Origin of the sequence: Nitrosomonas ureae (assembly GCF_900206265.1) — a bacterium.
GTDB classification, from domain to species: Bacteria; Pseudomonadota; Gammaproteobacteria; order Burkholderiales; family Nitrosomonadaceae; genus Nitrosomonas; species Nitrosomonas ureae_C.
On sequence record NZ_LT907782.1, the window covers coordinates 1 to 57,671 of the forward strand.

Here is a 57,671-nt window from a genome sequence, read left to right on the forward strand (position 1 = left end):
GCCCTGTTGCAAAAATGTACAGAGCAAGACGTAAAGTAAACTGCATCGGATCATCACAAAAATAAACGGGTGAATCATATCTCAATCCACTTCAGATCTGCCATAACCCGTTGACTGAGAAACTATCTACTGCATTGGTAATAGAGCGCTATATGACGACTATTCATGTTTCAGCAATAAAGGGGATGATTCCTTCCTTATTCCCAATATTGGATTCAGATAATACCAATGATAATTCATTCATGGAAATTTGGAGCTTGCCATGTCTGAAGAAAGTGATTTAGAACGTACGGAAGAGGCCACGCCCAGGCGCCTGGAGAAGGCGCGGGAAGAAGGCCAGGTGGTGCGTTCTCAAGAGCTTACTTCATTTACTTTGTTGATGGCTGCAGCTGTCGGGATATTGATGCTGGGCTCGGCTTTAATGGAAAAGCTGGTGAAAATCATGCAATCCGGTATGCAACTGGATCGGGAACTGGCGTTTCAGTCTGAATTGATGATCAATCGTTTTTATGAATTTGCGATTGAAGGTTTGATCTCGATGGCTCCATTGCTGTTTTTGCTTTTGGTCGTAGCATTTTTTGCTCCCATGCTGCTGAGTGGCTGGCTTGTCAGTGCTAAGGCGGTTATTCCCGATTTCAAACGCATTGATCCGATAAAAGGTTTTGGTCGTATTTTCTCAATGCGTAGCCTGATAGAACTTGTTAAGGCCATCCTTAAAACCATACTCATCGGAGGGGTGGCGGCATTGGTTATTTGGCATAACAAAGACTCCGTGATGGCGTTGCTAACAGTATCTATTGACTTGGGAATTAGCCGCACCGGTGATTTCCTGGCAATGAGCTTTCTGCTGATTATCAGCGCAATGATCATAATAGTTGCGGTTGACGTGCCTTTTCAAATTTGGGAACACGCGAAGCAATTACGTATGACGAAAGAAGACGTGCGTAAAGAATACAAGGAAAGCGAAGGCGATCCATACGTTAAGGCCCGCATCCGTAACCTGCAAAGGGAGGCGGCACGCCGTCGCATGATGTCTGAAATTCCCAAAGCAGATGTCATTGTCACCAATCCTACACACTATGCCGTGGCATTGCGTTATCAGAGTAACATGCGTGCCCCCAAAGTTGTTGCTAAAGGAGTGCATTTACTGGCTGCACGTATTCGGGAGATCGCTACGGAGCATCGCATACCCATTCTTGAGGCACCGCCCCTTGCACGGGCTTTGTATCACCACACGGAACTGGAAAGCGAAATACCGGAAAAACTGTATACCGCAGTGGCCGAGGTTCTGGCTTACGTTTTTCAGTTACGGCGATATAAAGAATATGGCGGTACTGAACCGAGGCCACCGGTTGATGTGCCTGTTCCGGAGGAGCTGGATCAGGCGAACCTTGCGGTTTAGTTGAATGGGTAGCCTTTAAATTAATTTTTCTTTAAGTTTTTTATTGCGGAAACTATGAATACTGCGATTGCATTGTCATCTTTAGCAAATATTAGTAATTTCAGGACCTTGGCTGGACCGGTTCTGATTATTATGATCCTGGCCATGATGGTGTTGCCATTGCCGCCTTTTATACTGGATCTATTGTTTACCTTTAATATTGCTATCGCCATTATTGTGCTCATGGTGAGTTTATACACTAAGAATCCGCTTGATTTTGCAGTATTCCCGACCATCCTGCTAATTACAACTTTATTACGATTATCGTTAAATATCGCTTCAACCCGGGTTGTTTTGCTTGATGGACATACCGGGCCTGATGCTGCCGGTAAAGTGATCGAGGCATTCGGACACTTTCTGGTGGGTGGGAATTATGCAGTCGGTCTGGTGGTATTCATCATTCTGGTAGTCATCAACTTCGTCGTGATTACAAAAGGTGCGGGGCGTATCGCTGAAGTCAGCGCGCGTTTTACACTGGATGCCATGCCCGGCAAACAAATGGCTATTGATGCCGATCTGAATGCTGGATTAATTGGCGAGGAAGAAGCGCGTAAACGTAGGCAGGTTATTTCTCAGGAGGCCGATTTTTATGGATCCATGGATGGTGCCAGTAAGTTTGTGCGCGGTGATGCGATTGCCGGCATATTGATTATGCTGATTACCATTGTCGGTGGATTGACGGTCGGTGTCATGCAGCACGATATGGAATTAAGCTCAGCAGCGAAGAACTATACTTTGTTAACGATTGGTGATGGTCTGGTGGGTCAAATTCCGGCATTGATTATTTCTACCGCTGCGGGTTTGGTGGTGAGCCGTGTGACGACTGATCAAGATCTGGGTGAGCAGGTTTTAAGTCAGCTATTTAATCAACCGCAAGTATTGGTGATTACCGCCACAATTTTAGCTGTGATGGGACTTATTCCGGGAATGCCGAATTTTGTGTTTCTTTTTATTGCTTCCGCCCTGGGTGCAATAGCGTATTGGAAGAAAAAAACCCCAATCACGCAACCGATTGAGCCTATTGTTCCGGAAATACCAACGATTGAAAAGACTGATGCCAGTTGGAATGATGTAACTCCAATCGATACATTAGGACTAGAAGTCGGCTATCGTTTGATTCCTTTGGTCGATAAAGCGCAGCAAGGGGATCTGCTCAAAAGAATTAATGGCATACGCAGGAAATTTGCTCAGGAAATCGGCTTTCTCCCACCTGTGATACATATCAGGGATAACCTGGAGCTACGACCTAACGCTTATCGTATTACGTTAAAAGGTTCCGTCATTGGTCAGGGGGAGTCCTACTCCGGTATGTATCTGGCGATAAATCCAGGACAGGTCACGATGCAATTACCCGGCACAGCTACCAATGACCCGGCATTCGGGTTGCCGGCAGTGTGGATCGAAGCTGCTTTCCGTGAACAGGCACAATTGCATGGCTACACTGTGGTTGATGCCAGCACGGTAGTAACGACGCATATCAATCACTTGATCCATGCGCACGCTGCTGAATTATTAGGCAGACAGGAATTGCAGAAATTACTGGATCATCTTAATACACAATTTCCCAAACTTATTGAAGATCTGGTTCCAAAATTATTACCGCTCTCAACGGTGCAGAAAGTTTTGCATAACTTGCTGCAGGAGAGTGTTCATATCCGGGATATGCGTACCATTATCGACGTTTTGACTGAGCATGCAGTTCAAACCCAGGACGCTATCGAGCTGACTGCAATTGTCAGAACAGCCTTGGGGCGCGCTATTCTCGATCAATACTATCCTGCAGGCTCAGATGTGCAGGTGATGAGTTTGCATCACGAATTGGAAAATATTCTTAGCCAGGTAATGCAAACTGGCGCAGGGCAAGGCGCCGGGATTGAGCCCGGGCTTGCCGATACGTTGTTGAAAGAAGCTCACAGTGCAGCACAGCAGCAAGAGAAGCTCGGATTGCCGATTGTATTGCTTGTTCCGGGGGCTATTCGCTTTTTACTGGCTAGATTTTTACGCCGAGCACTGCCTCAATTAAGAGTATTGGCTCATTCCGAAATTCCCGATTCAAGAAGAATCAAGATCACTTCCGTCGTTGGAGGTAACAAATGAAAGTAAAGCGTTATATTGCATCTACATCCCGAGAAGCCATGCGCCAGGTTAAAGAAGAGCTTGGCGACAATGCCGTCATATTGTCCAATAGAAAAACCAGAGATGGTGTGGAAATCATGGCATTGGCTGATTCTGAAATGTCTAATCTAGTGCCATCACAGCCCTTACCTGCTTCACCTTCAGCGAATGCTGCTTACTATGAACAAAATAAAGAACTGAGTAAAGAAATCGCTTCTGCTGAATCATATTCGGAATTGCTTGCGTTAACGAGTGATCAGGAAGGCATCAGAAAAAGCACGAATGATGTAATGACAGCTTCATTTGCACGCGACATTATTGCTGAAATTCAAGCCATGAAAAATGCGCTGGAAGATCAGTTGAATGCTGTTGCATGGGGAAATTTTATCCAACGTAAGCCGGAGAAATTGAAACTGCTTCGCACTTTGCTGGATTCAGGTTTTAGCCCGTTATTATCACGCCGGTTAGTGGAGAAATTACCCCCTGAGCTTGATTACGAGTTGAGTCTGAAGCAGGCAATGTCGGCATTAGCTTTTAATCTACATACTGTTGCCAGCGATGAAATAATAGAAAAGGGCGGCATTTATGCATTGATCGGCCCCACAGGCGTTGGTAAAACGACTACGACTGCAAAATTGGCGGCTCGTTGTGTAATCCGGCATGGCGCGGATAGGGTGGCATTACTCACGACTGACAGCTACCGCATTGGTGGTCATGAACAGTTGAGAATCTATGGGCGATTATTAGGTATTCCGGTGCGTACGATTAAAGATACTGAAGATTTGCAATTGACACTATCGGAACTGAGAAACAAGCATATGGTGTTAATTGATACTGTTGGGATGAGTCAGCGTGATCAAATGCTTGCCGAGCAGATTACCATGTTGAGTAATTGTGGTACCGATATCAAACGCATGCTGATATTAAGTGCTGCATCCAATGGGAAAACACTGGATGAGGTGATTTCTGCCTATCATAAAAATGGTATTTACGGCTGTATCATCACAAAAGTCGATGAAGCTGCGAGCTTGGGTGTGGCACTGGATGCCGTTATTCGCAGAAAATTAGTGCTGCATTATGTCGCCAACGGACAGAAGGTTCCGGAAGATATTCACGCAGCTAATCCGCGTTATTTATTGCATCGTATTTTTAAATCCACTCCTGGTGATTCGGCTTTTACTTTGCAAGATGCCGAATTTGCTTTGGTAATGGCGACAAAGAATAGTACTGAAACAGTGCAAACTGGAAAGAAATCATCGGCGGGATTCTTCCATGACTAAATTGATGCTACACGATCAGGCGATGGGGTTACGCAAACTACCATCATTCCAGGCACCTGATTCAGCTCGTGTTTTTACTATCGCAGGAGGAAAGTCCAGAATTGGAAAAACCAGTATTGTTGTGAATCTGGCCGTCGCTTTGGCTCGGAAGGGACGGCGCGTATTGCTGATTGATGAGAATCCTTGTCATAACAACATTTGTACCAATCTGGGATTGCGGGCACGCTTTGATTTACTCCATGTGATTTATAAGGATAAAAAGTTAAACCAGGTACTTTTGCAGGGTCCTGAGAATATCGCCATATTATCCGCCATGCGCGGTATCCATGCACTAAACAAGTTGAATCCGCTCGAACAAGACTGGCTTGTCAGAAGTTTCTCAGAGTTAACTCATTCCGTTGACATTGTTTTGATAGATACGGCTATTGCAGGAACAACACATGTATTACCACTAAGTTTGGCCTCGGAGCAGGTGATGATGGTGATCTCGGGATCAGCCGCATCCCTTACGGGTGCGTATGTACTGATTAAGATCATGAGCCAGGAGTATACGAGAAGGCATTTTCTCATATTGGTGAATAAGGCGGGGTCGGAAGCTGAATCGTTTGCAATTTACCAAAATTTTTACAAAGTAGCTCGTCAATATCTATCGGTAACGCTTGAATATGCTGGCTATATTCCAAACGACGAGAGATTGCGCAGTTCAACACAATTATGTAAGCCTGTGCTGGAAACATACCCGTCTTCACAGGCTGCAATTTGTTTTGGGCAGGTAGTGCAAAATATTTTACGCTCCTCTTGCCCAGATAAGTATCACGGGGGGATTGATAATTTCATACAACGATTGATTCAAACAAGTCATCTGAGTATGGCCAATTTTATGGTGTGATTGATATGTATACTGCGACTGGAACTAAAGCAATTGATAAAGATCAGTTTATAGCTGAATTTACGCCACTGGTGAAACGTATTGCCTACCACATGATGACTCGATTACCCGCTAGTGTTCAGGTTGATGATCTGATTCAAGCCGGTATGATTGGTTTGCTAGATGCTATCAATCGTTATGAGGGTTCATACGGGCGGCAATTTGAGAGTTATGCGGCACAGCGCATACGGGGTTCAATATTGGATGAGTTGCGCGAGGCGGATTGGTTGCCGCGCAGTATACGAAAAAAAATGCGCCGTATTGAAGCAGCTGTGAATTTATTAGAACAGCGCAATGGTTGCGCGCCTAATGAACTGGATTTGGCCAAAGAATTAGATATGTCACTGGACGAATACCATGAGACCTTGCAAAGCGCACGAGGTGCACAATTAATTTATTACGAAGATTTTCAACAAGATGATGAAGAGCCTTTCTTGGATCGTTTATTTATCAACTCTGAGGGAGATCCCTTAAATGCGCTGTTGGATGAGAATTTTCGCAACCAGCTAATTGCCGCGATTGATAATTTGCCTCCCCGGGAAAAACAAATGATGGGGATGCATTATGAGCAGGAAATGAATTTAAGAGAGATAGGCGAAGTGCTTGGAGTCAGCGAGTCCAGAGTTTGTCAACTGCATACTCAAGCTGTTGCAAGGCTTCGCAGTCGTTTGAGAAATCTTTGAGAAGCAAGAAATACTGATTATCCGGTGATCTGATTGGATTTTGGGATGAATAAAAAATCAAAGATGGATGTGAATAGTGTCGCCGGTATTGTATTGGCTTTTGTTGCGATCATCGGCGGGCAATTTCTTGAAGGAGGGCATGTAGGATCTTTACTGCAGGTAGCAGCTTTTCTAATTGTTATGGGAGGGACTATTGGCGCTGTGTTATTGCAAAGCCCAGTCAAAGTTTTCGTTAATGGAGTGAAAATGGTCAGTTGGGTGTTTTACCCGCCTGAAAACTCTCCCCAGATTTTAATTAAGCAAGTTGTCAATTGGTCTAATATTTCACGCAAAGAAGGCATGTTGGCGCTGGAATCGTATATACCTGCAGCCAAAGACACATTCTCAAAAAAAGGCTTGCAATTGCTTGCTGATGGCAGTACGCCGGAGAAATTACGCGAAGTCTTGGAAATTGATATCACGGCCTTAGAGACACATCAACGGCAATCCGCACGAATCTGGGAAGCAGCTGGTGGTTATGCGCCCACCATTGGCATTCTGGGCGCTGTGCTGGGTCTGATTCATGTAATGGAAAATTTATCGGATCCCAGTTTGCTGGGTAGCGGCATTGCAGTGGCTTTTGTGGCAACCATTTATGGTGTTGGATTGGCCAATCTCGTTTTCTTGCCAATTTCAAATAAGCTGAAAAATATTATTGGTGAGCATGTCGTTATGCAAGAAATGCTGATGGATGGCTTTGTCGCGATCGCAAACGGTGAGAATCCTCGACTGATAGAAAGCCGATTGAAAGGATACTATATTTAATACTCTTCAAGTGTTGATTTAATCATAAGCTATTGAATGATAAATAGAAGAAAGAAAATAAATGAGAGTCCGCTCGAAAATCAGGAGCGCTGGCTTGTTTCCTATTCGGATTTTATAACCTTATTATTTGCTTTTTTCGTAGTAATGTATGCAGTTTCATCGGTAAATGATGGAAAATATCGTGTGTTAAGTTCTTCATTGGTTACCGCGTTTAAAAATAGCAGCTCATCTATTTCTGAATCTCCACAAACGACTGAGTTTTCACCGCTTCAAAATGAGCATTCAAATCAGGACAGCTTGATCAAGCTTGCAGATAATTTCAGTAATCAGAAAGCAAGAAAGCAAGAGAAAATGAAAGGTATGGCTAAGAATATTCTCCATGCGCTGGAACCATTGGTGAAGAATGGCCAAGTGAGAGTGACCCAAAATTCTTTAGGAATCACAGTTGAAATTAATGCCAGTGTTCTTTTCTCACCAGGGCAAGCTAAGCTTGCCGAAAACTCTATCTTATCACTTCAAGCGATTGCAAATGTGATCAAAGGCCACGAGCATGAAATTAATGTAGAAGGCCATACAGATAATTTACCTATAAATACAGAGAATTTTCCATCAAATTGGGAGTTATCTTCCGCACGTGCAAGCAGTGTAATCAGGCTATTCATTGAAAAGGGCGTTGAAGCTCATCGGCTTACTGCAATAGGTTACGGTGAAAATAGACCAATAGAAAGCAATGAGACATTTGAAGGAAGAAAAAGAAATCGTCGCGTGACGGTCATGATCTTGTCGACGGATCCTGATAAGATAACGGAAATTCCCATCGCTGAAAATTAAGTGAAGGGATTCCTGAATAGCTATGATTTCGGGCGACTTATAAATATATAGTATATAGTGGATTTGATTTAAGAATACGTATTTCTATTCTCGGAAGAGATTGTTCAAGGGGTATACCTTAGATATAGGTCTGACCTTTAGGTCCATAAAGTGCAACATTACCAGCTGCTCCATGAAGCGCAGCAAAAGACCGTAGATTGTGTTGCAGTCGGTTTGCAATAATCAAGCCATTAGAATGAGTGAATTGTTGGGCCGTTTTGGCAAGATTTAATAATTCTTTCCATAAAGCTTTTATTTCGGAGAAACTGGAGTTTTGTACCGCTAATTCATTTAGCCAAGAGTCTATACTCTTTCTTTCTGAAGGCAGTCCTATTTTCAGGAAAAAAACGTTACGATCATTATCGTGTTGTATTAGTTCTTGGATCAGTTTTATTTTATTGGAAGCGAGGCGATCTATTTCTTCTAGTCTTCCTTCAATAAGGGCACTTTCTTCTTTTTTAAGGATTTCTATAAAAATACGTAGTGTATCGCTTTCGGTTTTCAATTCATTCATGAAGCGCGTAAAGTCTGTGTGGCAAGACATCACGCAGCACCTTTTTTGGATTGAATCAACTCTTTTACTGTTTCAAGCAATCTGTCGGCAACTACTTCCGGATTAATTTGAAAATTTCCTTCACTTATAGCTTGTTTTATTTCCTGAACACGTGCTGTATTTACAATTGAGCCATTTTCAGTAGTACTGTCGATTGTTTGTAGTTTTGTAGCATTAGGACTTAAATGCACATTATTTTCTTGGTTCGTACTCGGATTCGGTGTGATATCAGTACGTCTTTTTCCATCATTAACAGATACAATTGATACGGGCTGTAAAGATTTATCTATTTTCATTTTTATAACCTCATGGCGAATTCATTAAATATTTTATCGACATCTTTATTTAGAACTTTAGAATTAAAGTGCTTGCTGAAGCTCTGGATTATTAGAGAAAATGATTTACAATAGTCCTACGGTGTTAGTTGGTAGGAAGTTTAGGAGCTTTAAAGAAAATATATTTTTCGACTAGCTTCCCGATAGCCATGTTAATGTTATCTCTTGTTGTAAACCTATGGTATTACCTTATATCAGTAGTAAAATGTCTATAATATTCAAAGCAATTGTGAGTGCATTTCGTGATTTATTTCGTTTAAGAATTGCATGGATTACTGTTTGGCCGATTATAGCTTCATTACTGTTTTGGTTGATAGTTGGATTTGTTTTTCAGGATAATTTTTCTAAAATAATTTATCAGATTTTGGACAAAATTGGTGTCGGTGAGTGGCTGCAAAATTTGGAATCAGATTGGATTGCATCGATAGTTCTAGGTTTATTTGATATTTTAGTACTTATTCCTCTTGTAATCGTTACGACACTGATTATTACGGCCATATTTGTATTGCCGGCATTAATTGGTTTGGTGGCGCGCCGTTTTTATCCCGATTTGAAGCGTGAATATGGAGGGTCTATTAGTGGCAGCATTGTCAATGCGGTAATCGCCAGTATTGTTTTTATATTCATCTGGATAGTTTCGTTGCCATTGTGGGCGGTTGGAGCAGGAATTATTATCCCTTTCGTGGCCGCAGCTTTTATGAATCAACAATTATTTCGCTATGATGCGTTATCGGAGCATGCCACCAAGCACGAAATTAACAAAATTTGCTCAGAGAACAGATATTCATTATGGGGGCTCGGGCTGTTGACGGGCTTGGTGCAATTTATACCTTTTCTTAATTTATTGGCTCCAATTTTTACTGCACTTGCGTTTATTCATTTTGGACTAGAGCATCTAAAACTTTTGCGCGCGAAAGAAATGGCAAAACAAAATATTAATCAATAAAAAATAAACTTTCAGATACTCAAACAGATTTCTTTTTTTGATCAAGTTTCTAATCAGCTGTGAACATGCATAGTTGGGATCCAAATTTTATGGATCTTTCGCCTATATTTGAACCATTTGCATATTTGAGAAAGGATTTCTCAAATATGCAGTACTGGCCTGAACCTAATGAGCTTAACAAATTATGTCCCATGTCAAATCAACAAATATATACTCGATCAGGTAAATCTATTTTATTTATACCCCAGGTAATTGTGAAACATTACCATGGACAACCTTATGAATCGAGAATTTTTTTGACTGGTCAAGTGCAAACTAGAGCTAATAATTGGCATGATTTTTTTAATGCTTTAGTGTGGAAAATACTGCCGCGTGCTAAATCAGCGCTTAATCAATTGCATTATCAAGCACAACTGTCTGAGTTAGCGATTAAAGCAGAAAATAGGTGCAAATTAAGAGACGCAGCAACGCTATTCGATGAATCTGGCGTCATTATCATCAGCAGTCATGAATTATTGATTCGGCTAATAAAAGGCTTTGAGTGGAAAGAATTGTTTTGGCGGCAGCGTACCACCGTATTATCATCAATGCGATTTTTTGTTTTTGGCCACGGAATATACGAAAAAGCATTAAACCCTTTTATCGGTATGACTGGTAAAGCAATTATTTTCAAGGTAAAGGAAGATTTTTTCTTGCAAGATTTATTTAATCAACTCCACTCAGTGGATTTAATGCTGGAACAATTTTTGCTCTGCAGACTGTCATCTAGTGCAGATCTGACGCCAATCCCATTGTTAGGTTATCCGAAGTGGGATGCGAATAATTGCCATGAATCCTATTATGAAAATAAGGAATATTTTCGTGATCGTCGTCAATTTAAGTGCACTTAAAAAAATTACATTCTATTTTGAATAACTTATAATTAATAGAAAATTGAAATGAGAATACTCTTAGTAGCGCTATTAATTGCGTTATTTTTCATTGTCACTATATCTAAGGCGGATAATTTTTCGCCGGAAAGCGCTGAAGGTGCTCGTGCTGTAAGTACAGAAACGGCTAAGGAAACACTGATCTATTCGATCACATCGAATAGATGTTGCAGAGGTTTGATAAATACATGGCTATAGATAAATGGAATAGAGCGATGCAATCAAGCTTTTCTGACCTGGAATATGCGGCAAAGAAGAAACAAACCCGACGAGATCGTTTTTTGGATGAAATTGAAGCTGCAACACTTTGGGCATCTGTGTTGAATGTTATTGCGCCGTACTATCCGGTTAGCGGTAGGCGGGATCACCCACCGACTGGTCTGGAACGGATGCTGATGTATGTTGTGCAACAGTGCTTTGGTTTTTCGGATGAAGGCACGGAAGATGCTGTATATGATAGCCAAGCCATTCGTCACTTTGTGGTAGTGATCTGAATCGGGAAGCGGCAGCGGATGCGACGACTCTGCTGAGATTTCGTCATTTACTGGAAGGGCATCCTCTGACGGAATCGATCTTTGATGCAATCAGCTGAACGTGGATTATTTCATCGCGAAGGCACGATTGTTGATGCTACGCTGATTTCAGCCCCTCTTTCGACTAAGAACAAGGAACGGGCGCGCGATAGCGAAATGCATCAAACCAAGAAAGGCCAGCAATGGCACTTCGGCATGAAGGTACACATCGGTGTCGATGCGCAATCAGGGCTTGTTCACACCCTGATCGGGCAGCCAATGTCCACGATGTTACTCAGGCACAGGCGCTGCTGCATGGTGATGGAACCGATGTGTTTGGTGATGCGGGCTACCCAGGCATTGAAAAACGACAAGAGAATCCTGAATTGCCCGTAACCTGGCATATTGCAATGCGTCCTTCCAAGCGCAAGGCATTGCCCAAAACAACAGCAGGCGAACTGATGGGAAGCTTGAACATGCAAAAGCCAGCATTCGCGCCAAGGTTGAGCATCCCTTTCATGTTGTAAAGAATCTGCTCATGCACCGCAAAACCCACTACAAAGGAATGGCCAAAAATAACGCTCAGATGTTTTCACTGTTTGGGCTTGCCAACTTGCTGCTGGCTCGCCGGTGGTTATGTAGCTCAGCCAGCCGGATTGCGTCTTAAAGACAAGAATTGAGGGAAATAATGCAAGAAATAGCGCAATTCAAGCCAGAATATGGCAAATTCTAACCTAATATCCCAAAACCGTTCGCTTAGCCCCTGGGGTGCGGTGTATTAATCAGTGTTTTCCTAAATTACTTTTTTCGATAAGGAATATTTATTTTTTGATGTTAGAAGCTTGAATGATTATAGAATGGGACATGTTCCTGGTGCGTATCATCTTTCTGTAGAAAGTGATTTTGATGAGCAAAAATTAAGTGGGATAGTAAAAAGATCAACTTGTTGTTATGTATTGTAACGGTACTTCGTGCCTGGGTAGCTCAATTACGATAGAAAAAGCAATTGGGTGGGGATGGACAAATATTTTATTATCCTTGGATGAGTTTCTTGTAGAGATTTTGATGAAAACGCTTTTATTTAGAGTAGCGGTTATGTATTTTTGCGAACCAGGTACGTATTTTGTTAAAATGTAATGTTAAATTTACTAATTTATTGGAGTATTTAATGGCAATTGAAAGAACCTTATCAATTATTAAACCGGACGCTGTTGCAAAAAATGTGATTGGGCAGATTTATTCTCGTTTTGAATCAGGTGGCTTAAAAATTATTGCCGCGCGCATGGTACATTTGTCACAATCTGATGCAGAGCAATTTTACGCAGTGCATCGTGAGCGGCCGTTTTTTAACGATCTGGTTAGCTTTATGATATCCGGGCCTGTGATGGTACAAGTACTGGAAGGAGAGGATGCAATTAAGAAAAACCGCGATTTAATGGGTGCAACCGATCCCAAGAAAGCTGAAAAAGGAACTATTCGTGCTGATTTTGCTGATAGCATTGATGCCAATGCAGTGCATGGCTCAGATGCATTAGAAACGGCAATGGCCGAAATTGCCTGTTTTTTCCCCACATTAAATGTTTATTCTCGTTAAAAGTAATGAGTATCTAAATCGTGTCGGTTAATTTGTTAAATTATGATAACAAAAGTCTAGTTGATTTTTGTACTGAAATTGGTGAAAAGCCTTTTCGTGCAAGGCAATTATTGCGGTGGATTCACCAGTTTGGCATAGCTGATTTTGATTTAATGAGCGATCTGGCAAAAAGTTTGCGCGAGAAGCTTGCCACGCAGGCGGTTATTGAGCTGCCAACGATTATGTCTGATTATGTGGCAGCCGATGGCACACGTAAATGGTTGTTATCAGTTGGTGCAGGAAATGGTATAGAGACTGTCTTTATTCCAGAAATTAGTCGTGGCACTCTATGTATTTCAAGTCAGGTTGGATGTGCATTGGCTTGCACTTTCTGTTCTACAGGAAAGCAAGGATTTAATCGCAATTTAACTGTTGCCGAGATTATCGGACAGTTATGGATCGCAAATAAGATGCTTGAAACTTGTGGTGATGATACAAAATTACAAACCAAAAGAGCGGTTACTAATGTTGTCATGATGGGCATGGGTGAGCCGCTGGCCAACTTTGAGAATGTTGTAACAGCCCTAGATTTAATGTTGGATGATCATGCCTATGGTCTTTCCCGGCGCCGTGTAACGGTTAGTACTTCCGGGCTAGTGCCTGCTATCGATCGATTACGTGAGCGTTGTCCGGTTGCTTTGGCTGTTTCATTACATGCTCCGAATGATACGTTGCGCGATCAACTGGTTCCAATCAACAAGAAATACCCGATTAAAGAGTTATTGGCCGCTTGTCAGCGTTATTTGTCGGCTGCGCCCAGAGATTTTATAACTTTTGAGTATGTCATGCTCGATGGTGTTAATGATAGTGTAGCGCATGCGTGCGAGCTTGTGAAATTGGTACAAGACATTCCCTGTAAGTTTAATTTAATTCCGTTCAATTCTTTTTCAGATTCTGGATATAAGCGTTCATCAACTGAAGCAATAAGAGTGTTTCGTGATGTGTTAGTGCACGCAGGGCTTATTACAACTGTCAGAAAAACACGGGGCGATGATATCGCGGCTGCTTGTGGTCAGCTTGCTGGTCAGGTGAAAGATAAAACGCATCGTTTGACTCGATTAAAAATCGAAACGATCCAGTGAAATTATATTCGCCCTTATTATTTCTATTTCTCATAGGGTTGGGTAGCTGTGTACAGCACAATGCAGAAACCGGGATGCCCATTCAGGATAAGGGAGATCGTGCATTACAAAGCGCAAAAATTCATACAGAGTTGGCGGCTGAATATTTTTACCGGGGGCAATTGGATGTGGCAATTGAGGAAGTTAATGAGGCATTGAAGGCACAATCGAATTATGCGCCTACATACAGTGTGTTAGGGCTTATAAATATGACCTTAAATGAAAACAGTAAAGCGCTAGAAAATTTTGAGCGAGCTATTCGAATGGCACCAAGAAACCCAGAAATTAATAATAATTATGGGTGGTTTTTATGTCAGCGTTTTCCGCAACGCATGGATGATGCCATTAATCATTTTATGGTAGCTGCTAGAGATCCCCTTCATTCAACACCCGAAATGTCTTACACTAATGCCGGGATCTGTGAAACTAAACGTCAAAAATACATTGAAGCGCAGTTACTTTTTCAAAATGCATTATCAATCCAGTCCAATTATTCACCTGCAATTATTGGACTGATCGATATTGATTTTGAACGCGGAAATTTGACAGAGGCAAGGTCTAAACTTTCTCAGTTTCTGCAAAATTATGCACCTACAGCCGAAAGTTTATTGCTGGGAATAAAGATTGAGCGAGCCTTGGATAATCAACTGGCAGTTGATAGTTATATCTATCAACTGCAAAAGCATTTTCCTGAATCCAAAGAAGCCGTGTCGATTCGAGAAGGAAAGATCAGATGACGAATGTTAATGATGAAATGAACAAGAATGTAAATCAACACGCTGAAGATATTGATTCCATTACATCTGATTCTAGTATAACAACCGAAAATCATTCACCTGGATACGATACTTCAAAGTCGCATCAGGGAGTACACGAAAATATGCAAAATTCGGAAACGAGGAGTATCGAATCAGTTATTGGAGAGCAATATAACAATCTCGATTCAATTGCTTCAAATTTAAACGTTCATCACCATGAACATATCGAGGTAAGTAATAACCATAATGAGATAGTAAGTAGTCTTGATCATATAAACCCCCAAAATGAATTAAATGATATTGATTCTATGGGCATTGTGCAAAGTGTTGGGCATTTGCTGCGCAGGGCAAGAGTTAGGAAGAATATGAGTATTGAGGATGTATCAAGGCAGTTGCGTCTTTCAATACAACAAATTGAAGCAATTGAAAACGAGGATTTTGAGAAGTTGCCTGGAAAAACATTTTTACGCGGGTTTATTCGTAATTATGCCAATCTTGTGCAACTAAACCCCATGCAATTATTACAATTACTTCCAGAGTCAACTCGAATAATATCGACCTATGAGCGGACTCCATTTAGAAATAAACAAATATCGTTTTCTTCAAGTCGTGAGAACTCTGGTAATAACTCACTTGTGATCGCCATTATTTTAGCTATTATGGTTTTAGGCACATATTTTATTTTTGAGAATAATGGATGGAATAAAGATTCTAATATCAGTTCGGTGGGTAGCGCCGCGCAGTTAGAATCTGGCACAACTTCCATGGAGATTCGATTGCCAATGTCAACAGTTGTAGATAATACCGTGAACTTGCCGATAATGTCATCAATGACCCCTACTAACACACTTAACGATCCGGGAAAGGCAGTAGCAGAACTAAATGCAAAAACTGAGCTTATTCCAGCTGAAGAAAATATTATTGCTCAATCTAATGAGTTGCAGAACGAAAAAACCAGCGATTCAGGTAATTTATATTTTAAATTTATAGCGGACTCATGGGTGAAGGTGGTAGATGCTAAGGGTGTTGCTTTGTTTGAGCAGCTTATGAAAGGTGGTAGCGAGCAAATTGTCGTAGGTAAAAGACCGCTATCGATTGTTATAGGCAATGCATCGGGTGTTAATCTCACCTATAATGATAAGGAAATTAATATTTCTTCTTATAAAAAGCAGGATGGGACCGCGCGCTTTATACTTGAGTAGGCGTACTTGCAATCTTTAGACCTTATACAATAATTATGTCTGAAAACAGTTTTTCGATAAATCGCCGATCTAGCGTAGGTGTTCGGGTTGGTTCTGTAATGTTGGGTGGTGGTGCGCCAGTCGTGGTGCAATCAATGACTAATACTGATACAGTTGATGAAGTTGCTACTGCGGAACAGGTTGCGCAATTAGCGCGTGCTGGGTCTGAGTTGGTTCGAATCACTGTCAATTCAATGGAGGCCGCAAAGGCGGTAGCGGCAATTCGTGCGCGTCTCGATGAAATGGGATGCCATGTTCCCTTGGTTGGAGATTTTCATTTCAATGGGCATAAATTGCTCACCAGTTATCCCGAATGCGCTAAAGCTTTAGCAAAATTTCGCATCAATCCGGGAAATGTTGGTTATGGTAAGAAACGTGATGAGCAATTTACTACCTTGATTGAAACAGCTTGTAAGTACGATAAGCCTGTGCGCATCGGCGTGAATTGGGGAAGTCTTGATCCCGAAATGCTGGCGCGCATTATGGATGAAAATGCCGCTTCAAGTAATCCGCAAGACGCAAAGTATGTAATGCGGGAAGCATTGATTATATCGGCATTGGAAAGCGCAGCAAAAGCAGAGGAAATCGGGCTTAACCGCAATAAGATTGTACTCTCTTGCAAAGTAAGTGGTGTACAAGATTTGATTAGAGTATACCGCGATTTGGCTGCACGTTGCGATTATGCGTTACATTTGGGATTAACAGAGGCAGGGATGGGTTCTAAAGGCATAGTAGCGTCTACAGCGGCATTGTCTGTCCTTTTACAGGAAGGAATTGGTGACACTATTCGCATTTCATTGACCCCGGAACCAGGGGGGACACGCTCACGTGAGGTGATTGTAGCTCAGGAAATTCTGCAAACCATGGGGCTACGCGCATTTGTTCCGCTAGTTGCTGCTTGTCCAGGGTGCGGACGTACAACCAGTACCTATTTTCAGGAATTAGCCGAAAGTATCCAGGCTTATGTGCGTGATGAGATGGTGGTTTGGCGCAAACAATACGATGGCGTCGAAAATATGACGCTAGCTGTGATGGGGTGTGTAGTAAATGGTCCGGGAGAAAGCAAGCACGCTAATATTGGAATTAGTCTGCCAGGTTCTGGTGAAACCCCAGTGGCACCTGTGTTTGTCGACGGACAAAAAACCGTAACGTTAAAAGGCGATAATATCGCCAATGAATTTCGTGCAATTGTTGATCAATATGTAAGTGAGAAGTACCCGAGAAAAGTAGTCTGATGGCTAGCAGTGTTAAAGCAATTCGTGGAATGAATGATATTCTCCCGGAAGAATCTTATCTCTGGGAATATTTTGAACAGATGGTGCGGCAGTGGCTTACTGCTTATGGGTATCGGAATATTCGTACCCCGATTGTCGAGCAAACCGATTTGTTTATTCGCTCTATTGGTGAAGTAACTGATATTGTTGAGAAAGAGATGTATACTTTCATCGATCATCTCAATAATGATAGCTTGACGCTGCGGCCTGAAGGCACTGCGTCATGCGTGCGAGCAGCTATTGAGAATAATCTTTTGTATGCTGGACCGCAAAGATTGTATTATGCGGGACCGATGTTCCGGCATGAACGCCCACAAAGAGGGCGTTATCGTCAATTTCATCAGGTCGGCGTGGAAGCATTGGGTTATGCTGGTCCAGATATCGATGCAGAATTAATAGTGATGTGTGTTCGATTATGGGAATTATTGGGAATCTCGGATCTGCGTCTGGAAATAAGTACGCTGGGAAACACTGAATCACGCGCATTACATCGTTCGCGACTACTCAAATACTTTGAGAGACACCGTGATAATTTGGATGAAGATTCATTACGACGTCTATATGTCAATCCCTTGCGCATACTCGATAGTAAAAATCCAGAAATGCAACAAATTATTGAGAATGCACCAAAGTTGATTGATGACTTGGATCCTGAATCATGTAGCCATTTTGAATCCTTGCAAAGAATATTACGTGAGCGAGGCATTAATTATAATATTAACTTGCGTTTGGTAAGGGGATTGGATTATTACAATCGCACTGTATTTGAATGGGTTACCGATAAATTAGGTGCACAAGGAACAGTTTGTGCTGGTGGGCGCTATGATGGCTTAGTAGAGCAGGTGGGAGGAAAATCCACTCCGGCTTGCGGTTTTGCTATGGGAGTAGAACGATTGTTGTCGTTGATGCAAGAATGTGGGAAAAAGATTCAACAGCCAGTTCCTGATATTTATATTGCTTATCAAGGTGATGAGCAGGTCATGGATTATGCTTGGAAGTGTGCGGAATTTCTTCGTGATGAGGGATTCGATGTTATTTTGCATTGCGGTGGCGGCAGCTTTAAATCTCAGATGAAAAAGGCTGATTCATCTGGTGCTGTTTATGCATTGATTATCGGGAATGATGAATTCAGGGCGCAACAAGTAACTATTAAGCCATTGCGTGATCTGATTGAACAAGTAAGTCTGAAATTAAGCGAGGTTGCTGAAATAATTAATAAAAAAGATTTGTATTAACAATAACGCAGAATTAACCAAGGAAATGCTATGGTAACTTATAATCATGAAGATCAGGAAAAGGTTGATGGGTTTAAAGGTTGGTGGGACAAGTATGGGACTGCGATTGTTATTTTCATGACAGTAATGTTAGCAACTGCCGGAGCTATAAAGGCTTGGGAGTATTACCAGAAAAAGCAGGCACAGCAGGCGGGGGATTTATACGTTTTGTTGAAGCAGGTCCAAGCAGGCAATGATTCAGAAAAAATTAATGATACGGCTCAGTTGCTTATGCAAGGTTATTCCTCCAGTGGCTATGCGCCACGCGCTGCATTGATTGCAGCACAAGCCGATGCTCATGCAGGGAATAATAAGCGGGCGATACAAAACTTACAATGGATTCTTGATCATGCAAAAGAAACCGAGATGCGTGATTTGGCTCGATTGAGAATCTCGGGGATTTTACTCGATGAAGGAAAATACGATGAAGCATTAAGGTTTTTAGATGATGGATATAGTGAAGCTTTTTCTGGGTTATATTTGGACCGTAAGGGAGATATCCAGGTAGCTACACAGAGAATTTCTGAAGCGCGTTTAAGCTATCAGGAAGCTATAAATGCGCTTGATAAGAGTAATAATTACTATAACATTGTACAAATGAAATTGGATGGACTGGGCAATTCTGAATAAGAATTTAACAATTGTTGAATCGAATTTTACTAGGTGCAGGCGATTTTTTTCGTTCTGGATAGTATTTTTCTTACTACTGTCAGGTTGTAGTAATACGATGAATCCATTTGATATGCGTATTGTTGAAGCAATGAGTACGCAACTATCAGATATGTTTGTCACAGATGAAGTCATTGTTTATGAAAAGGAAGAACTCGATGCTTTAAAATCCGTTGATCCAATTCCATTGAAATGGAAGAATAAAGTCAGTGAAAATGAAATTGCTTCATTCTATGTTGTCTATGAAAATGATGCAGTATATTCAGCTGATGAAGCTGGAAAACTTACAAAATATGAAGCAGCAACGGGTAAGCAATTATGGCAAGTCAAAACTAAGCATAGGTTTTCCGCTGGCGTAGGTGTTGGAGAAGGACTTATTCTGATCGGGACTTTTAAAGGTGAAGTACTTGCTTATAATGAATCTGGTCATATGCTATGGCAAGCATCAGTCACCAGTGAAATCTTAAGTCCACCTCAGGTGCAAAATAATATAGTGGTTGTGCGAACCGTTGACGGCAGAATATTTGGATTAGATGCTATTGATGGAAAACGAAAATGGATTCATCAAGGAGCAACTCCTCCATTGACGGTGCGAAGCACTGCAGGAATAACACTTGCGCATGGTGCTGTATTCGCGGGTTTCCCTGGAGGGAAAATGGTGGCAATGAGCTTGTTTAATGGCAATATTGGATGGGAAGTTGCCGTTTCCCACCCACGGGGCGTTACGGAGCTCGAACGCATGACAGATATTACCAGTGTACCTGTGGTTAACGATAGGTTGGTTTGCGCGGTTGCGTATCAAGGACGTGTGGCATGCTTTGCCATCAATGATGGCACTCAAATATGGACTCGTGAGTCTTCCAGTAGTGCAGGCTTGGTAATGGATAGTGATTATGTTTATGTAACTGAAGATAAAGGTATTGTTTCTGCGTATGATTTGCTCAGTGGAGCCAGTGTATGGAAGCAGAGTAGACTTGGTAGTAAGAAATTAACGAAGCCTATTATCAAGGGGCAGTATATAGTTGTTGGAGATGATCAAGGAAATGTTAGTTTGCTACGAAACTATGATGGAGTTTTAATTGCCCGCTCAGCTACCGATGGTAGCATGATTCAGAATCCTGCTTCTTCATTGCCTGATGGTTTTGTAGTTCAAACGGCAAAGGGTGGAGTATACGCTTATAGTACACAATTTTAATAACTCTTCTAAATTCGTCTAGAATCTTCAAGATACAGCGTATCTTTATTAATGTCACTGCCCTGAAGAAAGCTGTAAATATTCATGAAACCTACACTTGTTTTGGTTGGTCGCCCTAATGTGGGCAAATCTACTTTGTTTAACCGGTTGACTCGTACCCGTGATGCTATCGTTGCTGATATCCCAGGCTTGACGCGAGATCGGCATTATGGTGCCGGTAGAGTAGGAGATAAACCTTATTTGGTCGTGGATACCGGCGGTTTTGAGCCTGTAATTAAAGAGGGTGTTTTGTATGCCATGGCAAAGCAGACGATTCAAGCGATTGATGAAGCAGATAAAGTATTGTTTATTGTCGATGGTCGCCAGGGGTTGACTGCGCATGACAAAATTATTGCTGAGCAACTACGCAAATCTGGACAGAAAATTCTACTGGTTGTAAATAAAACAGAAGGCATGACGACTACTGTTGTCACAGCAGAATTTTTTGAGCTAGGTCTGGGTGATCCCTGTGCGGTATCAGCGATGCATGGTGATAACATCCATGAGTTGGCAGACTTAGCATTGGCGGATTTTCCAGAGGTTGTAGAAGAATCTGCAAGCAAGCATCCTAAAATTGCCATTGTTGGTCGTCCCAATGTTGGAAAATCCACACTTATTAATACTCTGCTGGGAGAAGAGCGAGTCATTGCCTTTGATCAACCTGGCACAACGCGAGATAGTATCTACGTTGATTTTACGCATAAAGACAAACAGTATACGTTGATCGATACAGCAGGATTGCGACGTCGTGGTCAAGTGCATGAAACTATAGAAAAATTCTCAGCTATCAAAACACTGCAGGCTATTGAAGATGCCAATGTAGTTGTATTGATACTAGATGCTAGAAATGAGATCTCTGATCAAGATGCTCATATTGCTGGGTTCATACTGGAAACGGGGCGTGCGCTAGTCATCGCCATCAATAAATGGGATGGCTTGGATGAATACCAGCGCGCTACTATCAAGAGTGACTTGAGTCGCAAATTAGCTTTTCTGAGTTTTGCACAATTGCATTATATCTCTGCGCTGCATGGTACCGGGATGAAAAAATTGTTGCCGTCTATAGATATAGCATATGCGGCAGCTATGGCTGATTTGCCGACTCCGAAGTTGACGCGGGTTTTGATTGCTGCAGTCGAAAAACATCCCCCACCACGTGGTGGTATGTCACGTCCCAAAATGCGTTATGCGCATCAAGGCGGATCCAATCCACCTTTGATTATTGTACACGGTAGCATGCTGAATCATGTGCCGGAAACCTATCGTCGATATTTGGAAAATACATTTCGTGAAACTTTTAAGCTATGGAGTACTCCATTACGGGTTGATTTTAAAATTGGCCATAATCCATATGCTGATAAAAAACCTGCTCCACCAACTGAAGCAGAAGCGAGACGTGCACATAGCCGCAGACGGCGGAATCGGAAAAAATATGGATAAATGTAAGATGTGTGTTCAATAGTTCATGGTGGAATCAAAGTGATTATTCAGTGAAAATACAGATTAGGATAAGACAATTAAACTATGAGAAATGAGCATTGATTAGTTCTCGTTTTGGATTATGGGAAGTTTTGATTAAGTGAATCTCACTACTCCCATAGTATCAAAGCGCCAAAAAAGTATAGATAGAGTGTCTTACTACTTGAAAAAAAGTACTCGAATTAAAGACAACAGCAATTGACGTGGGAGTGTGTAGTGTTTGTATCGCGAGATGAAGGGAACTATATGAACTTGCGATTCTCCGTGGTCTTGCCAGGGGGAACATTATAGTTTTTTTGTTTTTGAAGTCAGCGTAGCGCGCCGTTTTTGATTTTCTGCGCCGTAATACCCCGCGGTCTTGCCGCGGGAATAGGTGCAGGGCGCGCGAAGCAAATTTATTGTTCTAGTGTGGTGGCAAGTGGATTTTTTTTTGGCTTCGATAAGTAAGATAACAAGTATTTACGAGTCTTGTTTGGTTTACGGAATATGTGTAGTCATTAGCTTTGCCAAGAAAAGGCCGAACTAGAGAATTGATCGCATTACACATTATATGTAGCAAGATGTCGCTATTATAGCCTTATCGAAACAGACGAATAAAAAGTATTTTTGCCTATCGCAAATAAGTTTAAGGGAAAAACTAGTGGTCTCGACACACAATGACGAGACACTAGTTAGACCGTGAATGACAAAACCTGACATAGAGTTCGCTGGATTGATGGAACGTATTCAGAGATTTTATCAGGGACAGGGGAGATTGGATTATAGCCACAAATCTTGATTTCTTATTTCTTATCAAATCATTCAGTAGGCATTTATGTCAGTTTTATCATGTGGGTTTTGTCACATTCCAATTATGTAGATTTTGTTAGAATGTAATGCAACTCAATAGATCAATTAAGAATTAGCTGACAGTTTGGAATTTGTGAACTAGATTAGCGTGACGATTAATTTTTATATTAAGGAATCCATCAATAAAAGGAGAGCATTTCTTACCTGTGACAATTTTCACAAATGACATTAAAATATTTAAAGTTATATCAGGAAAATCCGTATTTATTCTTTAATTAGATAATAAAATACTAAATTAGTATGCAATGAGAAAGAAATTTTTAATGATTACTTTTAATATTGAGCCATAGTATTTTAATTATTAATTACACATCAATAAAATAAAAATTCTAAGCAGAGAAAACCTTATTAAAGGTTGCATCATTTTAAACAAATACACTTTAACGATTGTAGGGTTTATCTAAAATTTTTTATATAATATGTATCTATTCAATGAGTTAAATAATATTCTCTTGCAGTAAAATGAAGAGATAAATGTTAAAATAAATACGTAGCAAACCTGTTTAAAGGTAAAGATAATGGCCAACAAAGCAGAGCAAGCACTAGTAAGAATTTCGCATAAACATAAAAATGTTATCAATGTGCTAGTAATCGTTGACAAATATGTTTCTGGTAAGACTTTGAGGAATATAGCTGAAGAATGGGAATATAATATCATTGGTATTTGTACTTCGAGCCAAGAAGCTTTAGTAAGAATAAATAAAGATAAGCCAGATCTTATTTTAACGGATATGGAATTAAAGAATTGTGATGGAATAGATTTGGCACAAAATCTACAATCGGATAATGTGAATCTTTGCATATATTTTACGGCCTATGCTAGTGACTCACTTGTGCAACATGTAACAATGATTGCTACTGCGATGGGCTGTAGTATCAATAAGTATGATACAGAGAAGAGATCTGCTGATTTTGAGTCTTGTTTTTGTCAGCATTTTGGAATTAATGATACTAATAGTACGGTTAATCAGTTTGCAGTGCAGTCGATTAAAGTTCTGCTGGTCGATGACCAACAAATAGTACTCTGGGGATTGGAGAAATTAATAAATAGTAAACAGCCAAGAATGGTGGTTATTGGCACAGCATCAAATATTTCCGATGCTAAGCGACTTGTGATTGAGAAGAGACCTGATATTCTTATATTAAATACATATCTGAATGATATTGATTGTGTAAATTACATTCCAGATTTTTCTAATAATGGGAATACACGAGTGGTGATTTTTACCGATACACATGATAAAGAGGTAATTGATCGTGCGGTACTAAGTGGTGCTCGTGGTATTGTTCATAGAAAAGAATCGACGCAAACGATGCTTAGAGCTATAGAAAAAATTCATGATGGTGAATTATGGCTTGACCGAATAACAACAGGTCGAATTTTGCTTCATAATTCACGCATAAGAAGTAAATTTTCTCCTGATACTAATACTAACAAGATTACGATGCTGACTCGTAAGGAGTGTACAATTCTTAGAGCATTCTCAGATGGGACTGGTGGAGAGCAAAACAAGCAAATTGCTGCGAAATTATGCATGAGTGAACATACTTTGCGTAATCACTTAACTTCTATTTTTAGCAAATTGGGAATTAAAAATAGATTCAGTTTATTTGCTTATGCTAAGCAACATTTTCAACATATAGAATCAACCGTAGGTAGGTCGTTGAATGAGTATTAGGGAAGCGCTGATTAATACATCCCCCCAGGGGCTAAGCGAACGGTTTTAGGATATTAGGTTAGAATTTGCCATATTCTGGCTTGAATTGCGCTATTTCTTGCATTATTTGTAGTAGTCGCAACCTGATCTGACAGTTACCCGATTTGATGATGTGCCTGTTAGATCAAATTCAGTTATTCAAAGCGTTGATTTTATCGTTCCATACCTCCCTTCCGTCAATTAAAGTTTGCATTGGGGTGCGACCACAGCACATCTTGCCTTGATGAGTTATCGCACTGTTGTAATACACCATCCAGTCATCCAGATTGTCAATCGGCATTGAAAACTTTCCAGGTATCGGCGTCGAAAAGTTTCCACACGGTATAGTTGATTAATCGGTTTTTATACATTTTTTACGATGCTTGAATCGATAAGAATCATTGCCAGTTTCGATGATGTGGTAATCCCCCCATTATTAACCGAAGTTAAAAGTAGAGGTTAATGCGCTAACTGAGCGAGCTTTTGTTTTGGTGTTATTCCTCCAATGGCCGTATTAGGCTGTTCATGATTATAGGTCCACAACCATTTTGTTGCATAGTCCTGAACTTCGGCGATTGACTCAAAGCAGTGCTGGCTTAACCAGTCATAACGTACGGTTCTGTTGTAACGTTCAATGTAGGCGTTTTGCTGAGGTTTGCCGGGCTGTATGAATTCCAGCTGTATGCCGTTCTTTGCCGCCCAGGCAGAGAGTAAGCCGCTGATGTACTCAGGGCCGTTGTCACAGCGAATCCGCTTTGGCTTGCCGCGCCATTCGATCAGGCGATCCAGCGTGCGTATGACGCGCCCTGCAGGTAAGGAGAAATCCACCTCCATTCCCAATCCTTCACGATTGCAGTCGTCCAGTATATTGAGTAACCGAAAGCTGCGGCCATCTTCCAATTGGTCATACATGAAATCCATTGACCAGGTTTCATTGATGGTTAACGGTACCGCCAGCACTTCCGGCTTGTCACGTTTGAGCCGCTTTCTCGGCTTGATCCGCATGTTCAGTTCCAACTCCCGGTAAATACGATAAACACGCTTGTGGTTCCAGAAAAAACCTTTTACATTGCGTAAGTACAGAAAGCATAAACCAAACCCCCAGTTTCGCTGATTGTGCGTCAACCGCAGCAGCCAATCGGCAATGATACGGTTATCAGCATTGAGCCTGGCTTGATAACGGTAACATGTTTCGCTGATATCATAGATCTCACACGCCAGGCGGATACTGATCCTTTTTTGCTTAACAACCTGTTTAGCCATGTCGCGCCGCTGCCAGGGCGCTACCACTTTTTTTCGAGGGCTTCCTTACGTAGCTCGGATTTTAACCGTTCCTCAGCATACATCTTTTTCAACCAGCGATTCTCTTCTTCAAGTTCCTTGAGTCGGGCTATCATTGATGCATCCATACCGCCGTATTTGCTGCGCCATTTGTAAAATGTCGCATTACTCATACCGTGTTCACGGCACAATTCAGGCACCGGCACTCCTCCCTCGGCCTGTTTGAGTATCGCCATGATCTGGCTGTCACTGAATTTCGATTTCTTCATTGCAGAATCTCCTGTCTATATAAATTACAAGAAAATTCTACTTCTGACTCCTGTTATTTTCTGGGGGGATTACCAGTTGTGCCTCTTCAATGGTTGCAAAGTCATTCATCCCCAACCATTCATGCCGAACAGTTCTGTTATAGCGTTCTACATAAGCATTTTGCTGTGGCTTTCCTAGCTGAATGTAATCAAGCTGTATTCCTCGAGTTTCTGCCCAATAACAAAGGGTTGCACTGATATTTTCCGGCCCGTTATCACAACGAATCTTCCTGGGTTTGCCACGCCATTCGATAATCCGATCCAGAGCCCGCGTAACGCGTTCTGATGGAAGCGATACATCCACTTCGATTCCTAACCCCTCACGGTTAAAGTCGTCCAATACATTAAAGGTTCGAAAAGACCTGCCATTGGTGAGCTGATCAGCCATAAAGATGGACTGGTAAATCTTGCGTCGGAATGCCACCTGGTAGAATTCCTGCAAGATGGTTTTGTGGAAACGCTCGCAAATACCGTTGGTCTGCGGATGATTGGCTTTCGTTTTGGTATGCTCAATGTCATTGAGTGCCAAATAGAGCTGATAATCGTGATGTTCCGGTTTACCGCAATATTCAGTACCGCGATCGGTGTCTTGGTGGTATACAGCTTGGCGGCCGCCCACTTGGAATAAGTGTCGACGAAAGTCTGCTGATAAATCCGTCCCACGCCCTTGAGAGTGCCGACGTAGAAGGTATCCTGACTACCGAGATACCCAGGATGAGCGGTATCAATCTCGCCATGAGCAACATCATCGTCTTGTTTCTTCTCCAATGCCTGCACCTGTGCTTCGGTCAGCACCGCTCCGGTCTCGGAGATATGCCTCTCCAAGGCCGATAGACGCTTCTTGACGCGACTCCAGACTTTGTCGCAGCCACACTGAACGAACACCGGACGGAGAAACAAAGATTCCGCGTTTGCGTAGTTCGTTGGAAACACGAACCTGACCAAAGGCCGGTTGTTCCAGAGCAAAAGCCGTGACCGCTGCTTCCGTTGCTTCTTCAACACGGTTCTTGATGTTGGGCTTGCGGCGATTTGCATCAATCAGTGCCTCAACACCATCTGCTTCAACGGCAGCTTGATAGCGATAGAAAGTATCGCGAGAAAACCCATCACCTTGCAGGTGCGCGATACATTGCCAAGCTCGGCTGCTAAATTAAGCTAGCCAATCTTGTGTTTGATGACTTTCTGTTGAACACTACTCATGGGATTACTCCTTTGCGCTTTCGCGCTTGGTTGATAAAGTTTCTCACCTCTATCAAACCGGGTAATCCTACCCTTTGACAAGACCTACTGTCAGATCAAGTCTGAACTACTACACATTATTCCCCTTAATTTTTGTCTTTAAGACGCAATCTGGCTGTCAGAGTTACATAACCACCGGCGAGCCAGAAGCGAGTTGGCAAGCCCAAACAGTGAAAACATCTGAGCGTTATTTTTGGCCATTCCTCTGTAGCGGGTTTTGCGGTGAATGAACAGATTCTTTACAACATGAAAGGGATGCTCACCCCCTGGCGCGAATGCCGACTTTTGCATGTTCAAGCTTCTCCATCAGTTTGCCTAGGTAATCCTCCCATTTTTAACAGGAGCTTGCAGATGAATCAATTTGCAACTTTGAGGAAGCGCAACTCACCGTAACACAATGGTTTTGGGTTTACAATAATGAGCATCCGAGTAGGGCAACTCGGAGGTATCACGCCAACCATGAAACTGGCAGATGCTTTTAAACTAAAACCCAATACTGCAAGTTTCTATTAAACTGGGAGGATTCCCATGCCGTCCCTCTCCACGCCAGCGGATAAAATGACGGTGAATGCTACTCTAAAAAATCTCATATCTGTTGTCTCATGACTATACGATCTAATAGGGTGTTCAATTTTATTGGGTTACGACATCTTGTACTTACAGACAGAAATTCTTCAATTTTTAAAGTTCGTGCAATATTCACAGGATGATCATTGCTCACCACTCAAAACCACGCGGTATTTGGCATTACCGCTAGCCAATCTGGCGAGAGCTTCATTAACTTGATCCATGCGGAAAATTTCCACAATAGGCTCGATTTTGTGTTGTTCTGCAAATTGCAGCATGGTGGCAATGCTGGCGGGGCTGCCGACAGGGGAGCCTGAGATCGTACATTGGTTGGAGATTACTGGAAACACATTGATTTCCAGTGGCTCAAGAGGTACGCCCAGAAGATGTAAGCGGCCTTTGGGACGCAGGGTTGCGATATAGGCATTCCAGTCGAGTTTTACATTGATCGTTGCTAGAATTAAGTCAAAACGGTTTGCTGCAGTTGCAAGCTCGACCGGATTTCTCGTATCCAGCACATCGTGTGCACCCAGTGTTAGCGCCTCCTTCTTTTTGTCTTCACTGGATGTAAAGGCTGTTACCCGGCAGCCCCATGCTTTCAGAAATTGCAATGCGATATGACCTAATCCGCCGATACCGATGACGGCGACGGCAGCAGTGGGCGGGATATTGAATTGCAGGAGGGGGTTAAAAACAGTGATCCCCCCGCAGAAAAGTGGTCCTGCGCTGTGTACGTTGAGACCTTGCGGCAATGCCACGATGCTGGTTGCACTGGCGCGTACGTAATCGGCAAAGCCACCGTGACGACCGACAATGGTGGCCTCTGGTTGAGTGCAGAGGTTATGGTCACCGGACAGACAACTATGGCAGGTCATGCAATAGCCCGCATGCCATCCTAGGCCAACGCGTTGCTTTAATGAGAAATTTTTTACATGTGTACCTTTGGCTGAGATTGTTCCAATGACTTCATGTCCTGGCACAAATGGATACTGAGTAATTCCCCAGTTGTTATGCAACATGCTGAGGTCGCTCTGACACAAACCACAAAATTCAACCGCGATCTCAACATCATGATCACCCAGCGGTCCAGGATCGTATTCAAAAGGCTGAAGTTTTCCACCCGCCTCGGATGCGGCGTAAGCTCTGATCATGATTATTCCTTTTATAGTGATTAATCTTTGAAGCCAAATGTTTTGTAAAAACCTTGAGCGGTTATTTGAAAAAACACGCTGACTATCGTTTATTATTACTGCTTTTTAGGTAAAGGGTGTGCGATTTTTATCGCTGGTACTGGATTGGAATCGTGCTGCAGACAACCCAAACTAACTAATTTCGGGCTTAAACATGGATTACAAAATACTATTAATGGTTTTTGCTACGGTATTTATCGCGGAGTTGGGCGACAAAACGCAATTGGCGACTCTGCTGTTTGCTGCTGACAAGGAGGTGAGCAAATGGACGGTGTTTATCGGCGCATCACTTGCGCTGATTGCAACTTCCGCGATTGGTGTGCTTGCGGGTAGTTTTATTTCAGATCACATCAGCGCAAAACATCTGCACTATACTGCAGGAGTAGGGTTTATCCTGATTGGTGTGTGGACGTTGATAAGGACCTAATTCAAATTCAAAATGATAATTAAAGTGATTTCGCTGAGCTCGCCGTGGGAAGAATTAGTGTTGCTTGTTTTTCTTTAGACGCAGAACGACACACAGACCGCCGGTTGAATTATTCTCAATTAACAACTCCCCGCCATAAACCTGGATGATATCGCGCACAATCGCTAAGCCGATGCCGTGACCGGGCGTGGATTGATCGGCGCGCACGCCGCGTTCGAGAATTCTGGCGATCTCAGGAGACCGAATTCCGGGGCCGTCATCTTTGACCTGGATGATTACATGATTTTCCTGATAGCCCGCGGATAAATGGATGTTCTGACGGCACCATTTAAAAGCATTGTCGATCAAATTACCTAGTAATTCCATTAAATCTCCTTCGTCGATCTGCAAGCCAATAGTTTCATCGATTTCAATTGTGATGCATGGATTCTTGTCGCGATAGGCTTTCGTCACGGTGTTGATTATTCGGTCGATTATCGGGCGTAGCATGATCAACCCCATACCCGGGGAGCTGCCAGCCGTTGCGGCACGGCGCAATTGATACTGGATGGTGTTATCCATGCGGTCAATTTGTTCCTGAATCGTTTTTTGCCGGATGGTTTCATCTTCTTCGCTTTGGATTGTACCCTGCAAAACGGCGAGCGGTGTTTTGAGGCTGTGCGCCAAGTCTGCAAGACCATTACGATAACGTTTCTGCTGCTTATGTTCGTGGTTGATCAAAGAGTTGATGCTATCGGTTAATAATTGTATTTCACGAGGATAATTACCTTTCAGTTTTTCCTGTTGCCCAGACTCTATTGCAGCAAGCTCAGTCGATACCTTGCGTAGCGGTTGTAAGCCCCAATGCAATACCAGCATTTGTGTTGCTAATAGGAAAATGGCCATGATACTCAACCAACCCCACAAATCTTCCCGATAGCGTTCAACTTGCGCTTCAAACAGCACGCTATCGGTAATAACAATAAAAGTCAGCGGATAATCTCCGGTAGGGGTTTTCCAGGCAACACCATAACGATAAATAAAATACGACTCATCATTGAGCGTGATGTGGCTAAATTCTTTTTTACCTTTCTCCAATAAAGCGATAGGCGGCATGGGTTTATTAAGCGATGAATTGGAGCGCCAGGAAATAGTATTAGTGGGATCGATAATATATGCGTAGGTGTCTGAATTGACATGACCGAGCTCAGCATCGAGCAAATTGGTTGGTACATCCAGCCCGCCGGAACCTTCTACTTCGGTGTCTCCCATGAGCATGAGCAGCTTGGCAAATAGCCGATCTTTTACGCCCAAACGCGCACTATCATAAAAAGCACGGTCCAGAGTCAGCGCAATTCCCATGATAAAAACCAGCAGAACCAGGGTTGCGCTGAATAGGATGCGCCGGTTTAATGACATCATGACGATTTATTGCATTCCAGGGTAAAGCGATAACCGCGGCCGCGCATGGTTTCAATGGGATTCAAAGTGCCATCGGGATCGAGTTTGCGGCGCAACCGGCCGATCATGACCTCAAGCACATTACTGTCGCGATCTTCGTCGTGTGGATAAAGGTAGTCGGATAATGTGTGCTTGGAGAGAATCTCGCCGTGATGGCGTACCAATTCTTCCAGCAGGCGATATTCAAACGAGGTGAGCTCGATTTCTACCTCGTTGATGGCAACGGATTGAGTCGTGACATCCACTGTAATGGGGCCACATTTTAAGAGTGTCTGCGGTATGCCGGTCGCACGACGCAGCAATGCTTTTACTCTGGCCAGCAATTCTTCCATTTGAAATGGTTTGGTCAGATAATCATCCGCACCCATTTCCAGACCTTGTACTTTATCTTGCCAACTGCTGCGAGCGGTCAGGATAAGAATGGGCAGCAGATTACCCTGTTCACGCAGCGCTTTTATAATTTCCAGACCGGATTTTCCGGGCAAGCCGATATCAATGATGGCGGCATCCAGAGGGTATTCTGAAGCAAGAAATAGGCCTTCATCGCCATCGCTGCATGTGTCGATCATATAGCCCGCGGTTTCCAGCCGCTGACGAATCTGGTTTTGTAACCTGATTTCATCTTCAATGACCAGAATGCGCATCGTTTACTCCTGAGATACCGGGTAAAAAAGATTAAACCTGTTTAAGGTCGTGAGTTTCATGTCCAATTGAATTAGTGAGCGACTATCACAGAACCATCTTGTACATTGATCAGTACCGTCTGGATTGCGCCTTGGTCGCTGAGTATTTTAACGCGGTAGGTATGGCCGACCTGATTAATCGCCAACACCCGACCTTTGAAATGTTGTTGTGCGATAAGAATCGCTTTTTGTTCTGTGATTCCGGCTGCTGTGCCGTTCCCGGTACTGATACGATGATAGTTTGCCAGGTTGTTTTGCCAGTCTGCTAGGGTTAGTGTGCTCGGGGCAATCAATGCCATCATCATTACTAAAACTTTCCACTTTCTATTCATATCGACCATTCCATTTTCTGGAGATAGTAATCAAGCTGCAACAGGTATATTGTTTTAATACCTGTTGCTGACCGTGCTTGTCAGAAGCGTATCATAAAATCCATATTCCCGGCACCGATGCCCATTATCGCTTGAGGAAGGGGGATGTACACCGGTGCAGGATAGTAATTATAACTATATCGCGGCTGCGGATAGTAAGGTTGGTAATAACCGCGAGGCTGGCTATATATATAACTATATCCACCATGATTGTGGTGATGGTGATGCCCATGACTATGTCCATGATGGTGTCTATGATGTCCTCTGCCTGCTTGTGCTAATGTTGGAGTAGCTAAAGTAATTGCAAATAGTATGCTAAGTAGCAGGCTGGTCAGTTTTGTTTTTTGAGCATCCATGATATTTCTCCTTCAGTTATTCGTTTTAGGTGTATTCCTGATGATGTCAATTTACATATGGCACCATGAATGGGAACTGAATGAGAAATGAAAGAGCGTAAAAAATCAGTTCTTGATATAAAGAATCGATTAAGAGTTACCGGTCAGAATGTGGAGATATGATCAATTTTCGGAGGGATCTCCGAATAAGGGCTCTGGATTTTTCCAGAGCCCAGTTGAAAACAGTTTTTTAAATTTCTGATTGCAATCTTTTTATCAAAAAGAAACAGCTAATTACTTGTTTTCTGATTTATTGCTGTGATTGCAATTTAATTATTTGTTTTTCTTGGTTTTGCCAGAAAATTTTATTGAGAATCTCCCTCTTTATTATCTTTATAAAGGCTTGGTGGGTATTGGCCAGGCTTACCTTCGCCCCCACATGCGGTTAAAGGGAGTGTGAACGCTAAGAGAACTGCTGCTAATAGTAAATATTTCATGAGAATCTCCTTTGTTATTAAAATTAAAAAATGTTTATAAACAAATTTAATGTCACGTTGAAACTTTATCAATTACAAACCATATCTAAAATCTTTTTCCGGAATTAAGCCCTTCTAAAATACCAAAATATGGTTTTATTCGAATAAGAAAAGCACTTACTCATATTTAGGATAACACTAAAAAAACGAGTATGGAATGGAAATGCATCAGATGACTGTGTCGTGGATGATATGGTGGAGTGTTTTATTTAGCGTTGGCAGCAAGGAATTTGATCTTTGTTATTGTAATTATTAGGTATTTATAGTATCGCCAGACACTATTAAATAAGAATAAGTTTTTCATATCAGCTGTCGGAATTTTTTACGTATTACAGGAATTTTTGATTTTGAATGAGAAAAGAAGCGGGTGCGGAAAGTTTTACCGGTTGCAAGGGGATAAAAGCATGGTCTTTCTTTACTATGTTATTGGAGTGGAGACGGATATTGAGAAGGTAAATATATTATTTCTATTCATAAATCAGACGATAGAAGAGCAGGATATCTGTTGGTTTATGATGTTATTAGTGACGTAATAACTTAATATGAGATAGTTGATTGATCATGCTTTGCGCATGAATACTTCGCCGGACTTCTGGTAATTTGTTGTAGATAATGCTAAGCGAGCTCGATTGTGATGACATTCATAATCTTATCAGAAATAAGCTTGACACTTGTTTATGTCGCAAGCAAACTCAAGCGTATGCGTGTTACAGCTGTATGTATTAATTATTAATATGAGTTTATTTTTATGAGATTGGCTGAATTGATGTACAGGGATTTTTTTAACAAAACGTTTGATCAGCTGAAAGCTTCGCTGCGCTTGCTGATCATTCCTTATATGATTGTGTCCGTTGCTCTTTTTTCGGTTTGGTTAATCAGCCGGCACTACGATATATTGATCGATAATTTTTTCCGGGAACCGGCTGCAATACTTAAATTTAATCCGTTTCTCGGAATCATGTCCAATCTGGGCGTGTTGCTCTGGACATTCGCGGCAGCGATTTGCTTATTTGTGGCAGTGCTACTGATGAAAAATGGCAGCAGGAAGATCGGGGCATATTTGTTATATTCAGGAATACTGACCTTTGTGTTACTGGTGGATGATTTCTGCTTGCTGCACGAGCATATTTTTCCGCAATATTTAAATGTGTCCGAGAAGGTTTTTTATGGGGCGTATATTTTGGCAATGCTGTTCTTTTTTATCCTCTTTGCCAAGATTATTTTGCAGACGGATTACATCATTCTATTAATAGCGTGTGCTTTCCTGGCATTATCCATCGTGGCTGATTTGGTATTGCGACAAACAGGTATTGCAGTTTTGATCGAAGATGGTTTCAAGCTGTTTGGCATCGTCACGTGGTTGATTTACTTCTCTCGTACCTGCTATCAACAAACAGTGATATTACTCAAACAACCCAGCCAACCTGGAGCGGGAGTTGAAAGGGATTAATCTGTCAGTTTCTTACCATTTATTCGGTTAGCCGATAGCCTGTTGATATGTTTCTAAGCAGCGCGCCCGCGCGTCTGTGTGTTTAATCATCGGTGCTGGATAAGTTGGCGTGCTCCAATCGTTTACCCAAGTCTGAATATAGCTGAAGTTTTTATCGAATTTTTTGATTTGTGTTTCAGGATTGAAGATTCTGAAATAAGGCGCGGCATCCACACCGCAACCTGCCACCCATTGCCAGTTTCCAACATTGCTTGCCATGTCGTAATCCAGTAATTTTTCTGCAAAATAGGCTTCTCCCCAGCGCCAATCGATCAATAGGTGTTTGCACAAAAAACTGGCGGTGATCATGCGCACCCGGTTGTGCATGGTGCCGGTTGCATTGATCTGGCGCATGCCCGCATCAACAAGGGGATAACCGGTCATTCCTTTGCACCAGCGCTCGAAATCTGCTGCGCTATTGCGCCATTGAATGCGATCATAGCGCGGTTTGAAACTGCTATTTTGTGTATGCGGGAAATGCCATAGGATTTGACTGAAGAATTCGCGCCAGATCAGCTCATTGCCGAAGATATCGTTACTGGTGTTCAATGCTTGCTGAAATACTTGCCGAATACTAATCGTGCCGAATCGTAAATGTGGACCCAACAGCGATGTAGCGGTTAATGCAGGAAAATCCCTATCGTGTGCGTAATGTTGCAGTAGTTTCGTGTCCAATTGATGCGCTGGAATGGTTACGGCAGATCGCACAAAACCAATATCAGTTAGAGAGAGATTAGGTGAATGCAAATGCTTAATCATATTTCCCAATTTTTCCGAGGTTGAATAAGCTCTCAGTGTGGTCTCACTCTGAACCTTTCTCCATTTGTGCATATAGGGGGTATACACGACATAGGGGCCACCCGAATCCTTGGCGATCTCATTTTTCTCAAATAACACATGGTCTTTATAGGTATTAAAAGCCACCGATCGTGCTTTCAACCATTGACATACGGCTTCGTCGCGTTCGCGCGCGTAGGGTTCATAGTCGTGATTGGCATATACCGTTGTGACAGAGTGTAACCGCAGGATTTGATCGAAAACTTCTACGGGGCTGCCATAATAGAGCGCGATCGAACTTGAATATTTTTTCTCCAGCTGCGTACGAAGGGTTTGCAAGGTGTCGTAGATGAAGGTAACACGTGCATCGTTTTCAGGTAATCCTGTCAAGATTGATGGATCAAAAATAAAAATCGGCAACACCGGTTGCCCGGATGCTAACGCATGTGACAATCCGACATTGTCATCCAGACGCAGATCGCGCCGGAACCAAAAAACAACCAGTGGTGTACTCATCGATATGATATGACAGGTTTTAACGTGAAGATTCAGCTTTCGGTAAACAAATCAGCCAGCGCAGCCGGTAAATGATCAAATTTGAATTTGAAGCCATAGTCTTCCAGAAGTCGTTTGGGTGTAATGTGATAGCTGTTTAAAGCTAACGCAGCGGCTTCGCCCAATGCCAGTTTCAGGATAAATGCCGGGGTGGGGAAGAAGGCGGAGCGATGCAGTGCCTTGCCAAGCGCAGTGGCAAATTCGCGATAGCGTACAGGATTGGGTGACACGGCATTCACCGGGCCATGATAGCGCGTATCCAGCGCAGCTTCGTAAAAGACCGAAACCAGGTCATCGATATGTATCCACGGTAACCATTGCCGACCATTGCCGACAGGTCCACCCAACCCTAGCTTGAATATCGGCAGGAGCTTTTTCAGCATGCCGCCATCGCCCAGTACGACACCGGTTCGAATACAGACCCGACGCACTTTGCTGTGTTCAATTCTGGAGGCTTCCTGTTCCCAGTCGTGGCAAAGAGCTTGCATAAAACTGAGCCTCTCCGGTATAACATAGGATTCGTCGTACAGATCATCGCCTGTGCCTGGATAAATGCCAATTGCTGAGCCGCAGACAAAGGTGTGCAGGCTTTCAGGTGCAGCAGCGACTAATTTGCGAGTGCTGAGGATACGTGAAGCATAAATCTCGTGCTTGCGTGCTTCGGTCCAACGGCCATTTCCCAGATTCTCACCCATCAAATTGATGATGATCTGACAATCGTGCAATGCCTCAACAGGGAAGTCTTGCGTCGCGTAGTCCCAATCAAATGCAGGGGCATCGAGAGTGTGGCTTGCACGTTTGCCGTCACGGCTCAATATCCTGACCGTGTGATGTTCCCGCTGCAACCGTTGTACCAGATGATGGCCGATGAAACCTGTCGCGCCCGTTATAAGTATGATCATTTTGGTATGCTCATGGACAGATACGAAGATATATCCAGGATACACCTATTACTGATTTTTTTCAGTCCGGCTATGAGGGGATATTTGATTTTCTGTGTGCAAAAGTAGCTGGATCACTCCTGAAAATCGTTGAAGAAGGGGGTTAAACATAAATGGGCCATAAAACCCATTTACTTAAAAGCATTGAAGTAATTTTAGAGTTCTATACTTATTTGTATTTTGTTGTAAAATCATATCGGAACTTATAATTATGTTTGAGAACAATGTAATAAGTAGTAGATCCAAAACTTATTTCAGGGATGAACAAGATATGCTGTTTTCCAGTATTTTAATTATTTTAACCTTAACTTTATCCGCATGTTTGGCAGAAAGCCATTTGCATCAGGCAATTAGATTTTCTGAGGCGTCGATAACCGCTAATGATGGAGCAACAATCGCAAAACACTCAACCACTGCAATAATTCATGCACTTTCGGTGCAAGATCAAGAATATATCTCTTCAGCTGGGCGTATTCATTTAACCATGGCCATTGTCAGTCTGGAGCAAGCGATTGAAAATGGAAATGACGATGAGGATGATTCAGCAAGGAATGCTGCACGTGTCGCTATCGCTCATTTCAAAGAAATTAATAAATAATCTAATAAGTTAATCTGCAACACCTCAAGCGTGGCGTCGTCGACTGGCGCGCAGGGTATGACTCGAATAGTTTTCTTGGAAACTTACGGTAAAGAAATAGTCTTCCACAATGCCCTGCTTTTAACAGAAGCGTTAAGTACGTTCTTTAGATTTAGAACCTAGTTCACATTTGTGAGCTTTTACAGGTTTATCTTTTTAGTTCCAGAATCTCTGATAAGAAACTCGGTTGCAAGCGATCAAATCTCTATCTAATGCAAGTTCTTGCCATGACCTCTTGTCAGATAACTTTCCGATTGCATCTCCATCAAGCGTGAAATCGTGCGTTCAAATTCAAAGCTGATTTCCTCTCCGGTATATAGCGATTGCAGGGGTACAGCGGCTGAGCACAAGAATTTGACGCCATATTCATACAGCGCATCGATCAAATGGATGAAGCGCCTGGCTTCATTGCTGTTCTCCTGATTGAATTGCGGAATCGCAACCAAGATGACGGTATGATAGGTTCTGGCAATAGCGAGATAATCTGCAGCGCCAAGAGGGTTTGCACACAGGCGTTTAAACGAAAAAACAGCAACACCCCGCGCCGCTTTGGGAACGAACAATGTCCGGCCCTGCACCGTTAATTCTTCGCTGGGAACCTTATCGCGGTCTTCCATACGGCGGTCGGTGAGACGGAAAAATGTGGCCGATAGCTCGTCCGTAGTGGCTTTATTAACCGGAAAGTAGTAAGTTTGCGCACCTTTCAGGCGGTTATAGCGATAATCGACCGGGCTTTCCAGGGAAATGATCTCAAGCCTATCCTTTATTTGTTGAATGAATGGCAGAAAACGTTGGCGATTCAAACCGTTCTTGTAGAGATCATCGGGAGGTCTATTCGAGGTTGTGACGACAACCACACCTTGCGCAAACAATTCAGTGAAAAGCCGGGTTAGTACCATTGCATCAGCAATATCGGATACCTGGAATTCGTCAAAACATAATAACATCGAAGCATCGGCTATCTTTCTTGCGATCGCTGGAATAGGGTCAGCGTCGCTGGCGCGAAAGCCTTGTTGCGCACGTTCCCGAACTGAAAATTCATGCCAGTTCTTAAGCTGGGCATGAATATCCAGCATGAACTCATGGAAGTGAACGCGTGTCTTCGATGTGATGGGAATCGTGGTGTAAAACAGATCCATCAGCATGGATTTGCCACGTCCCACACCTCCATGAAGATAAATGCCTTTAGGCGCCGGATTATTACTGCCAAACCAACGAAGCAATCGAATAGGCCATTTTTTTCCGATTGTGCGTGAGTTAATCAATTCACGATGTAATCGCTCCAGAGCGACAACCGCTTTGGCTTGATCGGCATCAGGTTGCAACTCGCCGGCGCTTATCAAGGCATGATATTCAGTTTCAGGGCTTTTCTGTGCGGGAGCATGTAACATGTTTGATTATCGGGAGGAATAGGCAAACTTGGCTTGTCCGGCGAGCCAGACCAGGATCAGAACGGGCAGGCCCATGATAGCGGTAGCAATGAAGAAATTTTCATAACCGTAGGCATCAACAAATTGCCCGCTGAAACCGGCGATGAATTTTGGCAGCAGCAGCATGACCGAACTGAATAATGCATATTGCGTGGCTGAATAAGCCGAATTGGTCAGGCCCGATAAATAAGCGATAAAAGCGCAGGAGGCGATACCTGCTGAAAGGTTGTCTGCCGAGATAGTAAAAATTAATCCACTGACATCATGACCGCGCCCCGCGAGCCAGACAAACAGTAAATTGGTTGCGGCAGACAGCACGGCACCTAGAAACAGGGTACGCATGATGCCGATTTTGACCGTCAGCACGCCGCCGATTGCCGCGCCCACGATAGTCATGATCACGCCGTATACTTTTGAGATCGTGGCCACCTCTTCTTTGCTATATCCCATGTCGACATAGAAAGGATTACTCATTACGCCCATCACGACATCGGAGATGCGATAGATGGCAATCAAACCCAGGATCAGTAATGCTTGCCGGCCATGACGCATGATAAAGTCGCGGAATGGCGCAATTAATGCGCCGTAAAGCCAGACCAGGATGCCGCCGATGCGGGGATGAAGATGCCAGGCTGCGATGGCTTGTTGTGCGATTTTTTCGTTGTCCGAGATTAACCGGCTATAGGGAACATTGGGCTCGCGAATGATCAGTGTAGTGGTAATACCCACGACCATGCTTGCTGCCATAATCAGATATGCGAAACGCCACGGCGCATGGTCGTATGCATCTGTAGTGACATCAGCCGCCGCAGCAATCCACAATACGCCAGCAGAAGCCAGGATCATCGCGACGCGATAACCGGCTTGATAGGTCGCGGCCATTGCGCCTTGCAATTCCACTGCAACGGCTTCGATGCGATAAGCATCGAGTGCGATGTCCTGTGTGGCGGAAGCAAACGCCACGGCAAGCGCAAAAAATACCAAATGAGTCAGATTCATGACAGGATCGGTGAATGCCATGCCTGTCAGCGCCATGGCAATGGTAATCTGCGACAGTAATAACCAGGCGCGGCGGCGCCCCAGCCATCGTGTCAACAGCGGCAGCGGCATTCGATCAACCAGCGGCGACCATAGCCATTTAAAACTGTAGGCCAAGCCGATCCAGCTCAGATGGCCGATGGTGGTGCGATCGATACCTGCCTCGCGCAACCAGAAAGACAACGTACCCATGATCAACAGCAAGGGTAATCCGGCGGAAAATCCCAGCGACAGCATGCCCAGTACGCGGGGGTGGGTGTATACCCGCATCGCCTGCAACCAACCGGAAAATCCTGCAGATGTCATAATTCGTGATCGTAGTCGATAATCAGTGGTGCATGATCGGAAAAACGCTCATCTTTATAAATGGAAACCCTTTGTGCGAGTTGTGCGATAACAGGTGTGGCGATTTGATAGTCGATGCGCCAGCCTACATTTTTAGCCCAGGCTTGTCCACGGTTCGACCACCATGTGTACTGATCCGGTTCTGCGTTCAGACGGCGAAACACATCAATAAAACCGGAATTTTCCAATACATTGGATAACCATTCACGCTCTTCAGGCAAAAAACCGGAGTTTTTCTGATTGGAGCGCCAATTCTTGAGGTCGATTTCCTTGTGCGCAATGTTCCAATCACCGCATAAAATGATTTCCCGATTGCTAATCTTCAGGTTCTGCAATACCGGAAAAAATTTTTCCATAAAATAAAATTTTGCGGCTTGCCGATGTTCGCCGCTGGAACCGGACGGCAGATAGATCGAAATGATGCTTAAGTTGCCAAAGTCCGCTTGCAGAAAGCGGCCTTCGGCATCGATGTCGGCAATCCCGATGCCTTCGATGACTTGATCCGGTTTTTTGCGGGTATATATCCCGACACCGCTATAGCCTCTTTGTCCGGCGCAATGAAAGTAGCCGTGATAGCCATCCGGAGATTGGATCGCGGGGGAAAGATCGGGCAGTTGCGCTTTTAATTCCTGGACGCAAACGACATCTGCTGATTGTGCTGCGAGCCATTGAAGAAAGCCTTTTTTAACAGCTGCGCGAATACCATTTAAGTTAAGCGTTATAATTTGCATCTATCAATTTATGGGTTGATCCAGTTATGTCTGATGATTTCCGGCAAGCCTTCATTCAATTCGCTATTGCGCGCAAAGTATTATGCTTTGGTGAATTTAAAACCAAAGCGGGGCGCATGTCACCGTATTTTTTCAATGCAGGGCTATTTAACGATGGTGATGCGCTGCGTAAACTCGGGCAATTTTACGCCAAAGCGATTGTTGCTGCAGCGCTTCCGTTCGACATGCTGTTCGGCCCGGCGTATAAAGGCATTCCGCTGGCCAGTGCGATTGTCATTGCACTGGCTGAGATGGGACATAACTATCCGTTCTGTTTTAACCGCAAGGAGGCCAAAGATCATGGCGAAGGCGGGGTGCTGGTCGGTGCACCGCTGAGCGGTCGAGTGCTGATTGTTGATGATGTCATTTCCGCAGGTACTTCGGTGCGTGAATCGGTCGAACTGATTAAGAACTCAGGCGCAACACCCTCCGGTGTCGTGATTGCGCTCGATCGTATGGAGCGAGGAATGGGAGAACTTTCTGCGGTTCAGGAAGTGCAGCAGATGCATGGTTTTCCGGTGACTTCAATTATCAATCTGGACGATCTGGTGGAATTTTTGCAGAATCATCGAGAATTCTTGCAGTATCTTCCTGCAGTCGAGCGCTATCGCGCACAGTATGGGATCAAATAATATTCTACGGGCTTATTTTTAAAAAGTAGGTGGGACAATTAAATTGAGAGTATTTTCATGACTGTAAACTTTTGGAATCTAGTTTTAATTTTTTTGTTTTCTCTTGTGAAATAAAGATTGCAGAATGAGCAAGATTCAAGACGACATTATCAAGATTGCCTATAAGAAATTGAAACAGATGATCTATTACGAAAAGACTCATCTTTTTCTGCGGAAGCGTCTCGCCGAGTTTGAATGTACAGAAGATTTTGAAGAACGTCTCCGCATAATCGATACAGTTATAAAAACCAAAGTTCCCACGAAAGAAAAAGCCTTTCAAGATTGGCTAAATGAAATCAATTTTGTGTTGCTGCCCAAAGGAGTGAGCGGAATTGATTCACAGAGCGAAAAGGGTAAAGGCACCTATGTAACGAACGTGACCAGCCAAGAGAATTACAAAATTGAAAAGGTGAACTACATCTTCGACGGGCCGATTGAGCTACATCTCATAGCGGTTCTTTGGTTGATGATTGATGGTTCGGAAATTGATAGTAAGCTGACACGGAATTGTATGGGCTCCCGTCTTCACCCACTTGTCGGGCAGGATGAGGATCATTCCGCACAACTCTTCAAAAAGTATCATGAGTTGTATGCCAAATGGCGCGACGATGGTATCAAAAAAGCCCGAGACCTGCTTGTCAACGAAGAGCAAAGTATCTGCATCATCGCCTTAGATCTTCAGGAATATTATTATCGGGTGCAGATTGACTGGATAAAGCTGCGTACCCAGACTGTAAGGCCAAATAAAACAACTGGATTCTATAAGACCGTATTCGCACGAGAAATACTCGGGTCTCAGTTATTTGATTGCATTGAAGCGATTTGCACTGCTTATCGACAGCGAATCGCGCCTCAACTAAAAATTACTCATGGCGACATTCCAGATAATGCAACTTGTCTACCTATTGGCCTATGTGCTTCCCCACTGATTGCGAATTGGTATTTGAAAGAATTCGATGAAGCCATTTTGACCAAAGTTCGTCCTGCTTACTATGGTCGATATGTAGACGACATCCTTCTGGTAGTGACAAGCCAATTCGAGCCAACTAACGATCCAATTAGAAGTTTTATGGAAGAGATTCTAGTAAATACTGGGGTCATGCAACATGATGTGAACAATTTACGATATGAGTTGACCGGAACACCGGGGTTATTTTTACAGGAGCAGAAGTGTATTCTTCAATTTTTTGATGCTGGTCATTCCATTGCTGGGTTGGAAAAATTCCAGAAGGAGATTGAAGAAAATGCAAGTGACTTTGCTATGCTTCCCGTAGAAGGGGACGAAAGCCCGGTTGAGCAGGTTGCTTACGATTTGCTTTATGATGGTTCAGTGAACAAGATTCGAAGCATCAAAGAGATTGCTGAAAATCGATGGGAGCTTGCTAAGCATCTTTCTAAACAGACACGACTATTTCTGGTGGCAGAAGGACGACTCGATACACAAACGAGAAAGGAGCTGTTCCGATTCTTCAAGGGGCGAAATGCGATCGATTATTGGGATATGTGGGAGCGTGTCATTGCGTTCTTGGTGATTGCTGGGAATAAAAAGACCGTTGACGAATTTTGTAAGGCGATTAGAAGTGAAATAAAAAAGATGTCGTTTTCAAAATTAGATGATGGCAATATCTCAGACCTACTGAGGAGGGCAATGATGGCGCATCTTGATGTTTCGCTGGAAATGATCCACGCGGTGAGAGATACAGAGACTTCAAAAGACTCAGTACTTGAGCATTGGCGTACTTCGAACTTAATTCGCCATCACTTGGTGGCGGTACCACTATTAAATTACACAGAATTTAATGGTGATCTCGCCATACCGGGTTATGTGGCCGATTTCATTCTTGATGATCACAAGATCAAATGGAGTCCGCGTTTTGTTCATTTTGATGAGTGTTTGGGATTCAGCGACTCAGGTTATTTTGCGGTCACCGACGGTGATTCGATCACGACAGCCAATCAGATTTACGCCAAATTTCATGGGTCAAGCGTTGAAGATGTAATCAGCGAATCTGCAGATGGCGAATTGTAAGAGAAGAATTGATGATCTATAAGAAAATAAGTATAGGTTTTCATGAGACCGATCTTCATAAAATGCTACGCGTTGCAGTCGGGCATATGGCAGTTAATCCAGAGGATATTGAAAAGAGTTATTTAGAGACACCCAATACTTCCTTGAAGCGTCTTAAAAAGTTATCACAGTTATTGAACGATGTTCTCAGACATGGTGTTCGTCACCCCGAACAGCGGATTCACTTGTTGGTTCTACCTGAAGTCTCGGTGCCTCATTCATTTGCCACATTCCTTACCCGCTGGGTACGCGAACATCAAATCGGTATTATTTGCGGATTGGAACATTTTGTTCGAAGTGGGGCAGCATGGAATGAATTGCTTGCAGCTTTGCCTTACCGTACACGGAATGGTACTAAGGCATGCGTTCCTATACGACGACTAAAAAAACACTATTCTCCTGCCGAAGAGTTCGAATTACTCAATCATGATTTGAAGGTACCCAAGGTCGATTTAAAAAGTAAATACCAGTTATTTCAGTGGCGAGGCGCCAGCTTCGCAATCTATAACTGCTTCGAGCTTGCGTGCTTAGAAGACAGAGTTCTTTTTAAGGCAAAGGTCGATTTTATCCTATGTTCGGAGTTCAATCAGGATGTAAATTATTTTTCAAATATCGTGGAGTCGGCTGCACGTGATCTTCATTGCTATGTAATTCAAGTCAATAGCGCTCAATTTGGCGATTCTCGTGTCGTCAGTCCATCTAAAACTGAAAAGCTCAACCCGCTACGAATCAAAGGTGGTGACAATCAGACCTTTCTTACAATGGAGTTGCCGTTACAAAAGTTACGGGCTCATCAATGTAGAGGGTATGGGTTGCAAAAAGAATCAGGAGACTACAAACCGACGCCGCCAGGATTTGATAGTAAACTTGCCAAAGAGCGTATTAAACTTGGATCGAAGAAGGTATCGCTATGACTTAAAGCACATACCGCCATAGATGATTTTATTGTCCTTAAATCGGCTATAGATCAATATGAGGGAAAACACCCTCCTCATTCATGTGAGAATATAATAGAATTAAATCTGCCGACTTTGGTCGATAGTGGCCTAGTAATTATCAGATAAATCAGTAATGCTTTCTACTAAATTCGGAAATTGATAATAATTACATGCTGGCAGGTTTATATTTTCTACCCCCCCCAAAAACGATAATTTCCTGTATCCAAATGAACAAAATTAGACGAGGGATAATAACCGACACCGCCTATTTTCAATGACAACGCGGCACTGCGCAAGTCGGATAATTTACGTCCCGGCAGGCGGATATCGATGGCTTTTCCATGTGTATGCAGGCTATTTTTGGCGACTCCGCCACTTTGCGCTGCCAGTTTGGCATTAGTGGCAGGAGAACGGTAGGCTGAGATCACATGGAATTCTTGATGGGTTCTCAATTTGTGTTGTAGCAGATGCAAAAAATCAAACAGCGTAGGATCGATCTTATATCGGTCACCGGTGCGATGGTCACGCAACACTTGGTTGATGACGCGCATACCTTCTGGAATGTAACGGCCATTGACCCAGAAAGTCGCTCGAGTGCGTTCACCGGTATGCAAATTAAGAAAGCTCAGTTTTTTTTCTAAAGGTTTTTTGATGGCCGCATGAACGGATGTGGCTGCCATGGGCAGTGCTAACAAAGTACATGTACTCAAGCTGGTTTTTAAAAAATTGCGGCGACTGGGTTCTGTTTCTGATAAATACGCTTGATCCAGAAATTTTCGTATCATCGATTATTTTCTCCTGAAAATGCTGCGATTGTGTGCGAAAAATAATTTACCAGCGAGCATGACGCAACGCACGTAAATCACGGTCATAGATATCCGGGTAGAAGTACACTTTCTCGTGTTCATCCGCCCAGGCCGTAATATACACCATGTAAATCGGTAATGGTTTAGGTAAATGCGTAGTAATGGTCTTATCGCTTTCCAAATCCGCGCTAAATTTTTCCGGCAAGCTGGGTTGGTTCAGAGCAAAAGCCGCCAGCTCGAAGGGTTTTTCCAGACGTATGCAGCCCGAGCTGAAGGTTCTTATATCCTTTCTAAACAGTGATTTGGATGGCGTATCGTGCAAATAAATGCTGAATGGATTGGAAAACATGAATTTGATTTTACCCAGCGCATTGTGACTGCCCGGATCTTGGCGCAGAAAATAGGGAAATCTTTGTTTGAGTTCATGCCAATCGATCATACCCGGATCGAGCGCCTGCGCACCGCGTTCCTGGGCGGGGTAGACCTTGAATCCGGCCGTTGTGAAATAAGTCGGATCTTGCTGCTGCTTGGGTAATAAATCCTTGCGTGCGATGCTCGCCGGAACATTCCAATAAGGATTCAACACCATATACGACAGCGCGCCATTAAAACTGGGCGTTGAGCGATAATCCCGCCCGACAATGATACGCATATTCAGAACTGGCTCGTCATTTTCAATAGCGGTGAGATAGAAGCCTGCGGTATTCACCAGCAGATGGCGTTGCCCCAGATTTCTGGGGAGCCAGCGCAGGCGTTCCATATTGATGCGCAGCTGGCGTATTTTCCATTCGAGTGGAATATTCAATGCATTAATGGTGTTTTTACCGATAATGCCGTCGGTATTCAAGCCATGTTGCGCCTGAAAGGCTTTGATGGCAGCAACCAGCTCAGTATCATAGAGTTGGTTTGCGTTGGGAATAAGACTGAATTCAGGCAAACCATCGGCGGTATAAGCTTGTGCTATGCGCTGGCGAATCAAAGGAATGCTTGGATAAGTGTCACCCGGCCGGATGGATGGTGAACTCGGAATACGAACCCATTCCGAAGTGTTTCTGAGGAGTTCCTGATAGTGCGCCAGGGTACGTTTGAGCAATTGATAATTGAGCGTTTGCGGAGACAATTTCTGTAGTGAATCTTCCAAATGACCAGCGTATATGGCTGCTTGCAAGAATGCGACTGCATCAAAGTCGGCCCGTGGAATATGCCAATCGGGGTCGGCCGCAGTTGCGGAAAAACGACCACGGGATAAATCCGTGGCTAGCTTTAATACGGCGTGTGTCGTGCGGATCTCCAGGTCAGTTGCTGCTGATGAAGATTGATCGGAATTTTGTAGTAATTGCACCAAATGCTGTAATTGATAATCCTGGCTATTCAATCCTTCAGTTTCTGCACTGGCAATGAATGCCAATGCTATTTTCAGTTGCGGTGATTCTGATTCTCCCGAGAGCCATACCGGTTGATAATTCCTGGCAGCGTAGAACCGCTGTAAATCAGAATGTCCGGTCTTGTTTAACTCGATGGCGGAGTTGGATAGTTGCCGTTCAATTTCCTTTGAATCTATGAGCAGTGCGATTGAATGGATGGGATTGAATAGAAGGAAAAGATAGCAAAAATACCGGAGTGTCAGTAGAGAGATCTTGAGTTGATAGCGGATCACGCAAATTTCCTTTGTTAAGCCAATGTATTATGAGATGCTAGGATTTTAACATCAATGATAGTTGCTCAAGCATGTGCTTGAGAGGGATAATTTCCTCTCTTTTATCGATTTTTATTACTCTTTCAGACAGGATGTCTGTAGATTGTCGATTCAGGATTGCGATAGATATTCAGCTACGAACATTGATACTGCCGAAGTGAACATCATACCGCCCAGCATGAACAGCCGAGTGCACCCCAGAATCCACGCTGATCATCGGCGCTGACAGCAGCCTGATATGCACGACCATGCGCATGGCCATGCACGGCACAACCGCTTCCGCAGCCACAGGTTGTTTGAGCAAATGGGTGTGAAGCTGCGGCGCTTGCTGCCGGTTTAAAATAACCGCCGAAATGATTTACCGGTGACCAATCCGGCATGGCTGGCGGCATAGGCGGAGAAAGCGCGTTGAATTCCTCGTCTCCATAAACAATTCGTCCGCCAACTATTGTGAGTACTGAGACAAGCTGCCTGATTTCGTCTTCCGGAATGCTGAAATAATCCGCGGATAGTACGGCGAGATCGGCGTATTGACCGGCTTTGATCTGGCCTTTGATACCTTCTTCGTTGGAGAACCAGGTATTTGCGTGCGTATAGAGACGCAATGCCGTTTCGCGATCAACCAGATTGGCCGCCGGATACAGCGGAAGGCCGCCCAGCGTTTTACCCGTCGTAAGCCAGTACAGCGCATTCCACGGGTCGTAGCTGGCTACACGGGTGGCATCAGTGCCTGCGCCAACTTTCACGCCCATCGCCAGCATGCGCTGATAAGGCGGTGTGCGCTCTGCAGCTTTGCTGCCATAGCGTTGAACAAAAAACTCACCTTGATAGGCCATGCGGTGCTGAATGGCGATGCCGCCACCAAGTCTTGCGATGCGCTCGAGATTAATATCGGTTACGGTTTCGGCATGATCAAAGAACCAGTGAATGCCATCGAAGGGAATATCCCGATTTACCTTCTCGAATACATCCAGTGCACGTGAAATGGTTTCATTGTATGTGGCATGCAGCCGGAACGGCCAGCGATTACTGGCGAGGATACGCACCACAGCCTCCAAGTCATTTTCCATGCTTGCTGCCATATCCGGGCGTGGCATGCGGAAGTCCTCGAAATCCGCAGCAGAAAATACCAGCATCTCGCCCGCACCGTTGTGGCGGTAATAACCATCGCCGTCGCCAGGTTTCAGCATTTTGGTCCATTTGGTGAAATCCGCAATTTCTTCTCCAGGTTTCTGTGTAAATAAATTGTATGCAATTCGTAGCGTCAGTTCGCCAGCTTGGTGCAGGTCCTCGATAATTTTGTAGTCATCGGGATAATTCTGATAGCCGCCACCGGCATCAATTACGCTGGTTACTCCCAGGCGATTCATTTCCCGCATGAAATGTCGTGTGGAGTTGATTTGATAGTCATACGGCAGCTTAGGGCCTCTGGCGAGGGCTGAATACAGGATCAATGCATTGGGTTCCGCCAGCAGCAGACCGGTCGGTTCCCCGTTGGCATCCTTGGCAATCAGGCCACCCGGCGGATTAGGCGTATCACGATCATAGCCGCAGGCGCGCAATGCCGCGCGGTTTAGCAAAGCACGGTCGTAGAGATGCAAAATGAAAACCGGAGTATCCGGCGCTACGGCGTTGATCTCATCCAAAGTTGGCATGCGCCTCTCGGCGAACTGCATTTCAGTAAAACCGCCCACAACGCGTACCCATTGCGGCGCAGGTGTGCGCGCCACTTGCTCCTTCAAGCGGCGCATGGCGTCTGCCAGCGAAGGGATGCCGTCCCAACGCAACTCCAGATTGTAGTTGAGTCCACCGCGGATAAGATGTAAGTGCGAATCGATTAATCCCGGAATGACGCGGCGGCGATTAAGATCAATTATTTGCGTAGCGCTATTGGCATGACGCATTACCTCGTAGTCGCTTCCTACGGCGATGAAATGACCATCGGCAATGGCGACGGCTGTCGCTTGCGGATTTTGACGATCAAGCGTGGTCAATTGACCGTTACGCAGTATCAGTTGCGCTGAAATGTTATTCATTGAGGATCCTTTTGAGAGATCTGCAAATACACCAGTTTTAGAAAGCAGTAACGTGGCTCCGACCGCTTGCAGCACAAGGCGGCGCACATTTATCTTATTTTCACTCATGATGCATCATTCATCGCGAACTTGCTGATTTACTTTTTGGTAATAGTAAAATAGCTTGTCATCAAATTGCGATAATTAGGCAAATGATTAGAGAATAAGGTGCCTAGGCCTTCGATATCGTTGCGCCAGTCGCGATGCAATTCGCAGGCTACGCCAAACCAGCTCATCAGCTGCACCCCGCTGCCTGCATGCGCATCCAGGCTGCATCGCGGGTTACTTCATTAAAAGTGCCGGAAGCATCAGTGACTATTATAGATGATGAAATTTTATTGCTTAATACAGCGCGTAGAATCGATCACTGATGATTTTTCCATCCTTCCAGTGCTGAACTGCTACCTGATCAAATTTCTTGTGCCCAAGATCTTTGTGTTGATACTCGTAATGCCACTCGGTCATCGTTACGTTTTCACCAATAGCAGTCGATACAATCTCTGATTTGAGCCATGCTTCGACGCCCTCGAATAGCTCGGATTCCCGATCTTTGGCTTGTTTCAGTCCTTGTGCTACCACATCATTCTTTTCGATAACGATACAATCGGGATGATAATACTTATCCATCGATTCCAATATTTCGCCTTTGAGTATCATGTGATTTAAATCGTCGAGTTTTTCTTCCAAAGTCATTTTTCGCCCTCTTTGAATTGAATTGAATTGAATTGGCTTAACAGATTTTGCTTCCTGATTGCCCGATCGAAAAAAATAGCAGACTGATTTAATTTATGAAACGAACGCCTCCTGTTGCCAGCTCATAAACGCCTTCCACCAAGATCGCGCGTTTTTCTACAAGTATCCGTTGTCTTTCCGGAAGAGCGGCCTATCATCCATGAAACGCCGATTTCCATCCTTTAGTCGTGCCAGCGCTTCACTGGCGTCACGCGAGTAAGGTTCCGTGTCGACCGCTCCGGATAAAGGTGCTTCGGCTTTATGAAACACCCGAGATCAGAGACTAACTTTTTCATTTATAGAAAATTCCTCATCCATTGCATATTCCGAATCTGATATTTATGCAAATTATATTTTAGGAGGCAACTAATCGTTTTAGCTCCGTAGCTTGCTGCCGGCTTGGACAAATTCGACAAACCCGGCAAGAAAATTCTGAAGCTGCGTACGCGCTGCTTCATCTATCATTTCACCGGATTCGTTGAAGACGTGATGCGCCCGTGATACCAGTAGCCGTCCACCGTACCACGGACGTGTGCCTAGTGTCCGCAACACGGGTAGCCAGGCATTTTGGGATAGGACTGTGCCGAACCCTCCGGGCGAGGCACCTATCACCGCAACCGGACGATTCCCGAAAATTCGCGCAATGTCGCTCGGTGGCCGCGATAACCAATCGATCGCATTTTTGAATACGCCTGGCATGGAACTGTTGTATTCAGGGGTAGCTAACAATAATCCATCGGCAGCAGCAATCTGCTTTTGCAAAACAATCACTGCCTGAGGAATGCCTTCGCTGGCTTCGACATCAGCATCATAAAGCGGGATACCCTTAAGTGTCGCTATCTCCAGCGCAGCTCCGCTCGGCATCAATTCTGAGGCTGCACGTAACAGCGCAGTATTGAACGAAGCGCTACGCAAACTTCCTGTAATTCCGATGATTTTTATCATAATGTCTTCCCGTTGTGTTGAGAGAAACCTAGAAATAGGCTATTTGCAGTAGCGCTGCATAGTGTAAAAATGTGCTGAGTGCAGCCGATTCATTTTTGTGTATAGCCTCTGAGCTTCTATAATAGACTGCATAGATTGTATTCATAATCGGGTATACATTTGGTAGCATGGTGATAAGCTGACCATTCACCAGCGAAATGCCAAGCTTGTCATGAGGAAATTTACGTTCCTGCCACCAACCTGTGTCAAAGCTTCCCCTGCGTTGAAATGGATTGCGGCGGCACGAATTTCCCACTGTGGATGGAGACGATAACTGCCTTCCAGCTTGATTTGATCGCCGATATACCGGTCGGTTCCGATGGTCTCAGGTATCACGACCAATGGCGCGGGTGGTGTGTAAACCGCATCTTCCTTGTGATGTTTCCATAGGAAATTCCAGCCCAGAACGAATGTTAATGTAGGAACAGGCTTGATTGTCACAGTCGGTTGCATATCCATAGTATTGCCCGGTGCCAATAGTGCTGCTTCGCTGAAATAGGTGGGGTTGGGGTAGAGTGCGTTAAAGGTACCGAGCCGTCCGTCGCCAGGAGTTTTATCGCCGCTGGCAATATCCGCTTTCAGGCCGAGCCGTGGTGACCAAGGCAGTGTGGTGAAAGTAAATCCGGTATCGGAGGAAATTGTCCAGGCACGAATGGTCTGATTGCCGACACGGCCGGCTTGGAATATAGCCTCCGTGTTCCAGTCCCAGCCCTTAGCAGAACCAAAAAGCCGTGTGCCGAAAGAATGCCTGTGTTCCTGCCCCTGCGCCGCTGCAAACAGTGCTTGATCTCGTTCGTAGCCAAGCCAGTAGAGATCGATCTTGAGGGGAGCAATACTTTCCGGGGTAAGTGTGGCATACAAGCCGTACAGGGCTTGCGACTTATTGACTGAGTCATCGAAGGTTCTCGGTCGGTTGAAAACCGGACGGAAGGCGAAGGCGTCGATGCGATATGATCCCCGCCGCCAGCCGGCGCGTGCGCCGTCGAAAGCGAGGCGAATATTGGGGCCCTCTCGCACTGCAATCAGACGCGAGGTGCCAAGCGTCATTTCCTGCCGGCCGACACGAAGAGAAAACTTATCGCCGTTCCAGGCCAGGAAGCCTTGTTGCAAGTCAGGGTTGCTTTGATCGACGCTGATTGGTCCGCCGCGGCGCCCGGCTTCGTCATATGCCCCGAACTGTACGAACATCTGGGCGTGTTTGCCGACGCGCAGATCACCGTGCGCCATGCTTCGAAATAACGTTAAGCTGTCACCGCCAGTGTCGCTGCCAATACCAAAATTAAGAGGACGGTAATTGTCGCTGCGCACGCGTGCGTCAGCACCGAATGTTAGCGTGACAGCCTTACCAATTCGCCAGCATTTGGGCGCAATTTTGTTGCAATCTGCGCCCCAATTTTCTTCGAATCGTAGCGGCAGATACTCGGATGCGGCCGTTGGCAATGACGCGATAAGCATTACAGCGGCAGCCAGGCTAACCTTGCAAGTTTTTGCCGTCTGCTGGTACATAAAGATATGCCTTTTGCGGATAGCCATCCATCGGTTTGCCGAGCAGGTAAATCGGTGAAAATGCTCACTCTACTTGCCTTCTTCCAGCTTTTTATTCGAAGAATGTGGCGTTGTTGACCACTGCTTCGTTCGGGCGGGAACGTACGGCCAGCAGTTGAAGGTGTTGATAGTCGATCAACAGCAAGGCGTGATTGTCGGGAGTTAACAATGTATCCGCCTGTTTGTTGTTCATGATTGGCTCCTCGAATTTAGAATGTACGCCGTTGACGACTATCTCCACCACTGCGCTTACTTCTTAGTGATGGCGAAATAACTCGTCATCAGATTGCGGTAGTTCGGCAGGTAGCTGGAGAACAAAGCGCCCAAGCCTTCGACGTCGTTACGCCAGTCACGGTGTAATTCGCAGGCGACACCGAACCAGCTCATCATCTGCACGCCTGCTGCCTGCATACGCAACCAAGCAGAGTGGCGGGTTACTTCGTTGAAAGTACCGGAAGCATCAGTAACTACGAATACTTCATAGCCTTCCTCGATGGCGGACAATGCCGGGAAGGCAACGCAAACTTCGGTGACCACACCGGCGATGATCAACTGCTTGCGGCCAGTTTTTTTGATCGCGTTAACGAAATCCTCATTGTCCCAGGCATTGATGTTGCCGGGGCGTGCGATGTAAGGCGCATCGGGGAATATTTCCTTGATTTCCGGAACCAATGGTCCATTCGGACCTTCCTCGAAACTGGTGGTCAGGATGGTTGGCAGCTTGAAATACTTACCGCAAGCCGTTAAGGCCAACACGTTATTCTTGAATTCATTCGGGGAGAAATCCTGCACCAGCGAGATCAGACCGGCCTGGTGGTCTACCAGTAGTAAAGCAGCATCATCCTTGGAAAGCCGGTTGTATTTAAAAGTTTTATCCATTTCTTTGCTCCTTGAAGTTATCGGTAATAAAGTATGCGACTTTTTGACAGTCCATCAGTCACTGGACTGCTATGGCAGATTCAAACTTAATTCTTTGCTTTCTGTACTGCTTGTGCCTTGTCATAGCTTTCGATCAGCAATCGGTAATGCAGCATCGGATAATCAGCGTAGAGATCGGCAAATTCCTTCGCCTCCGGCCGGTTCCAAGTCACTTGCAGTTCCGAAAGCACCGCAAGTGTGTCGATAGGAATTACACCTGCTTGCACAATACGAGCAACGGTCAATTCCGTGGCCATTTTACTCCAATTGCCTGATGCATCTACCACGGCATATACTTTATAACCGGCTGCGACGGCACTGATGGAAGGAAAGGCCATGCACACGCTGGTCAGCGTTCCGGCAAGAATTAATGTCTTGCGGCCAGTGGCTTCGACAGCTTCGACAAAATCCGGGCTATCCCAAACATTAATTTCCCCACGGCGTCCTACATATTGCGCATGCGGAGCAGCTTGGTGTATTTCCGGAATCAGCGGTCCATTCGGGCCATCTGGAACAGATGCCGAGGTGATTACTGGCATCTTCAGTATGGTAGCGACTTTGGCAAGCGCAATGGCGTTGCGACGCAAATCCGATACCGGAATATCTTTCACCAGTTGAAATAGGCCGCTCTGATGATCGATAAGCAGCATCAGGGCCTCGTCGGGATTAATATGGCTCATAGTGTTTTCCTGTGATTTTGTTGCGATAAATAGATCACGATTTAACAGCAAAACTGCTTTGTAATCAGCTGCTGATGTTATCAGTGTGATATTTTTCCCATTTTGCCATTTTGAAAATCAATTTTGGCTTGGCGTATTTCTTCCGCCGTATTCATGACAAATGGGCCACTGCCTGAGATGGGTTCATCGATCGGTTCACCGCACAGCAGCAGTGCTGTTGTGTCGGGTGCACTTTCGATACGGATATGATTGCCTACCCGTTCAAACAGACCGACTTCCGCGGTACCAATGGTTTCATATCCATTGACGCGTACCGATCCCTTGAGTACCGCCAATAGTGTGTTGTAACCATCAGGTATGGCAAGGTCGATGAGTTGTTCACCGGTCAAACGCAGATCCCAGACGTTAATTGGCGTAAATGTGTGCGCGGGTCCTGCCGTTCCATCGAATTCACCGGCAATGACGCGCACGCTTCCTTGACCATTTGGCAGACTGACAGCAGGAATCTGACTGTCCAAAATACTTTGATAATGGGGCGGCGACATCTTATCTTTGGCTGGCAGGTTTACCCACAATTGCACCATCTCAAGCATACCACCATGCCGTGCAAAATCCCGGCCGTGAAATTCTTCGTGAACCAGACCGGAAGCCGCTGTCATCCACTGTACATCACCAGGGCCAATTTTACCGCCGCCGCCTGAGCTATCACGATGTTCCACTTCACCGCTATACACAATGGTGACGGTTTCAAAACCGCGGTGCGGATGTTCACCGACACCACGACGTTGTTCGGTCGGTGAAAATTCCATCGGCCCTGCGTAATCAAACAGCAAAAAAGGACTGGTTGCGGATTCCAGCACTGAATAAGAAAACAGCGTGCGTACCGGAAAGCCATCACCGACCCAATGCTGATTTACATTTTTCTGAATGTGGAATAGCCTTTTGACAGATACTTCAGGTTCTTGGAGCATAATTGTTACCTCCTAAAATTTTTTATATGTGCATTAGGTTAATCTAGCTGGGTTAAATTACAAGTACGCACAAAAAAGATACTGTCAAAAAAGGAAGATTCAAAATGCCAATCAAAGAAGTGTGTTGTCCTGTTGAAATTACATTAAAAATAATTGGGGGGCGTTGGAAGGTTCTGATTATTCACCATTTGTTAAATAGAACGATGCGATTTAACGAGCTAGAAAGGAGCTTAACAGGGATTACCCACCGTACTTTAAGCCGGCAATTACGTGAAATGGAGGTGCATCAACTCATTGTCAGAAGTGACTTTAATGAAATTCCTCCACGCGTCGAATATTCGTTATCGCCGCTGGGGCATTCCCTTAAACCCATTCTGCTGTTGATGGATGAGTGGGGAAGGAAATATAGCGCTGTAGCCGAATAAAAGAAACTAATGTTTTATTCCGGGATTTCCAATAACAGGTTACATTGCACCGTTGGCTATACGACCAATGAATGAAATGATCGGTGGATCCCAGCTTTGGCTAATGAACAATGATCTGAAGTCGAGTGATTTCTTACTTTTCGATTCAGTGACTCCTCATCATTCAAGAGAGGCAACTCAGCCGTCTCATTTGCGGAGACCCGTGGGCTTTTCGAACTTGTCTTGCGACAAGGATGGCAACATCAAATTCTTATTTGATTTTGAATCGAAGAAATAGCAATGCGGCAAATTGTTGCTGTGACAAATTGCTACACTCATGAATTCATACGGAATTACCAGTGAAATCCTGGGGAGTTGCTTGAATATCATCTTCAATTCAAAATGAACATGCTAAAATCCAAACTTCAAAAGAATTGAAAACATTATGAATTTTCCTGTTATTACTGCGCTATCCCCACTGGATGGGCGCTACCATACAAAAGTTGAAGCTTTACGATCTTATTTCAGCGAATTTGCTTTGATTCGTTTTCGTGTGCAGGTTGAGATTGCATGGCTTAAGGCGTTAAGCGAACAACCCGGAATCATCGAAGTGCCGAATTTTTCCGCTCAAACTCATGTGCAGTTGGACAATTTGGTGGAAAACTTCTCGCTTGAAGATGGCGAGGCGATTAAAGCCATTGAGGCGACGACCAATCATGATGTAAAAGCTGTCGAGTATTGGTTAAAACAGAAGTTGGAAAACAATGCCGAAGTGACCAAAGTGAGTGAATTCATTCATTTTGCTTGTACTTCCGAGGACATTAATAACCTATCGCATGGACTAATGCTTAGTACCAGTTTACAGCAAGTGATGTTGCCAGCTTTGGATAAGGTTATTAACCGATTAATCGAGCTGGCGCATCAGTTTGCTGGTATTCCAATGTTGGCTCGTACTCACGGACAACCCGCTACGCCGACAACATTGGGTAAAGAACTTGCCAATACCGTTTATCGCCTGCAGCGCGGAAGAAAACAACTGGAATCTGTAGCTATTCTGGGAAAGATTAACGGTGCGGTAGGTAATTATAATGCGCACTTGTGTGCCTATCCGAATTTGGATTGGGAGAAATTTGCGCAGTCGTTTGTTGAAAAGCTGGGGCTGGAATTTAATCCGTATACGACTCAAATTGAACCCCATGACACCATGGCGGAATTATTTGATGCGTATGCAAGAATTAATACGGTTTTGCTGGATTTGAATCGCGATATCTGGGGATATATTTCACTGGGTTATTTCAAACAAAAAACCCATGCGGATGAAATCGGATCTTCAACGATGCCGCATAAAGTCAATCCGATTGATTTTGAAAACTCGGAGGGTAATTTAGGTATTGCTAATGCGTTATTGCGTCATTTGAGCGAAAAGTTGCCGATATCGCGCTGGCAAAGAGATTTAACTGATTCCACAGTGCTTCGCAATATGGGTGTGGCGTTAGGGCACACCTTGTTAGCTTATGATTCATGTATCAAAGGATTAAATAAACTGGAAGTTAATACTTCTGCAATAAGAGTTGATCTGAGCCATGCTTGGGAAGTTTTGGCGGAGCCGATTCAAACGGTGATGCGGCGCTATGGCGTAGCTAATCCTTATGAACAGTTGAAAGCTTTAACCCGAGGCAAGAACGGAATTACACCAGAGACGCTGCATCAGTTTATCGGCACTTTGAATATTCCGGAGCCCGAGAAGGTTCGCCTGTTGGCATTGACTCCACAGGACTATATCGGTATGGCCAATAGACTCGCCTTAAGAATAAATAATTAATCCAAATCCCAAAAATATGAAGCAAGCTAATTGATTAATTAGAATAAATTTTCTTACAACGTAAAAAATTCCGTTTATGGCTTGAAATTTTATCTAGCAATCCCAATATCGCCTGCACACTCATAGGAGGTATGATGCAAAGCCCAGAAAATACAAACAACCCGGAAAACAATCAACCTGATATGGCTGATATTAAAGAAGAAGTTAATGTTCCTGGTATAACCAGCGATGCAACCATTCAAACAGGTGAAATTAAAAGCTCACAACCCAGTCTCGAGGATTTGTTGAAAGCAGCCGAGAACAAAGCAGCCGAACATCAGGATGCTTGGATGCGCGCAAAAGCTGAAACTGAAAATATCCGCAAGCGCTCCCAAAAT

At 44.0% G+C, this 57,671-nt stretch carries 54 protein-coding genes and 5 pseudogenes (1 of these 59 running past the window's edge); 30 read left to right on the forward strand and 29 right to left on the reverse strand.

Going from position 1 to position 57,671, the window contains the following annotated elements:
• Window positions 1-262: 262 nt before the first annotated feature.
• The 7 genes from flhB (at window position 263) to motD (ending at window position 8,082) form a co-directional block, all read left to right on the forward strand.
• Window positions 263-1,402, forward strand: a complete 1,140-nt coding sequence (gene flhB / locus CPG39_RS00005) for a flagellar biosynthesis protein FlhB (RefSeq protein WP_096291471.1) — start codon at window positions 263-265, stop codon at window positions 1,400-1,402.
• A 54-nt stretch (window positions 1,403-1,456) separates the two neighbouring features.
• Window positions 1,457-3,538, forward strand: coding sequence for a flagellar biosynthesis protein FlhA (gene flhA / locus CPG39_RS00010; RefSeq protein WP_096291472.1), 2,082 nt, complete (start codon window positions 1,457-1,459; stop codon window positions 3,536-3,538).
• On the forward strand, window positions 3,535-4,836 hold the full coding sequence (gene flhF / locus CPG39_RS00015; RefSeq protein WP_096291473.1) for a flagellar biosynthesis protein FlhF: 1,302 nt from the start codon (window positions 3,535-3,537) through the stop codon (window positions 4,834-4,836). The genes flhA and flhF overlap by 4 nt, the downstream gene beginning before the upstream one ends.
• Window positions 4,829-5,725 (forward strand): MinD/ParA family ATP-binding protein, encoded by an 897-nt coding sequence (locus CPG39_RS00020; RefSeq protein WP_096291474.1) that lies wholly within the window; start codon window positions 4,829-4,831, stop codon window positions 5,723-5,725. The genes flhF and CPG39_RS00020 overlap by 8 nt, the downstream gene beginning before the upstream one ends.
• 5 nt (window positions 5,726-5,730) lie before the next feature.
• Complete coding sequence (locus CPG39_RS00025) at window positions 5,731-6,447, forward strand: RNA polymerase sigma factor FliA (RefSeq protein WP_096294204.1); 717 nt, start codon at window positions 5,731-5,733, stop codon at window positions 6,445-6,447.
• A 63-nt stretch (window positions 6,448-6,510) separates the two neighbouring features.
• On the forward strand, window positions 6,511-7,251 hold the full coding sequence (locus CPG39_RS00030; RefSeq protein WP_096294205.1) for a flagellar motor protein: 741 nt from the start codon (window positions 6,511-6,513) through the stop codon (window positions 7,249-7,251).
• Window positions 7,252-7,287: 36 nt separating this feature from the next.
• Window positions 7,288-8,082, forward strand: coding sequence for a flagellar motor protein MotD (gene motD, locus CPG39_RS00035; protein WP_096291475.1), 795 nt, complete (start codon window positions 7,288-7,290; stop codon window positions 8,080-8,082).
• Window positions 8,083-8,200: 118 nt separating this feature from the next.
• On the opposite strand, the gene CPG39_RS00040 is transcribed toward motD, so the two are convergent.
• Both CPG39_RS00040 and flgM read right to left on the reverse strand, forming a co-directional pair.
• Window positions 8,201-8,635, reverse strand: coding sequence for a flagella synthesis protein FlgN (locus tag CPG39_RS00040; protein ID WP_231990326.1), 435 nt, complete (start codon window positions 8,633-8,635; stop codon window positions 8,201-8,203).
• 29 nt (window positions 8,636-8,664) lie between these two features.
• Window positions 8,665-8,970 carry a flagellar biosynthesis anti-sigma factor FlgM gene (gene flgM / locus CPG39_RS00045; protein ID WP_096291477.1) on the reverse strand — a complete coding sequence of 102 codons (306 nt, stop codon included), beginning with the start codon at window positions 8,968-8,970 and terminating at the stop codon, window positions 8,665-8,667.
• 244 nt (window positions 8,971-9,214) lie between these two features.
• Between flgM and CPG39_RS00050 the strand changes: the two genes are divergently transcribed.
• From CPG39_RS00050 to CPG39_RS00110, 14 genes and pseudogenes are all read left to right on the forward strand, one after another.
• Window positions 9,215-9,955 carry an EI24 domain-containing protein gene (locus CPG39_RS00050; RefSeq protein ID WP_231990327.1) on the forward strand — a complete coding sequence of 247 codons (741 nt, stop codon included), beginning with the start codon at window positions 9,215-9,217 and terminating at the stop codon, window positions 9,953-9,955.
• 65 nt (window positions 9,956-10,020) lie between these two features.
• A complete protein-coding gene (locus tag CPG39_RS00055; protein ID WP_231990328.1) occupies window positions 10,021-10,845 on the forward strand; it encodes a DUF3025 domain-containing protein in 825 nt (274 codons plus the stop codon).
• Window positions 10,846-11,099: 254 nt separating this feature from the next.
• Window positions 11,100-12,063: pseudogene (locus tag CPG39_RS00060) on the forward strand (IS5 family transposase).
• 175 nt (window positions 12,064-12,238) lie between these two features.
• Entirely contained in the window at window positions 12,239-12,358 is a 120-nt protein-coding gene (locus tag CPG39_RS14950) for a hypothetical protein (RefSeq protein WP_172424055.1), read from the forward strand.
• Between the two features lie 206 nt (window positions 12,359-12,564).
• On the forward strand, window positions 12,565-12,990 hold the full coding sequence (gene ndk / locus CPG39_RS00065; protein ID WP_013647193.1) for a nucleoside-diphosphate kinase: 426 nt from the start codon (window positions 12,565-12,567) through the stop codon (window positions 12,988-12,990).
• Window positions 12,991-13,010: 20 nt separating this feature from the next.
• Entirely contained in the window at window positions 13,011-14,111 is a 1,101-nt protein-coding gene (gene rlmN, locus CPG39_RS00070) for a 23S rRNA (adenine(2503)-C(2))-methyltransferase RlmN (RefSeq protein WP_096291479.1), read from the forward strand.
• Window positions 14,112-14,185: 74 nt separating this feature from the next.
• Entirely contained in the window at window positions 14,186-14,887 is a 702-nt protein-coding gene (pilW, locus tag CPG39_RS00075; RefSeq protein ID WP_231990329.1) for a type IV pilus biogenesis/stability protein PilW, read from the forward strand.
• On the forward strand, window positions 14,884-16,110 hold the full coding sequence (locus tag CPG39_RS00080) for a RodZ domain-containing protein (protein ID WP_096291480.1): 1,227 nt from the start codon (window positions 14,884-14,886) through the stop codon (window positions 16,108-16,110). Before pilW ends, CPG39_RS00080 begins: the two co-directional genes overlap by 4 nt.
• Window positions 16,111-16,145: 35 nt before the next feature.
• Complete coding sequence (ispG, locus tag CPG39_RS00085) at window positions 16,146-17,384, forward strand: flavodoxin-dependent (E)-4-hydroxy-3-methylbut-2-enyl-diphosphate synthase (RefSeq protein ID WP_096291481.1); 1,239 nt, start codon at window positions 16,146-16,148, stop codon at window positions 17,382-17,384.
• Window positions 17,384-18,658 (forward strand): histidine--tRNA ligase, encoded by a 1,275-nt coding sequence (gene hisS / locus CPG39_RS00090; protein ID WP_096291482.1) that lies wholly within the window; start codon window positions 17,384-17,386, stop codon window positions 18,656-18,658. The genes ispG and hisS overlap by 1 nt, the downstream gene beginning before the upstream one ends.
• A 30-nt stretch (window positions 18,659-18,688) precedes the next feature.
• On the forward strand, window positions 18,689-19,327 hold the full coding sequence (locus tag CPG39_RS00095; protein ID WP_096291483.1) for a YfgM family protein: 639 nt from the start codon (window positions 18,689-18,691) through the stop codon (window positions 19,325-19,327).
• 97 nt (window positions 19,328-19,424) lie between these two features.
• Window positions 19,425-20,561, forward strand: a complete 1,137-nt coding sequence (gene bamB, locus CPG39_RS00100) for an outer membrane protein assembly factor BamB (RefSeq protein ID WP_231990330.1) — start codon at window positions 19,425-19,427, stop codon at window positions 20,559-20,561.
• Between the two features lie 84 nt (window positions 20,562-20,645).
• Window positions 20,646-22,040 (forward strand): ribosome biogenesis GTPase Der, encoded by a 1,395-nt coding sequence (gene der, locus CPG39_RS00105; protein WP_013647201.1) that lies wholly within the window; start codon window positions 20,646-20,648, stop codon window positions 22,038-22,040.
• Window positions 22,041-23,446: 1,406 nt separating this feature from the next.
• Window positions 23,447-24,607 carry a DNA-binding response regulator gene (locus CPG39_RS00110; RefSeq protein ID WP_096291485.1) on the forward strand — a complete coding sequence of 387 codons (1,161 nt, stop codon included), beginning with the start codon at window positions 23,447-23,449 and terminating at the stop codon, window positions 24,605-24,607.
• 169 nt (window positions 24,608-24,776) lie between these two features.
• Here the strand turns inward: CPG39_RS00110 and CPG39_RS14300 are convergent.
• From CPG39_RS14300 to ahr, 5 genes and pseudogenes are all read right to left on the reverse strand, one after another.
• Window positions 24,777-24,914 (reverse strand): annotated as a pseudogene (locus CPG39_RS14300) (IS481 family transposase); the annotation flags it as partial.
• A 170-nt stretch (window positions 24,915-25,084) separates the two neighbouring features.
• A protein-coding gene (locus CPG39_RS00115) for an IS3 family transposase (protein ID WP_096291486.1) occupies window positions 25,085-26,175 on the reverse strand; the annotation gives its coding sequence in 2 pieces (ribosomal slippage) (window positions 25,085-25,914 and window positions 25,914-26,175; 1,092 coding nt in all).
• A gap of 76 nt (window positions 26,176-26,251) precedes the next feature.
• A pseudogene (locus CPG39_RS00120) lies at window positions 26,252-27,414 on the reverse strand (integrase core domain-containing protein); the annotation flags it as partial.
• 138 nt (window positions 27,415-27,552) lie between these two features.
• Window positions 27,553-27,763 (reverse strand): annotated as a pseudogene (locus CPG39_RS00125) (IS5/IS1182 family transposase); the annotation flags it as partial.
• Between the two features lie 400 nt (window positions 27,764-28,163).
• Window positions 28,164-29,171: an NADPH-dependent aldehyde reductase Ahr gene (gene ahr, locus CPG39_RS00130; RefSeq protein ID WP_096291488.1), complete on the reverse strand. Its 1,008-nt coding sequence runs from the start codon at window positions 29,169-29,171 to the stop codon at window positions 28,164-28,166.
• A 193-nt stretch (window positions 29,172-29,364) separates the two neighbouring features.
• Here ahr and CPG39_RS00135 point away from each other — a divergent pair, with 193 nt between their 5' ends.
• A complete protein-coding gene (locus tag CPG39_RS00135; protein ID WP_096291489.1) occupies window positions 29,365-29,637 on the forward strand; it encodes a TMEM165/GDT1 family protein in 273 nt (90 codons plus the stop codon).
• A gap of 54 nt (window positions 29,638-29,691) precedes the next feature.
• Here CPG39_RS00135 and CPG39_RS00140 read toward each other — a convergent pair whose 3' ends face one another.
• The 5 genes from CPG39_RS00140 to CPG39_RS14830 form a co-directional block, all read right to left on the reverse strand.
• On the reverse strand, window positions 29,692-31,038 hold the full coding sequence (locus CPG39_RS00140) for an ATP-binding protein (protein WP_096291490.1): 1,347 nt from the start codon (window positions 31,036-31,038) through the stop codon (window positions 29,692-29,694).
• The gene (locus CPG39_RS00145; protein ID WP_096291491.1) at window positions 31,035-31,721 is read right to left on the reverse strand and encodes a response regulator transcription factor; all 687 of its coding nucleotides are present in this window, start codon (window positions 31,719-31,721) and stop codon (window positions 31,035-31,037) included. The genes CPG39_RS00140 and CPG39_RS00145 overlap by 4 nt, the downstream gene beginning before the upstream one ends.
• Before the next feature lie 71 nt (window positions 31,722-31,792).
• On the reverse strand, window positions 31,793-32,092 hold the full coding sequence (locus CPG39_RS00150) for a PepSY domain-containing protein (protein ID WP_096294207.1): 300 nt from the start codon (window positions 32,090-32,092) through the stop codon (window positions 31,793-31,795).
• Between the two features lie 80 nt (window positions 32,093-32,172).
• Complete coding sequence (locus CPG39_RS00155) at window positions 32,173-32,487, reverse strand: hypothetical protein (protein WP_096291492.1); 315 nt, start codon at window positions 32,485-32,487, stop codon at window positions 32,173-32,175.
• A gap of 344 nt (window positions 32,488-32,831) precedes the next feature.
• Complete coding sequence (locus tag CPG39_RS14830) at window positions 32,832-32,963, reverse strand: hypothetical protein (RefSeq protein ID WP_269457634.1); 132 nt, start codon at window positions 32,961-32,963, stop codon at window positions 32,832-32,834.
• Between the two features lie 787 nt (window positions 32,964-33,750).
• Here CPG39_RS14830 and CPG39_RS00165 point away from each other — a divergent pair.
• Window positions 33,751-34,452: a hypothetical protein gene (locus tag CPG39_RS00165; RefSeq protein ID WP_096291494.1), complete on the forward strand. Its 702-nt coding sequence runs from the start codon at window positions 33,751-33,753 to the stop codon at window positions 34,450-34,452.
• A gap of 27 nt (window positions 34,453-34,479) precedes the next feature.
• On the opposite strand, the gene CPG39_RS00170 is transcribed toward CPG39_RS00165, so the two are convergent.
• Complete coding sequence (locus CPG39_RS00170) at window positions 34,480-35,784, reverse strand: cryptochrome/photolyase family protein (RefSeq protein WP_096291495.1); 1,305 nt, start codon at window positions 35,782-35,784, stop codon at window positions 34,480-34,482.
• A gap of 32 nt (window positions 35,785-35,816) precedes the next feature.
• Window positions 35,817-36,725: a TIGR01777 family oxidoreductase gene (locus tag CPG39_RS00175; RefSeq protein WP_096291496.1), complete on the reverse strand. Its 909-nt coding sequence runs from the start codon at window positions 36,723-36,725 to the stop codon at window positions 35,817-35,819.
• Window positions 36,726-36,975: 250 nt separating this feature from the next.
• On the opposite strand from CPG39_RS00175, the gene smbP reads away from it, so the two are divergent.
• Window positions 36,976-37,362 carry a small metal-binding protein SmbP gene (smbP, locus tag CPG39_RS00180; protein WP_096291497.1) on the forward strand — a complete coding sequence of 129 codons (387 nt, stop codon included), beginning with the start codon at window positions 36,976-36,978 and terminating at the stop codon, window positions 37,360-37,362.
• 248 nt (window positions 37,363-37,610) lie between these two features.
• Here the strand turns inward: smbP and zapE are convergent, their stop codons facing one another.
• From zapE to CPG39_RS00195, 3 genes are read right to left on the reverse strand one after another with little or no spacing between them, the layout of a single operon-like run.
• Window positions 37,611-38,792 (reverse strand): cell division protein ZapE, encoded by a 1,182-nt coding sequence (zapE, locus tag CPG39_RS00185; protein ID WP_096291498.1) that lies wholly within the window; start codon window positions 38,790-38,792, stop codon window positions 37,611-37,613.
• A 6-nt stretch (window positions 38,793-38,798) separates the two neighbouring features.
• A complete protein-coding gene (locus tag CPG39_RS00190; RefSeq protein WP_096291499.1) occupies window positions 38,799-40,175 on the reverse strand; it encodes an AmpG family muropeptide MFS transporter in 1,377 nt (458 codons plus the stop codon).
• Window positions 40,172-40,945: an exodeoxyribonuclease III gene (locus tag CPG39_RS00195; protein WP_096291500.1), complete on the reverse strand. Its 774-nt coding sequence runs from the start codon at window positions 40,943-40,945 to the stop codon at window positions 40,172-40,174. The genes CPG39_RS00190 and CPG39_RS00195 overlap by 4 nt, the downstream gene beginning before the upstream one ends.
• A 26-nt stretch (window positions 40,946-40,971) precedes the next feature.
• On the opposite strand from CPG39_RS00195, the gene pyrE reads away from it, so the two are divergent.
• The 3 genes from pyrE to CPG39_RS00210 all read left to right on the forward strand — a co-directional run bounded on the left by pyrE (window position 40,972) and on the right by CPG39_RS00210 (window position 44,637).
• Window positions 40,972-41,616, forward strand: a complete 645-nt coding sequence (gene pyrE / locus CPG39_RS00200) for an orotate phosphoribosyltransferase (RefSeq protein ID WP_096291501.1) — start codon at window positions 40,972-40,974, stop codon at window positions 41,614-41,616.
• Between the two features lie 124 nt (window positions 41,617-41,740).
• Window positions 41,741-43,684: a reverse transcriptase domain-containing protein gene (locus CPG39_RS00205; protein WP_096291502.1), complete on the forward strand. Its 1,944-nt coding sequence runs from the start codon at window positions 41,741-41,743 to the stop codon at window positions 43,682-43,684.
• A gap of 86 nt (window positions 43,685-43,770) precedes the next feature.
• Complete coding sequence (locus CPG39_RS00210; RefSeq protein ID WP_145956188.1) at window positions 43,771-44,637, forward strand: hypothetical protein; 867 nt, start codon at window positions 43,771-43,773, stop codon at window positions 44,635-44,637.
• 215 nt (window positions 44,638-44,852) lie between these two features.
• Here CPG39_RS00210 and CPG39_RS00215 read toward each other — a convergent pair whose 3' ends face one another.
• From CPG39_RS00215 to CPG39_RS00255, 12 genes and pseudogenes are all read right to left on the reverse strand, one after another.
• A complete protein-coding gene (locus tag CPG39_RS00215) occupies window positions 44,853-45,446 on the reverse strand; it encodes a YcbK family protein (protein WP_096291504.1) in 594 nt (197 codons plus the stop codon).
• 46 nt (window positions 45,447-45,492) lie between these two features.
• Window positions 45,493-47,124, reverse strand: coding sequence for a L,D-transpeptidase family protein (locus CPG39_RS00220; protein ID WP_096291505.1), 1,632 nt, complete (start codon window positions 47,122-47,124; stop codon window positions 45,493-45,495).
• Window positions 47,125-47,327: 203 nt separating this feature from the next.
• Window positions 47,328-49,307, reverse strand: a complete 1,980-nt coding sequence (locus CPG39_RS00225) for an amidohydrolase (RefSeq protein WP_172424056.1) — start codon at window positions 49,305-49,307, stop codon at window positions 47,328-47,330.
• A gap of 29 nt (window positions 49,308-49,336) precedes the next feature.
• A pseudogene (locus CPG39_RS14420) lies at window positions 49,337-49,557 on the reverse strand (hydrolase); the annotation flags it as partial.
• Between the two features lie 23 nt (window positions 49,558-49,580).
• On the reverse strand, window positions 49,581-49,931 hold the full coding sequence (locus tag CPG39_RS00230; RefSeq protein ID WP_096291506.1) for a SnoaL-like domain-containing protein: 351 nt from the start codon (window positions 49,929-49,931) through the stop codon (window positions 49,581-49,583).
• A 156-nt stretch (window positions 49,932-50,087) separates the two neighbouring features.
• The gene (locus CPG39_RS14425) at window positions 50,088-50,240 is read right to left on the reverse strand and encodes a hypothetical protein (protein WP_172424057.1); all 153 of its coding nucleotides are present in this window, start codon (window positions 50,238-50,240) and stop codon (window positions 50,088-50,090) included.
• A 105-nt stretch (window positions 50,241-50,345) separates the two neighbouring features.
• A complete protein-coding gene (locus CPG39_RS00235) occupies window positions 50,346-50,915 on the reverse strand; it encodes an NADPH-dependent FMN reductase (protein WP_096291507.1) in 570 nt (189 codons plus the stop codon).
• A 186-nt stretch (window positions 50,916-51,101) separates the two neighbouring features.
• Window positions 51,102-52,487, reverse strand: a complete 1,386-nt coding sequence (locus CPG39_RS00240) for an alginate export family protein (protein ID WP_096291508.1) — start codon at window positions 52,485-52,487, stop codon at window positions 51,102-51,104.
• Window positions 52,488-52,551: 64 nt separating this feature from the next.
• Window positions 52,552-52,692, reverse strand: a complete 141-nt coding sequence (locus CPG39_RS14430; protein WP_172424058.1) for a hypothetical protein — start codon at window positions 52,690-52,692, stop codon at window positions 52,552-52,554.
• A gap of 56 nt (window positions 52,693-52,748) precedes the next feature.
• A complete protein-coding gene (gene ycaC, locus CPG39_RS00245; RefSeq protein ID WP_096291509.1) occupies window positions 52,749-53,378 on the reverse strand; it encodes an isochorismate family cysteine hydrolase YcaC in 630 nt (209 codons plus the stop codon).
• Between the two features lie 86 nt (window positions 53,379-53,464).
• Window positions 53,465-54,097, reverse strand: a complete 633-nt coding sequence (locus tag CPG39_RS00250) for an isochorismatase family protein (RefSeq protein WP_096291510.1) — start codon at window positions 54,095-54,097, stop codon at window positions 53,465-53,467.
• 80 nt (window positions 54,098-54,177) lie between these two features.
• Window positions 54,178-55,068, reverse strand: a complete 891-nt coding sequence (locus CPG39_RS00255) for a pirin family protein (protein WP_096291511.1) — start codon at window positions 55,066-55,068, stop codon at window positions 54,178-54,180.
• Between the two features lie 104 nt (window positions 55,069-55,172).
• Between CPG39_RS00255 and CPG39_RS00260 the strand changes: the two genes are divergently transcribed.
• From CPG39_RS00260 to grpE, 3 genes are all read left to right on the forward strand, one after another.
• Window positions 55,173-55,493: a winged helix-turn-helix transcriptional regulator gene (locus tag CPG39_RS00260; protein ID WP_096291512.1), complete on the forward strand. Its 321-nt coding sequence runs from the start codon at window positions 55,173-55,175 to the stop codon at window positions 55,491-55,493.
• Between the two features lie 424 nt (window positions 55,494-55,917).
• Window positions 55,918-57,294 (forward strand): adenylosuccinate lyase, encoded by a 1,377-nt coding sequence (gene purB, locus CPG39_RS00265; RefSeq protein WP_096291513.1) that lies wholly within the window; start codon window positions 55,918-55,920, stop codon window positions 57,292-57,294.
• Window positions 57,295-57,428: 134 nt separating this feature from the next.
• On the forward strand, window positions 57,429-57,671 hold the 5' end (the start) of the coding sequence (gene grpE, locus CPG39_RS00270; RefSeq protein WP_013647237.1) for a nucleotide exchange factor GrpE. It continues 351 nt past the right edge of the window; 243 of the gene's 594 nt are visible here — the first part of the coding sequence; the start codon lies at window positions 57,429-57,431; its stop codon lies off the right edge, out of view.

What these genes read in the sequence shown, in the direction of transcription:
- flhB (WP_096291471.1), top strand. Translation starts at nt 263, where the DNA reads ATGTCTGAAGAAAGTGATTTAGAACGTACGGAAGAGGCCACGCCCAGG.
- flhA (WP_096291472.1), top strand. Translation starts at nt 1,457, where the DNA reads ATGAATACTGCGATTGCATTGTCATCTTTAGCAAATATTAGTAATTTC.
- flhF (WP_096291473.1), top strand. Translation starts at nt 3,535, where the DNA reads ATGAAAGTAAAGCGTTATATTGCATCTACATCCCGAGAAGCCATGCGC.
- CPG39_RS00020 (WP_096291474.1), top strand. Translation starts at nt 4,829, where the DNA reads ATGACTAAATTGATGCTACACGATCAGGCGATGGGGTTACGCAAACTA.
- CPG39_RS00025 (WP_096294204.1), top strand. Translation starts at nt 5,731, where the DNA reads ATGTATACTGCGACTGGAACTAAAGCAATTGATAAAGATCAGTTTATA.
- CPG39_RS00030 (WP_096294205.1), top strand. Translation starts at nt 6,511, where the DNA reads ATGGATGTGAATAGTGTCGCCGGTATTGTATTGGCTTTTGTTGCGATC.
- motD (WP_096291475.1), top strand. Translation starts at nt 7,288, where the DNA reads ATGATAAATAGAAGAAAGAAAATAAATGAGAGTCCGCTCGAAAATCAG.
- CPG39_RS00040 (WP_231990326.1), bottom strand. Translation starts at nt 8,635, where the DNA reads ATGAATGAATTGAAAACCGAAAGCGATACACTACGTATTTTTATAGAA.
- flgM (WP_096291477.1), bottom strand. Translation starts at nt 8,970, where the DNA reads ATGAAAATAGATAAATCTTTACAGCCCGTATCAATTGTATCTGTTAAT.
- CPG39_RS00050 (WP_231990327.1), top strand. Translation starts at nt 9,215, where the DNA reads ATGTCTATAATATTCAAAGCAATTGTGAGTGCATTTCGTGATTTATTT.
- CPG39_RS00055 (WP_231990328.1), top strand. Translation starts at nt 10,021, where the DNA reads ATGCATAGTTGGGATCCAAATTTTATGGATCTTTCGCCTATATTTGAA.
- ndk (WP_013647193.1), top strand. Translation starts at nt 12,565, where the DNA reads ATGGCAATTGAAAGAACCTTATCAATTATTAAACCGGACGCTGTTGCA.
- pilW (WP_231990329.1), top strand. Translation starts at nt 14,186, where the DNA reads ATGCCCATTCAGGATAAGGGAGATCGTGCATTACAAAGCGCAAAAATT.
- CPG39_RS00080 (WP_096291480.1), top strand. Translation starts at nt 14,884, where the DNA reads ATGACGAATGTTAATGATGAAATGAACAAGAATGTAAATCAACACGCT.
- ispG (WP_096291481.1), top strand. Translation starts at nt 16,146, where the DNA reads ATGTCTGAAAACAGTTTTTCGATAAATCGCCGATCTAGCGTAGGTGTT.
- hisS (WP_096291482.1), top strand. Translation starts at nt 17,384, where the DNA reads ATGGCTAGCAGTGTTAAAGCAATTCGTGGAATGAATGATATTCTCCCG.
- CPG39_RS00095 (WP_096291483.1), top strand. Translation starts at nt 18,689, where the DNA reads ATGGTAACTTATAATCATGAAGATCAGGAAAAGGTTGATGGGTTTAAA.
- bamB (WP_231990330.1), top strand. Translation starts at nt 19,425, where the DNA reads ATGAATCCATTTGATATGCGTATTGTTGAAGCAATGAGTACGCAACTA.
- der (WP_013647201.1), top strand. Translation starts at nt 20,646, where the DNA reads ATGAAACCTACACTTGTTTTGGTTGGTCGCCCTAATGTGGGCAAATCT.
- CPG39_RS00110 (WP_096291485.1), top strand. Translation starts at nt 23,447, where the DNA reads ATGGCCAACAAAGCAGAGCAAGCACTAGTAAGAATTTCGCATAAACAT.
- ahr (WP_096291488.1), bottom strand. Translation starts at nt 29,171, where the DNA reads ATGATCAGAGCTTACGCCGCATCCGAGGCGGGTGGAAAACTTCAGCCT.
- CPG39_RS00135 (WP_096291489.1), top strand. Translation starts at nt 29,365, where the DNA reads ATGGATTACAAAATACTATTAATGGTTTTTGCTACGGTATTTATCGCG.
- CPG39_RS00140 (WP_096291490.1), bottom strand. Translation starts at nt 31,038, where the DNA reads ATGATGTCATTAAACCGGCGCATCCTATTCAGCGCAACCCTGGTTCTG.
- CPG39_RS00145 (WP_096291491.1), bottom strand. Translation starts at nt 31,721, where the DNA reads ATGCGCATTCTGGTCATTGAAGATGAAATCAGGTTACAAAACCAGATT.
- CPG39_RS00150 (WP_096294207.1), bottom strand. Translation starts at nt 32,092, where the DNA reads ATGAATAGAAAGTGGAAAGTTTTAGTAATGATGATGGCATTGATTGCC.
- CPG39_RS00155 (WP_096291492.1), bottom strand. Translation starts at nt 32,487, where the DNA reads ATGGATGCTCAAAAAACAAAACTGACCAGCCTGCTACTTAGCATACTA.
- CPG39_RS14830 (WP_269457634.1), bottom strand. Translation starts at nt 32,963, where the DNA reads ATGAAATATTTACTATTAGCAGCAGTTCTCTTAGCGTTCACACTCCCT.
- CPG39_RS00165 (WP_096291494.1), top strand. Translation starts at nt 33,751, where the DNA reads ATGAGATTGGCTGAATTGATGTACAGGGATTTTTTTAACAAAACGTTT.
- CPG39_RS00170 (WP_096291495.1), bottom strand. Translation starts at nt 35,784, where the DNA reads ATGAGTACACCACTGGTTGTTTTTTGGTTCCGGCGCGATCTGCGTCTG.
- CPG39_RS00175 (WP_096291496.1), bottom strand. Translation starts at nt 36,725, where the DNA reads ATGATCATACTTATAACGGGCGCGACAGGTTTCATCGGCCATCATCTG.
- smbP (WP_096291497.1), top strand. Translation starts at nt 36,976, where the DNA reads ATGTTTGAGAACAATGTAATAAGTAGTAGATCCAAAACTTATTTCAGG.
- zapE (WP_096291498.1), bottom strand. Translation starts at nt 38,792, where the DNA reads ATGTTACATGCTCCCGCACAGAAAAGCCCTGAAACTGAATATCATGCC.
- CPG39_RS00190 (WP_096291499.1), bottom strand. Translation starts at nt 40,175, where the DNA reads ATGACATCTGCAGGATTTTCCGGTTGGTTGCAGGCGATGCGGGTATAC.
- CPG39_RS00195 (WP_096291500.1), bottom strand. Translation starts at nt 40,945, where the DNA reads ATGCAAATTATAACGCTTAACTTAAATGGTATTCGCGCAGCTGTTAAA.
- pyrE (WP_096291501.1), top strand. Translation starts at nt 40,972, where the DNA reads ATGTCTGATGATTTCCGGCAAGCCTTCATTCAATTCGCTATTGCGCGC.
- CPG39_RS00205 (WP_096291502.1), top strand. Translation starts at nt 41,741, where the DNA reads ATGAGCAAGATTCAAGACGACATTATCAAGATTGCCTATAAGAAATTG.
- CPG39_RS00210 (WP_145956188.1), top strand. Translation starts at nt 43,771, where the DNA reads ATGGCAGTTAATCCAGAGGATATTGAAAAGAGTTATTTAGAGACACCC.
- CPG39_RS00215 (WP_096291504.1), bottom strand. Translation starts at nt 45,446, where the DNA reads ATGATACGAAAATTTCTGGATCAAGCGTATTTATCAGAAACAGAACCC.
- CPG39_RS00225 (WP_172424056.1), bottom strand. Translation starts at nt 49,307, where the DNA reads ATGAGTGAAAATAAGATAAATGTGCGCCGCCTTGTGCTGCAAGCGGTC.
- CPG39_RS00230 (WP_096291506.1), bottom strand. Translation starts at nt 49,931, where the DNA reads ATGACTTTGGAAGAAAAACTCGACGATTTAAATCACATGATACTCAAA.
- CPG39_RS00235 (WP_096291507.1), bottom strand. Translation starts at nt 50,915, where the DNA reads ATGATAAAAATCATCGGAATTACAGGAAGTTTGCGTAGCGCTTCGTTC.
- CPG39_RS00240 (WP_096291508.1), bottom strand. Translation starts at nt 52,487, where the DNA reads ATGGCTATCCGCAAAAGGCATATCTTTATGTACCAGCAGACGGCAAAA.
- CPG39_RS14430 (WP_172424058.1), bottom strand. Translation starts at nt 52,692, where the DNA reads ATGAACAACAAACAGGCGGATACATTGTTAACTCCCGACAATCACGCC.
- ycaC (WP_096291509.1), bottom strand. Translation starts at nt 53,378, where the DNA reads ATGGATAAAACTTTTAAATACAACCGGCTTTCCAAGGATGATGCTGCT.
- CPG39_RS00250 (WP_096291510.1), bottom strand. Translation starts at nt 54,097, where the DNA reads ATGAGCCATATTAATCCCGACGAGGCCCTGATGCTGCTTATCGATCAT.
- CPG39_RS00255 (WP_096291511.1), bottom strand. Translation starts at nt 55,068, where the DNA reads ATGCTCCAAGAACCTGAAGTATCTGTCAAAAGGCTATTCCACATTCAG.
- CPG39_RS00260 (WP_096291512.1), top strand. Translation starts at nt 55,173, where the DNA reads ATGCCAATCAAAGAAGTGTGTTGTCCTGTTGAAATTACATTAAAAATA.
- purB (WP_096291513.1), top strand. Translation starts at nt 55,918, where the DNA reads ATGAATTTTCCTGTTATTACTGCGCTATCCCCACTGGATGGGCGCTAC.